The organism is Diaphorobacter sp. C33, assembly GCF_030503915.1.
Classification (GTDB): domain Bacteria; phylum Pseudomonadota; class Gammaproteobacteria; order Burkholderiales; family Burkholderiaceae_C; genus Diaphorobacter; species Diaphorobacter nitroreducens.
Genome location: NZ_CP129980.1, coordinates 1,564,530 through 1,619,961, shown reverse-complemented (window position 1 = coordinate 1,619,961; position 55,432 = coordinate 1,564,530). Strand labels below are relative to the sequence as shown.

The following is a 55,432-nucleotide window of genomic DNA, read 5'->3' as shown; positions in this document are numbered from 1 at the left end:
AGCGCACGCGCCAGGCGGGCGGCCACCTGGGGGTTGAGACTGTCCAGCTCCAGCACGCGGTCGGCCCAGAAGACGTAGCCGGCGGCGTCGGTGCGGTGAAAGCCCCCGGGGTTGCCGTTGCAGTAACTGAAGATCACGCTGCGCGCGCGGTTGGGGTTCTTGATGTGGAAGTCCGGGTGCTTCATGAGCTGGCGCACGGCCGGCAGCACCTGGCCGCCGCGGTCGGGCGCGCCCGCCTGCAGCGCGAACCACTTGTCCAGCACCAAGGCGTCGTCCTTGAACAGCGCATGAAAGCGCGCCAGCGCGGGCGCTGCCAACTCGTGGCCGCTGCCGACCAGCGCCGCCAGCGCGTTGAAGCGGTCGGTCATATTGCCCGCGTCCTTGAAGCGCTGGTAGGTCTTGCCGGGCCACACGATGTCGCCGCTGGAACGTGCGGCCAGGCACAGCATGCCCAGGGCTAGGCCGGCCAGGGCGCGGCGGCCCGCCGACACGGCATCCGGGCGGTAGCCGCCCGTGGCGTGGTGCTCCTCCCAGGCCCAGACCCAGTCGTCACGCAGCGCCAGGGCCAGCTGCTCGCGCAGCGCCTCGCGCACGGCATGCACGCGCTGCGGGTCCACCGTGTCCAGCTGCTCGGCGATGTAGCCCTCGGACGGCAGGGTCAGCACCAGTTCCTTGAAGGCCGCGTCCAGCGTGGGGTGGCGCAGTACGTCGCGCATGGCCTGCACCAGCGGCTGGGGCAGGAGGTTCTGGCCGATCTGGCCGTTTACGCCCGCCAGTAAAGCGCCATCAGCTATCGCATTGATAGCGATGCGCAGCATCAGGCGCTGGCCGGCTTCCCAGCGGTTGAAGGCATCGCTGTCGTGCGCCAGCAGGGTGAGCAGCTCGGCGTCGCTGTATTCGCAGTCCAGGACCACCGGTGCGCTGAAGGAGCGCAGCAGCGAGGGCACGGGCGGCACGTCCACCCCTGTGAAGGTGAGCGTCATCTCGCCCTCGGTCAGCACCACGGTGCGCTCCGGAGCGCCCGCCGCGGCTTCGCCGTCCAGCTGCAGTGCCAGGGCGCGGCCGTCGGTGCCCACCAGGCCCAGCGTCACGGGGATCACAAAGGGCAGCTTGTCGGGCTGGCCCGGCGTGGCGGGGCAGCTTTGGGACAGCGTGAGCGTGTAGCGGCGTGCGTCGGCGTCGTACTGGCCAACGGCCTTCACGCGCGGCGTGCCTGCCTGGGAGTACCAGCGCTTGAATTGCTCCAGGTGCTGGGCCAGCGGGCTGCCGGGGTTGGCGTCGGCCATGGCCTGGGCGAAGTCGTCGCAGGTCACGGCCTGGCCGTCGTGGCGCTCGAAGTACAGCTTCAGCCCCTTGGCAAAACCGTCGCGCCCGACCAGGTTGTGCTGCATGCGCACGACCTCGGAGCCCTTCTCATAGATCGTGACGGTGTAGAAGTTGTTGATCTCGACATAGCTGTCGGGCCGCACGGGGTGGGCCATGGGGCCCGCATCCTCGGGGAACTGCACGGTGCGCAGCACGCGCACGTCCTCGATGCGCTTGACGGCGCGCGCGGACGGGCTGCCCGCCATGTCCATGCTGAATTCCTGGTCGCGAAAGACGGTGAGGCCTTCCTTGAGCGACAGCTGGAACCAGTCGCGGCAGGTGACGCGGTTGCCTGTCCAGTTGTGGAAGTACTCGTGGCCCACTACGGACTCGATGTTGGCGAAGTCCACGTCCGTCGCCGTGGCCTGGCTGGCCAGAACGTACTTCGTGTTGAAGATGTTCAGGCCCTTGTTTTCCATGGCGCCCATGTTGAAGTCGCTGGTGGCGACGATCATGAAGCGGTCCAGGTCCAGGCTCAGGCCGAAGCGCGCCTCGTCCCACGCGATGCTGGCCATGAGGGAGTTCATGGCGTGCTCGGTCTTCTCCAGGTCGCCCGGGCGCACGTACACCTGCAGCAGATGCTCGCGCCCCGCGCGGCTCTTGATCTTCTGCTCGCGCGCGACCAGCTTGCCGGCCACCAGGGCGAACAGGTAGCTGGGCTTCTTGTGCGGGTCCACCCACTTGGCGAAGTGGCGGCCGTCTTCCAGCTCGCCGCTGTCCACCAGGTTGCCGTTGGACAGCAGCACGGGGTAGTCGGCCTTGCTGGCGCGCAGCAGCACGCTGTAGCTGGCCATGACGTCGGGGCGGTCCAGGAAGTAGGTGATGCGCCGAAATCCCTCGGCCTCGCACTGCGTGAAGAAGGTGCCCTGGCTCACGTACAGGCCCGACAGCTGGGTGTTCTTGGCGGGCGCGCAGGTGGTGAAAATCTCCAGCTCGAAGGGCTCGGTGCCCTCCGGCAGGTTTTCCAGCACCAGCTGGCCGCCGTCCAGCTTGAACGAGGTGCCGGCGCCGTTGACCATCACGCGCGCCAGGTTCAGCTCGTCGCCATCCAGGCGCAACGGCTGCGCGGGTACGTCGGCATTGCGGCGCACGCGCAGGCGGCTCAGCACGCGGGTCTTGGCCGGGTCCAGGTCAAAGGTGAGATCCACCGTGTCGATCCAGTACGCGGGGGCCGCGTAGTCGGCACGGTGGATGGCGATGGGTTGTCCTTCTCTCATCATGGCGATGGGCTTTCCAATCTGTGCGGGCGCGTTTGCACGCCCTGTTTAGACACCCTGCTTGAGCGAGGCTTCGATGAACACGTCCAGGTCGCCGTCCAGCACCTTCTGCGTGGCGGAGACTTCGACGTTGGTGCGCAGGTCCTTGATGCGGCTGTTGTCCAGCACGTAGCTGCGGATCTGGTGGCCCCAGCCCACGTCGGTCTTGGTGTCTTCCAGCTTCTGCTGCTCTTCCATGCGCTTGCGCATTTCGAAGTCATACAGGCGCGAGCGCAGGCGCTGCCAGGCCACGTCGCGGTTGCTGTGCTGGCTGCGGCCATCCTGGCACTGCACCACGATCCCCGTGGGGATGTGTGTCAGACGGACGGCCGAATCGGTCTTGTTGATGTGCTGGCCGCCCGCGCCCGAGGCACGGTAGGTGTCGGTGCGCACGTCGGACGGGTTGATGTTGATCTCGATGGAGTCATCGATCTCGGGGTAGACGAACAGCGACGCGAACGATGTGTGGCGCCCGCCCGACGAGTCGAACGGTGACTTGCGCACCAGGCGGTGCACGCCGGTCTCGGTGCGCAGCAGGCCGTAGGCGTACTCGCCCTCGATCTTGATCGTGGCGCTCTTGATGCCGGCCACGTCGCCCGGTGTTTCTTCTTCCACCGTGGCCTTGAAGCCCTTGCGCTCGGCGTACTTCAGGTACTGGCGCAGCAGCATGCTGGCCCAGTCGCAGGCCTCGGTGCCGCCGGCGCCGGCCTGGATGTCCACGAAGCAGTTCAGCGGGTCGGCCTCATTGCTGAACATGCGGCGGAATTCCAGCTCCTCGATGAGCGGGCGCAGCTTCTCGGCCTCGGCTTCGATGGTCATCAGGCCCGCCTCGTCGCCTTCTTCCTTGCTCATTTCGTAGAGCTCGGCGTTGTCGGCCAGCTCGGTGGTGAGCTTTTGCAGCGTCAGCACCACGGCGTCGAGCGACTTCTTTTCCTTGCCGAGCTCCTGGGCCTTCTTGGGGTCGTTCCAGACAGCCGGGTCTTCTAGCGATGCGTTGACGGTGCGCAGGCGTTCGAACTTGGCATCGTAGTCAAAGATACCTCCGTAGCTCTTGGGTCCGCTCGGTCAGGTCTTCGAGGGTGGTGCCGATGAGGTTGATGCGTTCTGCTTCCATGGTGCGGGTGTCCTGGTGGTGTCTTGTGAATAACGCGCGATTTTCTCATGGCGGGCTGATGCCCCCGCTAACACACTCTGCAGCGCCGGGAACCGGCCGGGATTATATGCGGTTGCTATCTTTATGATAGCTATCTGCGCTTGATGGGTGGGCGCTATAGGCTGTTTTTGCCTGATGCCCGCGGGGCTTACAGGAACTGCTCGCGCAGTTCCGCCGCGCTCTTGGCCGACAGCAGGGCGGGCGCCACGTCCAGCACGGTCTTGCAACCGAACTGACCCGCCGCGTGCATGCGGTGCACCGCGCGTGCATAGGCCACCAGCACGCTGGCGGTGAACTCGGGGTTGCTGTCCAGCTGCAGTCGGTATTCGATGACCTGCTTGCTGGGCGCCGAGGTGTTGCCGCTGCGGATCACGAACCCGCCGTGCGGCATGGCGCCATGGTCGCGCGCCAGTTCCTCGGCGCTGATGAACTGCACCGTGGTGTCGTACTGGTCAAAGTAGTGCGGCATGCCGACGATGGCCCGGCGCACCGCGTCAGCGTCGGCACCGTCCTGCAGCACCACGAAGCACTCGCGCCGGTGCTTCTCGCGCGTGGACAGATCGGGACGCACGCCGCTGCGCACCTTGTCCACTGCCTCGGGCACGGGGATGGTGTACTGCACGCCACCCGCCACGCCGGGCACGCGGCGCACCGCGTCGGAGTGGCCCTGGCTCAGGCCCTTGCCCCAAAAAGTGTAGGTAGCCCCGTCGGGCAGCAGGGCCTCGCCCATCACGCGGTTGATGGAGAACAGGCCCGGATCCCAGCCGGCCGAGATCAGTGCGGTGGTCTGGCCGGCCTGGGCCGCGGCGTCCACGGCGGCGAAATGCCCGGGGATGCGCGCATGGGTGTCGAAGCTGTCCACCAGATTGAAATGCGCGGCCAGCTCGGGGCTTTGCCAGGGCAGGTCGTCCTTGGAACCACCGCACAGCGCCAGCACATCGATAGCGCCCTTGTGGCGCAACAGGCTGTCCATGCCGTGCACCGGAACGCTTGCGCCCAGCGGCTTGAGCTGCGCGGGGTCGCGGCGCGTGAAGATGCCGGCAATCGCCATGTCGGGGTTCTTGGCGATTGCGGCCTCAACGCCGCGCCCCAGATTGCCGTAGCCGACGATGCCGATGCGGGTGGCGGGAGGGTGGGCGTCGCGGTTCTGGTCCATGCGGTGGGGCTACCTTTCGTGGGTTGACAACAAAGCGGCAAAGCGCGGTTGCCCGATTGTCGGCCACGGGCGGCAGCGCTTGCCACGACACCGCGCTGCGCGGCGGGGATATCTGCGGTGGGGCCGCCCGTGAGCAGCGGCCGCGCCCGTTGCACGACGCACAGGCGAGCGTGGGCAGCGCGAGCGCCGCGTGCGCAAGGCGTCGACTCAGGCTGCGGGCGCCGGCCCGGCCACGAACGCCTCGATCAGCGCCGCCACGGCCTGCGGCTGGTCGTGGTGCAGCATGTGGCCTGCGTCCTCGACCACAGCGTGCCGCACGTCGCGCACCTGGGTCAGGCGCTGGTGGTATTCCTGCAGCGTGTAGCGGCCCTTCCACCACTGGCCCAGGCTGTCGTCGCTGGCATGCACCGAGAGCACCGGCGCGGTGATGGCCTGGTACAGCGCCAGCACCTCGTCCACCCGGTACAGCTGCGGGTTCACGATCTTGTGCGCCGCATCGCCCTGGATGTGCCAGCGGCCCTGGGCATCTTGCGCCGCCCAATGGCGGGCGAGCCATGCGGCCTTGTCCGAGGGCAGGCGCGGGTTGGTCTTCATCAGCCGCAGGGCCACGCCGTCGGCGCTGTCGTAGTGCTTCAGGGCCAGGTCGCCGCGCTCGAATTGGCGGATCTCGTCCATCCACTGCGCCAGCCGCTGGGGGGCCCGCGCCGGCTGGGTGGCGGGCAAGCCGAAGCCCTCCAGGTTCACCAGGCGGCGGATGCGCGACGGCCGCGCGCCGGCATACAGCATGGCCACGTTGCCGCCCATGCTGTGGCCCACCAGGTCCACGGGCTGCTCGCCGGCATAGTGGTCCAGTAGCTGGTCCAGGTCGGCCAGGTAGTCCACGAAGTGGTAGCTGTCGCTCGGTGCGGGCGTGCGCGTGTGGCCGAAGCCGCGCCAGTCCGGCGCGATGATCTGGCGGCCCGCGGCAAAGGCGGCGCTGAAGGCGTCCACCACGAACTGGTAGGACGCGCCCACGTCCATCCAGCCATGCAGCAGCACGAGGGGCGGCGCATCGGCGGGGCGCTCGCCCCAGACCCGCACGTGGTAGTGCAGCGTGCGAACGGGAACGGTCTCGGTGCGGCAAGGGCATTGGGCTTGGTACATGGGTGGATTATTTCGCGGTGAACCGTCCGCGGCGCGTCGTGGCGGCGACAACGCGGCGGAGTGGGTGCGGCCTGCGCGATGTGACGCGAATCCGTAAACTCGGGCGCAACTGTCTTTCGGAGCCTTCATGCATACCCTTCCCCTTGGCCACAGCGACCTGCACGTCACGCCGATCTGCCTGGGCACCATGACCTTTGGCGAACAAGTGGCGGAGCCGGCGGCGCACGCCATCCTCGACCGCGCGCTGGAGCGCGGCGTGAACTTCATCGACACGGCCGAGATGTATGCCGTGCCCGCGCGCGAGGCCACCTGTGGCGCCACCGAATCCATCATCGGCCGCTGGTTCGCCAGCCGCCCGGGCATGCGCGGCAAGGTGGTGCTGGCCACCAAGGTGGCGGGCCCGTCGCGCGGCATGCCGTGGATCCGCAAGGGCCAGGGCATGACGGCGGCGGACATCGTCGCCTCGTGTGAGGGCAGCCTGCGCCGGCTGCAGACCGACGTGATCGACCTGTACCAGATCCACTGGCCCGAGCGGCACGTGCCCGCGTTCGGCACGCTGTACTACGACCCGTCCAAGGAAGTCAGCACCACGCCCATCCACGACCAGTTGGAAGCACTGGCCGGCCTGGTGCGTGCGGGCAAGGTGCGCTATGTCGGCCTGTCCAATGAGACGCCCTACGGCGTGCACGAGTTCGTGCGCCTGGCGGAGCAGCACGGGCTGCCGCGCGTGGCGTCGGTCCAGAACCCGTACTGCCTGCTCAACCGCAGCTGGGAAAACGCCATGGACGAGACGTGCCACCGCCTGGGCGTGTCGCTGCTTGCGTATTCGCCGCTGGCGTTCGGCCTGCTCACCGGCAAGTTCGACCAGTACGCGCCCGCCGACGCGGGTGCGCCGCAACAGGCGCGCATCGCGCGCTATGAGTCGGTGCGCAAGCAGCGCTGGGGCCGTCCCGAGGCGCTGGCTGCGGCGCGCCGCTACAACCAGCTCGCGCGTGACCACGGCCTGTCGCCCACGCAGATGGCGCTGGCCTTCTGCTACCACCAATGGCGCGTGAGCAGCACCATCATCGGCGTGACATCCCTTGCGCAACTGGACGAAGACCTGGATGCGTGGGACACGCGCCTGTCGCCCGAACTGCTGGCCGCCATCGATGCGGTGCGCTGGGAGATGCGCGATCCGGCGCAGTGAGTTTTGGATCGAATCGGCCTGTAACGCTTGATTGGTAAGCGCGGGCAGCTATTGTTTTTGAGTTTATGGCCAAGAAGGACAAGACCGCCCACGTGAGCGAAACCCCTGCCACGCAACTGCTGCGCGCGCACAAGGTCGCCTTCACGGAGCACCCGTACGACTACGTGGAGCATGGCGGCACCGAGGAGTCGGCACGCCAACTGGGATTGGACGAACACGTGGTGGTCAAGACGCTGGTGATGCAGGACCAGGACGCCAAGCCGTTGATCGTGCTCATGCACGGCGACTGCAAGGTGTCCACCAAGAACCTTGCGCGCCAGATCGGCGCCAAGAGCGTGGAGCCCTGCAAGCCCGAGGTGGCCAACCGCCACAGCGGCTACCTGGTGGGCGGCACTTCGCCGTTCGGCACGCGCAAGCAGATGCCGGTGTTCATCGAGGAGAGCATCCTGCAGCTGCCGCGCATCGCCATCAACGGCGGGCGCCGCGGCTTCCTGGTGCAGCTGGACCCGCAGGTCTGCGTGCAGCTGCTGGGTGCGCGGCCGGTGCAGTGCGCGCTGGCAGAATAGGGCGGTTTTGCTTTTGTCATTCACCTTCCCTGAGCGCCCCTTGTCGTGAGCACTGTCCTTCTGCCCCTTGCCGCTGCCGTGGCCGCCTACCTGCTGGGCTCCCTGTCGTTTGCCGTCATCGTCAGCCGCGTGATGGGGCTGTCCGACCCGCGCACCTACGGCAGCAAGAACCCCGGCGCCACCAACGTGCTGCGCTCGGGCTCCAAGGCGGCGGCTGCCGTCACGCTGCTGTTCGATGCGCTCAAGGGCTGGCTGCCCGTGGTGCTGGTGCGCTGGTTCGGCGCGCCCTACGGTCTGGAGGAGGGCACCATGGCGCTGGTCGGCCTGGCGGCGTTCCTCGGCCACCTGTGGCCGGTGTTCTTCCGTTTTGAAGGCGGCAAAGGCGTGGCCACGGCGCTGGGAGTGCTCATGGGCATCAGCGGCTGGCTGGGCCTGGCCACGCTGCTCACCTGGGTGATCATTGCGTTCTTCTTCCGCTACTCGTCGCTGGCCTCGTTGGTGGCCGCGGTGTTCGCGCCGTTCTTCTACGTGCTGGGCGGTGGCGTAGCCTGGTACACCGATGCGCGCGTGGGCATGGCCATCGCCGTGATGTCGGGCCTGCTGGCCTGGCGCCACAAGGAAAACATCCAGCGCCTGCTACAGGGCAAGGAATCGCGCCTAGGCTCCAAGAAGAAAGCCTAAAAGCCGGACACGCGCCTGTCCGCACCCGGCAGGCGGCACGCAGTGCCGTGTGTTTCCTGATGCGGCAGGCCCGGCTTTTCAGCGGGACAGGGTCTGTGTGCGCTGGGCCGCATAAAGCCCCAGGCGCACCATGGTGCGGTTGTGCAGTTCCACCGTCACCGCCGACCGCGCCAGCGCCGACTGGATGCGCGGCTGTCCGCGCACCGTGTGGTAGAGCGCGGGCGAGGCCAGCGGCTCGCCCTTGGCATCCAGCACGCTGGCCACCAGCGGGAAGTTCGCCCGCTCGCTGCGGCGCAGCACGACGGCCGTCTCGCCATTGTCCAGGCGCACGAACGTGCCCGGCGGGCACAGGCCCACGGTGCGCACCAGCATGAGGCTGGCTTCGTCGCGCGCGTCGCTGTCCTGGCCCACGATGGCGCGCACCGAATCGGTGGCGCTGCGGCCGGCGCGGGACTTGCGCGGGCTGATCAGGGCCGCGTAGCGGTCGATGGTGCTCAGGATGCGCGTGAGCCGCTCCCGTACGGGCAGGCTCGCCAGGGGGACGGCCGCGTCGGACGAGGGCGCATGGTGCGTCGCCACGATCTCCAGCCACAGGTCGTTGGTGACCTGCAGATCTTCCAGCATGTCCAGTCCAAGCCGAGGGTGGCTGGCCACGACCTGCTGCTGCTCGGCCGAGAGCGGCTCGCGCTGCACGGCCAGCGCATCCTGCAGCGCCGTCATGCCGATGTTCATGGTGAACGCCGCGCGCACCAGGCTGTCGCGCTCCTGCGGCGGCAAATGCAACTCCTGCGCCAGGATGTGGCACAGCGTGCCGCACACCAGGGCATGCGATGCGCTGTAGCCCACGGTGGAGGTGGCGGCGAGCTGGAACATGAGGTACAGCGCGGCGTCGATGTCGTGCGCCACCAGGTCCTGAAGCCAGCGGTCGCACTGGCGCACCTTGGCCACGAAGTCGCGCGCCTGCCGTGGCCGCGCGAGCAGCGCCGACAGGGCGGACTCCAGGTCGGACCACTGGCCCAGCAGGTCTTCGTAGTCGCTGCCCGACGGATCGGTGCCACTGGGTTGGGGCTGTGCGGACATGGGGGCCTGAGGGCGACGCGCGTCAGCGGCGGCGTTGCAGCACCATCTCGTCGCCGCTGCGGTTCATGTGGAATTCGCGCAGGAAGCTGTTGCCCAGCAGCACATAGGGCATGGCCTCCGCGGTGACGATGGCGTCCACGCTGCGCAGTTCCACATCGCCCACCCGCACGGACTCCAGCCGCATGCGCCAGCCCTGCGCCGTGCCGTTGGCGGTGTTCATCATCACGGGCTGGCCCTGTTCGAACTTCAGGCCCATGCGCTGCGCGTCGGGCCGGCCGATGGCCACGGTGGTGGCGCCTGTGTCCACCATGTACTGCATCACGCGACCGTTGATGAAGCCGCTGTTGATGAAATGCCCGCGCGCGTCGGCCTTGAGCACGATACGCTGGCCGGCCGCGCTGCCGCCAATGCTCACGGGCGACTCGCCCAGCTGAATCGCGCGCTGCGCGCCTGCGACCTCCAGCACCACGCCGTCGCGGCCCACCGAGACCACGCGCACGCCCATGTGGGAGCCGCCCGGTGCCACGCTGCGCGGCGCGCTGCCGTCCACCACCAGCAGGGCCTTGCCGCCCAGGATGCCGGCCAGCGCCACGCTTTGCGCGTAGGCGGCGGGCAGGCCGGTGACCGCCAGCAGGGCGACGGCCAGGCGCAGGGTCAGGCGGTGCATGGGCGGCGGGCGGTCATCAGTCGCGGAAGTTGTCGAACGTCAGCGGCAGGTCGGCGATGTCCTTGCGGATCAGCGCCATGGCGGCCTGCAGGTCGTCGCGCTTGGCGCCGGTGACGCGCACCTTGTCTTCCTGGATGGCCGCCTGCAGCTTGAGCTTGCTGTCCTTGATCAGACGCTGGATCTTCTTGGCCTGCTCGCTGTCAATGCCGTTCTTGACCTTCACCACCTGCTTGAGCTTGTCGCCGCCGATCTTCTGGGGCTTTTGCACGTCCAGGAAGCGCACGTCCACGTTGCGCTTGGTGAGCTTGTTGCGCAGGATGTCCTCGACTTGCTGCAGCTGGAAGTCGGCGTCGCCGAACAGCGTGATTTCCTTGTCTTTCAGCTCGACGGCGGCAGAGGTGCCCTTGAAGTCGAAGCGCGTGCCGATCTCCTTGGCGGTGTTCTCCACGGCGTTTTTCACTTCGACGAAGTTGGCTTCACAGACGGTATCAAAAGAAGGCATGGCATCACTCGCGGCTAACTCGGTACAAACCCGCGCCCGCCTGGGGGCGGGTGCGACAATCCGGTCGATGTTAGTCGAGAAAAATGTTCCCCTGCAGACTTACAACACCTTCGGCATCGCCGCGCGTGCGCACACCCTGGTGCGCGTGCGCTCGGCCAAGGACGTGCACGACCTGCTGGGCGACCACCGCTTGGAGCGCCAGCCGGTGTTCGTGCTGGGGGGCGGCAGCAACATCGTGCTGACCGGCGACGTCAAGCCCCTCGTGCTGAAGATGGAGATCAAGGGCCTGCGCCTGCTGGAAGAGACCGACAAGGCCTGGATCGTGGAGGCCGGCGCGGGCGAGGTCTGGCACGAGGCCGTGGCCTGGACGCTGGCCCAGGGCTACCCCGGCCTGGAGAACCTGGCGCTGATTCCCGGCACCGTGGGCGCAGCGCCCGTGCAGAACATCGGCGCCTACGGCGTGGAACTGCAGGACCGCTTTCATTCCCTGGTGGCCATCGACCTGGCCACGGGCCGCCCCTTCACGCTGGACGCAGCCCAGTGCGCCTTCGGCTACCGCGACTCGGTGTTCAAGCATGCCGCGCCCCAGGCGCCCCACGAGGGCGGGGGGCTGCACCGTGGCATGGGGCTGGCCGGGCGCGCGGTCATCACGCATGTGCGCTTTCTGCTGCGCAAGGACTGGGCGCCTGAGCTGGGCTACCTGGACCTGGAGCGCAAGCGCCAGGAGGCGGGCGTGGAGCGGCCCACGGCGCAGCAGATCTTTGACTGGGTGTGCGAGATCCGCCGTGCCAAGCTGCCCGACCCGGCCGTGATCGGCAACGCCGGCAGCTTCTTCAAGAACCCCACGGTCACGCCCGAGCAGTGCCAGGACATCATCGCGCGCGACCCGAAGATCGTGCACTACCCCATGCCCGACGGCACCATCAAGCTGGCGGCGGGCTGGCTCATCGACGCCTGCGGTTGGAAGGGCAAGACGGTGGGCAAGGCCGGCGTGTACGACAAGCAGGCGCTGGTGCTGGTCAACCGCGGCACGCCCGACGACAGCGTGACCGGCGGCGAGGTGATGACGCTGGCGCGCGCCATCCAGACCAGCGTGTACGAGCGCTTCGGCATCCGGCTGGAGCCGGAGCCGGTGGTGGTCTAGCAGCCGGTAGCTGCTAACCTTTTGATAGCTGCTACCGCTTATCAGTAAAGGGCTACAGGCCAAAAATGCCTGGATTCGCATGGCCCACCGACCGGCGAAGGGGCCTCAGTGCGCCGGCAGGGTCATGTAGCCCATCCAGGGCCAGTAGGTCAGCGCAAACACCACCAGCAGCGCGATGGCCACGGCGGTGAGCACCAGGCCCGTGCGCACATAGTCCTTGATGTCGAAGGTGTCGGTGCCGTAGGCCAGCATGCCCTGGGGCGAGTTCACCGGCAGGATGAAGCCGATGCTGACCACGAACTGCAGCAGCATGGTCATGCCGATGGGGTTGATGCCCGGCGTCTGCACCGCCTGCATCACGCTGATGATGATCGGAATCATGGTCGAGGCCAGGCCCGTGGCGCTGGCAAAGCCCAGGTGGATCACGATCAGGAACAGCGCCAGCAGCATGAAGATGGCGAATGCCGTGGCGTTGGCCAGGCCGAGGCTGTCCACGATCAGGCGTGCCAGCCAGGGCGCGGCCTCGGTCTTGAGCAGGGCTGCACCCATGGCGATGCCCACGGCGAACAGCAGCACCGTACCCCAGGGGAAGCCCCTTTGCGACTCCTTCCAGCCCATCACGCCCAGGCGCGGCAGCAGCATCAGTGCGATGGCCACGATGGTGGAGGTGGTGGTGTCCACGTCGTGCAGCACACCCTCGGTCGCCCAGAAGCCCAGCAGCACCAGCGTGATGCCCAGCAGCTTCCACTGGTTGGCGGTCATGGGGCCCAGCTCGGCCAGTTGGCGATGGATGGCCTCGCGCCCGCCGGCGATGTGGTCCATCTCGGGCCTGAGCATGCGCGTCATGACGAAGTACAGCGCGATGGTCAGCACGACGGAGTACGGCGCCCCGGCCACGAACCACTGGCCCCAGGTGATGGTCTGGCCGAACTGCTTCTCGATGAAGCCGATGGCCACCATGTTCTGCGCGGCGGCGGTCTTGATGCCGATGTTCCACACGCTGGCGGTCTGCGCGGCGGTGATCACCACCAGCGCCGCGAACTTGCTGCGCCGCTCCGCCCCGAAGGCCGACAGGAAGCCCAGCATGATCGGCATCAGGCAGGCCACGCGCGCCGTGGCGCTGGGAACGATGAACGACAGCAGAAAGCCCACCAGGATCGCGCCCATCGCCACGTGGTTGGCGCGCGCGGGCACGTACGAGAGCACCTGCAGCGCGATGCGCTTGTCCAACTGCGTGGCCGTCATGGCCGCGGCGATGAAGCACGCCGCCGCCACCAGCACCGCGGCGCTGTTGCTGAAGCCCCCCAGGGCATAGGGCAGCGCGGCGCGCGTGCCCATCATGGCGCCTGCCGCCTCCTTGCCTGGCACGGGGCTGATGGCCAGCAGGACGATCATCAGCGCGCCGATGACGACGGCGCTCACCGCATAGTCCAGCGCCTCGGTCATCCACAGGATCACCGCGAACGCGAGGACGGCCAGCATCATCTGCCCGGCCTGCGGCAGGCCCGGCAGCGCGGGCATGAAGGCGATGAGCAGCAGCACGGCGATGGCCACCCACAGGCCGGCACGTTGGGTGAGTGTGGAGCCGCCCGCGGGTGCGGGCGACGAGGGCAGCGCGGAGGCCGGGGATGACGTCATGGCAGCTTCCTTTCCTTGCAGTGCCCCAGCCTGGCCAGGGCTTGCGGTCATTGTGCGCCGCCGCCGCCATGCCTGGCGGGCAGGGCGGCCGCCTCCGTCGCGCGTGCATGACCTGGGTCAAGGTTGCCGTCTGCGGCGCCAGTTCACGCCGGCGTGTAGCGCCCGGGCGGGGTGCGGAACGCTACATTGAGCCGGTTCCAGCCATTGATCGTGACGATGACCATCGACAGCTCCACGATCTCCGCTTCGCTGAACTGCGCGCGCACCTCGTCGTACACGGCGTCGGGCACCTGCGACTGCTCCAGGCGCGTGAGGGCCTCGGTCCAGGCCAGTGCGGCACATTCGCGCGCATCGAACACGCCGCTCTCGCGCCAGGCGCTGAGCAGGTGCAGCCGCCGGTCGCTTTCGCCATGCTCGCGCGCCTCGCGGGCGTGCATGTCGATGCAGAACGCGCAGCCATTGATTTGCGAGGCGCGCATCTTCACCAGCTCGTGCAACTGCACGGGTAGTTGCCCCGCATCGACGTGCTTTTGTAGGCCGTACATGGCGGCATAGCTTGCGGCGTGGCGAGGGAGGTTGATGCGGGGGGCTGAGGACATGGAAGGCTCCTTGCAGGGGGGTGAGAAAAAAGGGGTGAACGCGGCGCCGCCGCGCAGACGGTGCCGGGCGAAGCGCGCAGGCCTACAGGCCGCGCAGCTTGTCGGGGTTGAGGACGGAATACACCGCGTGGATGTGTACGCCGTCGGTCTCGAAGGCCATGACGGCGCGCACGCCGCCCGCGTCACGCAGCAGCAGCCCGGGGCCGCCGTTGACGTCCACCGCCTCCATGGTCTGGTGGCTCAGGTAGAGGCGCCACACCGACGCGGCCAGGCGTGCGATCGCACGCGGCCCGTGCAGCAGCTTGGCGGCGGCGCGCACCTTGCCGCCGCCGTCGGCGGTCCACTGCGCATCCTCGGCGAACAGCGCCAGCAGCGCCGCATGGTCCTGCGTGCGCATGGCCTGCACGAAGCGTTCCACCAGCGCACGCGACGCCTCGGGTGTGGCCGTGAAGCGCGCCCTGCGCTGGCGCACCTGGGCGCGCGCGCGGTGCACCAGCTGGCGGCAGGCGGCCTCGCTCTTGCCCAGCACGCTCGCCACCTCGGGGTAGTCGCTGTCGAACACGTCGTGCAGCAGGAAGGCGGCGCGCTCGTCGGGCGTGAGGCGCTCCAGCACCACGAGCAGCGCGACGGACAGGTCGCTGGCCAGTTCGGCGCGTGCATCGGCGGCCGGGGCGCTGTCGCCGGCGATCCACGGTTCCGGCAGCCAGGGGCCGTCATAGGCTGTGCGTTCGATGCGCGCGGCGCGCAGCCGGTCCACGCACAGCCGGGTGACGGTGGTGATCAGCCAGGCCTCGGCCGTCTGCACGCGCTCCAGGGCCGTCGCCTGCCAACGCAGCCAGGCGTCCTGCAGCACGTCCTCGGCATCGGTGCGGCTGCCCAGCATGCGATAGGCCACGCCCGCCAGGCGTGGGCGGTGCTGCTGAAAGGCGGCGAGGTGCTGGTCCATGGCGAGTGAGGTTGTCGCGTTCATGCCCCTAAGACGTGCGGCGCATGCATTGTGTGACGGGGTGCCTTGAAAAAAATACGCGGCGCAACCCTGTGCGCGGGTGGGATGCGCAAATGTGCCTACAATCGCGCCCCGGCTCTGTTGCCACCATGGGTTCCCTCGCCCCCATCCAGGAACCTCCGCAACACTTGTAGTGCCGCACGCCTCTGTAGGCTCGGTGGCCTGCGTCGATGCAAATCCTCGGGGTGGCCCTGCCACCGCTGTGGTTTGCGCTTCGCGTCCCATACCGATTCGCAGCGTGCTGATCCCTACAGGTATTGCAGAGGTCCCATCCAAAAAGGACTGCCATGACCTCGCTGAAGGCACCATCGCGCGTGCCGTTGTACCTCTCCCTCCTGGTGGCGTTCCATATCGCCATCGTCATCGCCAGCAACTACCTGGTGCAACTGCCCATCAATTTGCTGGGCTTTCACAGCACCTGGGGGGCGTTCAGCTTCCCGTTCATCTTTCTGGCCACCGACCTGACGGTGCGGCTCATCGGCAAGGCCGAGGCGCGCCGCGTCATCACCCGCGCCATGCTGCCGGCGCTGGTGGCGTCGTATGTGGTGGGTGTGCTGTTCCACGAAGGCCGCTTCAATGGCTGGGCGGCGCTGGGTGACTTCAACACCTTCGTGTTCCGCATCGCCTTTGCCAGCTTTGCCGCCTACGTGCTGGGGCAACTGCTGGACATCCAGGTGTTCGACCGTATCCGCCAGAGCAGCCGCTCGTGGTGGCTGGCGCCTGCAGCGGCGTCGGTGTTCGGCCAGGCGCTGGATACGGCGGCGTTCTTCTCCATCGCCTTCTGGCGCAGCCCCGACGCGTTCATGGCCGCCCACTGGGGCGAAATCGCCGTGGTGGACTATGTCATCAAGCTGGCCGTGAGCCTGCTGTTCTTCGTGCCGGCCTACGGCGTGGCGCTGGCCGCCATCGTGCGCAGCATGCGCGAGGGCGCGGCCCCGCTCGCGACCGCGCCATGAGCCGCCTGCCGCAGCGGCGCGCGCTGGTGCTGCTGTCGGGCGGGCAGGACTCCGCGACCTGCCTGGCCTGGGCGCTGGCGCGCTATGGGCATGTGGAAACCCTGGGCTTTGACTACGGGCAGCGCCACCGCGTCGAGCTGGACTGCCGGCAGCGGCTGATCGACGGGGTGCGCGCCCTGCCGTGGCCGGGACAGTTGGGGCCGGACCACATGCTGACGGTGGACGTGCTCGCGCAGCTGGGCGGCAGCGCCATGACCGAAGACGTGGCCATCGCCATGCAGGCGGACGGTTTGCCCAACACCTTCGTGCCCGGGCGCAACCTGCTGTTCTTCACCCTGGCGGCGGCGCTGGCCTATCGGCGCGGGCTGGATGTGCTGGTGGGCGGCATGTCCGAGACCGACTATTCCGGCTACCCCGACTGCCGCGACAGCACGCTGAAGGCGCTGCAGGTGGCGCTGAGTCTGGGCGTGGACCGCCCGCTGACGCTGGAAACTCCGCTGATGTGGCGCAGCAAGGCCGACACCTGGGCCCTGGCGCAGCGGCTGGGCGGCGACGCCCTGGTCGAACTGATCCGGTGCGAGTCACACACCTGCTACCTGGGCCAGCGCGGCGACCTGCACGCCTGGGGCCACGGCTGCGGCGGCTGCCCCGCCTGCGAACTGCGCGCACAGGGGTGGGAGCAGTGGACCGCGCAGCGCTCTTTGAACGGCGCATAAAAAAACCACCCGGCAGGCCTGCCGGGTGGTTGCTTCTGTTTTTATAGCTGCTAGCGCACGTCCATCAAGCGCTAGAGGCCTGTTTGATGCTTATTTTTTCTTCGCGCCGCCGTCTTCCAGCTGCGCCAGCGCGGCATTGCCGCCCAGCGACAGCAGGCCGGCGCGTGCATACACGCCCAGCTTGCCGCGCGTGTCGGAGATGTCCAGGTTGCGCATGGTCAACTGGCCGATGCGGTCCAGTGGGCTGAACGGCGCGTCTTCCACCTTTTCCATCGACAGGCGCTCGGGCGCGTAGGTCAGGTTGGGCGACTCGGTGTTCAGGATGGAGTAGTCGTTGCCGCGGCGCAGCTCGAGCGTCACGGTGCCGGTCACGGCGCGCGCCACCCAGCGCTGGGCGGTCTCGCGCAGCATGATGGCCTGCGGGTCGAACCAGCGGCCCTGGTACAGCAGGCGTCCGAGCTTCAGGCCGTTCAGGCGGTACTGCTCGATGGTGTCTTCGTTGTGGATGCCGGTGACCAGGCGCTCGTAGGCGATGTGCAGCAGCGCCATGCCGGGGGCTTCGTAGATGCCGCGGCTCTTGGCTTCGATGATGCGGTTCTCGATCTGGTCGCTCATCCCTAAGCCGTGGCGGCCGCCGATGCGGTTCAATTCCAGGAACAGCTCCACAGGGTCGGCGATCTCCTTGCCGTTCACGGCCACGGGTTGCCCCTCGTCGAAGGTGACCGACACTTCTTCGGCCGGCACGTCGACTTCGGGCTTCCAGAACGCCACGCCCATGATGGGGTTGACGATGCGGATGCCGCTGCTGAGGAACTCCAGGTCCTTCGCCTCGTGCGTGGCGCCCAGCATGTTGCTGTCGGTGCTGTACGCCTTTTCGGCGCTCATCTTGTAGCCGAAGCCTTCCTTGGTCATGAAGGCCGACATCTCGGCGCGCCCGCCCAGCTCGTCGATGAACTTCTGGTCCAGCCAGGGCTTGTAGATCTTCAGCGCGGGGTTGGTGAGCAGGCCGTAGCGGTAGAAGCGCTCGATGTCGTTGCCCTTGAAGGTGGAGCCGTCGCCCCAGATGTGGACGTCGTCCTCCTTCATCGCGGCCACCAGCATGGTGCCGGTCACGGCGCGGCCCAGCGGCGTGGTGTTGAAATAGGTGATGCCACCGGTGCTGATGTGGAACGCTCCGGCCTGGATGGCGGCAATGCCCTCGTGCGCCAGCTGTGTGCGGCAGTCGATCAGGCGGGCCTTCTCGGCGCCGTATTCCATGGCCTTGCGGGGAATCTCGTCGTAGTCGGCTTCGTCAGGCTGGCCCAGGTTGGCGGTGTAGGCGTAGGGCAGGGCGCCCTTGTTCTTCATCCAGCGCAGCGCGGCGCTGGTGTCGAGGCCGCCCGAGAAGGCGATGCCGACCTTCTGGCCGACGGGGAGGTGTTGCAGGATGGTTGCCATGGGATTCTCTTGAAAATTGATAGCTGCCCGCGCTTGCCTAGTAAGCGCTAGAGGCCTAAAACATGCTCAGCCGTAGTGGCAGATGTAGTGGAAGGCCTCGGTCACTCGGATGTTGAATTTGGAATTGCCCGGCACGCTGAACTTCTCGCCCGCGCCCACCTTGACCCAGGCGTCGGTGCCGTCCAGCTGGTATTCGCAGGATCCGCCCACGCATTCCATGATCTCGGGTGCGCCCGTGCCGAAGGTCAACGTGGCCGGCAGCACCACACCCACCGACTTCTTCGTGCCATCGGGGTACGTGAGGTTGTGGCTCACGCACTTGCCGTCAAAGTACACATTGGCCTGGGTGGTGACGGAAACACCGTCGATTTTTTCGGTGGTCATGGATGGGGACGCAGAGGATGGGACAAACCATCAATTCTAGAGCCTGCGCGTGCCGGCGCGCCCCGTGCGGGCGCGGGGCGGCGTTTGCCCCGCAGCAACGAAAAAGGGCTCCGAAGAGCCCTTTGGCATGTGCCGTCTGCGTGCTGGCCGCCAGGCCGAGGCGCTCTGCTCAGCGCCAGTAACGGTCGTGGTAGCGGGGCGCGCGGTAGGGATGGCCATAGTTGTCGCGGTATTCGATCACGGTGACGGGCGGCTCCACGATGTAGGCCGGCGGGCCCGGCTGGGTGGACACCACCACGCCCGGCTGCGCATAGCCGCCGGAATAGGTAGGAGAGTAGGTGGGGGCGTAGGTGGGCGGGTATGTGGCGGGAGCGCGCGACACTCCCGGCACCGCCGGCTGCACGGTGAGTGGAATCCACGCGCCTGGGTCGGTCTGTGTGCGCGTGTTGTAGTGCCGGCCGGCGTATTCGTAGACCACGTCGTAGCCGACAATCTGGTTGTCGTAGTAGGTTTCGGTCGTGCAGCGCTGCACGTTCTGGTAGCCGGGGCGGCCGCCCTCGATCTGGTTGCCCAGCACCGCGCCCCCAATCACCCCCAGGGCCGTGGCCGCGGCGCGGCCGCTGCCGCCGCCGATGGCGTTGCCCGCGGCGCCGCCGGCAATCGCGCCCAGCACCGCGCCCGCGCCGGAGGTGGGGCGGGCGCCGCTGTAGATGGTCTCGTTGCCGCAGACCTGCTGCGGAATCGCGATCTGCTCGGTGATGGGCGTGGCCGACAGCACGCGGCCCTGTTCCTGCGCCTGGGCGGCCAGCGCGGCCGTGGCGAGGGCCGCGAGGACAAAAATCTTGTTCATGGGCAAAAAGCTCCTTTCGGTCGGCCTACAACGCGCCGAACCTGCGGGAAGTTTCAGCCCGGCGCGTCAACACACCCGCGCCGACCCGTAAATCTGCGTAAAGATGTGTTGCCTCATGCCTTGGAGTGGCCGGCCGCGCGTGCGTTCCATGCCTCGGGGCTGAAGCCCACCGTCACGTCACCCGCGGGGCCGCCCTGCCACTCGACCACGGGCCGCTTGATGACCGAGGGCTGCTCGCACATCAGCGCGGCCGCGCTGCGGGCGTCCGTCACGCCGGCCTGCACGGCCGTGTCCAGCTTGCGCCAGGTCGTGCCCTGGCGGTTGAGCAGCTTCTCCCAGCCCACGGCGGCCATCCACGCGGGCAGGCGCTCGGCGGGCACGCCTTGCTTCTTGAAGTCGTGGAACTCATAGGCCAAGCCTCGCTCCTGCAGCCAGGCGCGGGCCTTCTTGACGGTGTCGCAGTTGGGAATGCCGTAGACGATGATCGTGGGGGTACTCATGGCCCGGGATCATCGCGCAAGCCCGGCTCGGCGACAATTCGTGGGCTATGCACATTCCTCCGCAGACACTGGAAGGCTGGCTTCGCCACTGCGAGCAGCTGCACCCCAAGAACATCGACATGGGCCTGGAGCGCGTGGGCGAGGTGGCGCGCCGCCTGGGGCTGCGCTTCAACTGCCCCGTGATCACCGTGGCGGGCACCAACGGCAAGGGCTCGACCTGCGCCATGCTGGAGGCCGTGGCCCTGCAGGCCGGCTACCGTACGGGGGTCTATACATCGCCCCATCTGGTGCATTTTGAGGAGCGTTGCCGCATCCATGGCGAGATCGTCGATGCCGCGTCATTGGTGGCCAGCTTCGAGGCGGTGGAGCGGGCGCGCACGCAGAACGGCAACGAGGTCACGCTGACCTACTTCGAATTCACCACGCTCGCCGTCCTGCGGCACATGAGCCTGTCGCTGCTGGACGTGGCCATCCTGGAGGTGGGGCTGGGCGGGCGGCTGGATGCCACCAACATCATCGACGCCGACTGCGCGGTGATCACCAGCGTGGACATCGACCATGTGGAGTTCCTCGGGCCTGACCGCGAAACCATCGGCCGCGAGAAGGCCGGCATCATGCGCACCGGCCGCCCCGTGGTGGTGAGCGACCCCATGCCGCCGCAGAGCGTGATCGACCATGCGCGCGAGATCGGCGCCGACCTGTGGCGCTTCGGGCAGGACTTCAACTTCTCGGGCGACAAGCAGCAGTGGGCGTGGGCCGGGCGCGGGCGCCGCTATGCGGGCCTGGCGTATCCGGCGCTGCGGGGCGCCAACCAACTGGTCAATGCCTCGGGCGCACTCGCTGCGCTGGAGGCAGTGCGCGAACGCCTGCCCATCACCGCGCAGGCGGTGCGCGCCGGTCTGGCGCTGGTGGAACTGCCCGGGCGCTTCCAGATCGTGCCGGGCCAGCCCACGCTGGTGCTGGACGTGGCACACAACCCGCACTCGGTGGCGGCGCTCACGGCCAATCTGGACGCCATGGGCTACTTCCCGACCACGCACGCGGTGTTTGGCGCCATGGCCGACAAGGATCTGGCGCCCATGCTGGCCAAGGTGGGGCCGGTGATCGACCGCTGGTATTTCACCGACCTGCCCACGCCGCGCGCCGAGACGGCCGCCAGCCTGCAGCAGAAATGGAATGCGCTGCAGATGGTGGCCGGAGGGCGCCGTGAGGTCGCCACCAGCCTGCACGCCAACCCCGAGGAGGCGCTGCGCGCGGCCGTGGAGGCCGCGGACCCCGCTGATAGAATTGTGGTCTTTGGCTCGTTCTACACGGTGGGTGGCGTGCTCCAGCATGGGGTGCCGCGCCTGCAGGCCAAGCATCTGGGCGCATAACGAGTCCGCACTCCATGGCATTTTTCAAGTTTCGTTGGCCTGGCCGGCAGGAGCCGTCGGGCGACACCAACAAACCCGCCAAGCGCTCACGCACTCCGCAGGCCGAGAGCATCGAGGAAATGCGCCGACGCGCGCGCCACCGCCTGCTGGGCGCGGCAGTGCTGGTGCTGGTGGGCGTGGTGGGCTTCCCCCTGCTGTTCGACACCCAGCCGCGGCCGGTCCCGGTGAATGTGGCGATGGACATTCCCGATCGCCACAAGGTGGCTCCGCTGGTGGTGCCGCAGCAAGAGGCCAACACACCCCGCGCCGCGGAGCCGGCGACTTCCGGCCTGGATGCGGGCGAGGAAGTGGTGGCGTCCCGCCCACGCAGTGCGCCAGCGGCCTCGCAGCCCGCTGCGCGCGTGGAACCCAAAGTGCCGGCTAAGGCGGAAACCCCGGCGGAATCCAAGCCCGAGCCCAAACCGGAGCCCAAGCCCGCGCCCAAGGCAGAGGCCAAACCGGAATCCAAACCAGAACCCCGGCCCGATCCCAAGCCTGCGCGCCAGGACGATGCTGCGCGCGCCCGCGCACTGCTCGAAGGCCGCAACCCGCAACCCAGCGCCGCGCCCGCCGCTGCGCGCGAGGAGCAGGGCCGCTTCATCGTGCAGGTAGGCGCCTTCGCGGACGCCGACAAGGCGCGCGAGGTGCGCGATCGGTTGGAGCGCTCCGGCCTCAAGACCTATACCCAGGTGGTGGACACCAAGGATGGCAAGCGCACTCGCGTGCGAGTGGGTCCGTTCACCAGCCGGGCAGAGGCCGACAAGGCGGCCGGCCGCGTCAAGGGCGCGGGGCTGTCCGCGTCGGTGTTGGCGTTGTAGGCCGGCTGGCGGCCCGGGACGGCGTTTCAAAGGTTGCGCATGGCGGCGCTGGACTGGATCTTCCTGGTGGTGCTGTGCGCGTCGCTGCTGATCGGTGCATGGCGCGGGCTGGTGTTCGAGTTGCTGTCGCTGGCCGGCTGGGTGGTGGCGTTCTTTGTCGCGCAATGGTTTGCGGACGATATGGGCGCGCTGCTGCCCATGGGACAGGCGGATGCCACCTGGCGCCATGTGGCGGGCTTCGCGGTGGTGTTCGTCGGTGCGGTGTTTGCGTGTGGGCTGGTGGCGTGGCTGCTCAAGAAACTGGTCGAGGCGGTGGGCCTGCGGCCCGCGGACAGGGCGCTAGGGGCACTGTTTGGCGTGCTGCGCGGCCTGGTGCTGCTGCTGGCCGTGGTGCTGGTGGCCGGCTGGACGCCGATGCAGGATGCGCCGTGGTGGAAGGAATCGCAGGCCGCCCCCCTGTTGCAAGGGGCGCTCAAGGGGTTGAGGCCCGCGCTGCCGGATGAACTGGGCCGCCATCTGCCTTCCTAGCGGGCCTGGCGGCTCGGCCGCGGTGAGTGATGTGTGTGATCGGCGGGAAACCCCGCCGCCAAAACTGGAACGAAACTATGTGTGGAATTGTCGGCGTGGTCAGCACGGCCCCCGTGAATCAGCTGATCTATGACGCCTTGCTGCTGCTGCAGCACCGGGGACAGGACGCCGCGGGCATCGTCACGCAGCAAGGGCGCAAGTTCTTCATGCACAAGGCCAAGGGCATGGTGCGCGACGTGTTTCGCACGCGCAACATGCGCGCACTGCCCGGCACCATCGGCCTGGGGCAGGTGCGCTATCCCACCGCGGGCAATGCCTCCAGCGAGGAGGAGGCCCAGCCGTTCTACGTGAACGCGCCGTTCGGCATCGTGATGGTGCACAACGGCAACCTCACCAACGCCAAGCAGCTGCGCGGCGAACTGGCCGACACCGACCACCGCCACACCAACACCGAGAGCGACTCCGAAGTGCTGCTCAACGTGCTGGCGCATGAGTTGGCGCGCGCCACCAGCGGCGCGCCGCTGCAGTCCGAGGACGTGTTCAAGGCCGTGCGCGCGGTGCACAAGCGCGTCAAGGGCTCCTACGCCGTGATCGCGCTGATCGCCGGCTACGGCCTGCTGGCGTTCCGCGACCCGTTTGGCATCCGCCCGCTGTGCATGGGCCGCGGCGCGGACGGCACCGTGATGCTGGCGAGCGAATCCGTGGCGCTGGAGGGCACGACCCAGGTGCTGGACCGTGACGTCGCGCCCGGCGAGGCCGTGTTCGTGCACGCCGACGGCCGCGTGGAAACCCAGCAGTGCGCCGAGAACCCGCACCTCAACCCCTGCGTGTTCGAGTACGTGTATTTGGCGCGTCCCGACTCGGTGATGGACGGCATCTCGGTCTACCAGGCGCGACTGAACATGGGCGAGACGCTGGCCAAGCGCGTGATCTCCACCGTGCCTCCCAGCGAGATCGACGCCATCATCCCCATCCCCGAATCCAGCCGCCCCAGCGCCATGCAGCTCGCGCAGCTGCTGGGCATTCCGTACCGCGAGGGCTTCGTCAAGAACCGCTACGTGGGCCGCACCTTCATCATGCCGGGGCAGGGCGTGCGCAAGAAGTCGGTGCGCCAGAAGCTCAACGCTATCGGCAGCGAGTTCAAGGGCCGCAAGGTGCTGCTGGTAGACGACTCCATCGTGCGTGGCACCACCTCGAAGGAGATCGTGCAGATGGCGCGCGACGCCGGCGCGGTGAAGGTCTACCTGGCTTCTGCCGCGCCGCCGGTGCGCCACCCCAATGTCTATGGCATCGACATGCCCACGCGCTCCGAGCTGGTCGCGCACGGCCGCACGGTGGAGGAGATCCGCCAGCTGATCGGCGCCGACGCACTGATTTACCAAGACGTCGAGGCCATGAAGCAGGCCGTGGGCAAGATCAACCGCAAGGTGGAGGGGTTCGAGGCCTCGTGCTTCGACGGCGTGTACATCACCGGCGACATCTCCGACGAGGAAGTGACGGCGCTCAACGAGGGCCGCAACCGGGGTGGTGAAGAGGAGCAGGAAGACACCTCCCGGCTGTCCCTGCCCAACGCCCAGGAGGCGTGAGTACACTCGCGCTCATCAAAAAGATGAGCGCCTTGCGCTTGTTTGTACTGGGTTTCAGTGTAAAAAATGGCTGAAGTCCAGGTACAGCAAGCGCTATCAGCTCCTATTTTTTAGAACAAGGACCGCCACCGTGACCGATCAACCCCTGCCCGAGGGGCTGCGCCCTGAGACCCTCGCCGTTCGCGAGGCCGTCGCGCGCAGCCAGTGGGGCGAGCACAGCGAGGCGCTGTACATGACCAGCAGCTTCGTGCAGAGCGACTGCGAAAGCGCCGCACGCCGCTTCGCCAACGAAGAGCCGGGCTACACCTACACCCGCACCGCCAACCCCACGGTCAGCAGTTTCGAGCGCCGCCTGGCGGCCATGGAGGGCACGGAATGCGCGGTGGCCACCAGCACCGGCATGTCGGCCATCCTGCTGATGGCGCTCACCGTGCTCAAGAGCGGCGACCACGTGGTGGCCTCGCAGTCCATGTTCGGCTCCACGCTCAAGCTGCTCGGGTCGGAGATGGCGCGCTTCGGCGTAGAGACGACCTTTGTCTCGCAGACCGACCTGCAGTCGTGGGAGACGGCCATCCGCCCGAACACCCGCTTGCTGTTTGCCGAGACACCGACCAACCCGCTGGGCGACCTGTGTGACATCGCCGCACTGGCGCAGATCGCGCATGCGCGCGGCCTGCTGTTGGCGGTGGACAACAGCTTCTGCTCGCCCGCGCTGCAGCGCCCGGCGCAATTGGGCGCTGACCTGGTGGTCTACTCGGGCACCAAACTGCTGGACGGCCAGGGCCGCGTGATGGCGGGCGCCGTGTGCGGCACCACTGCGCTGGTGGACAAGGTCATGGGCACTTTCATGCGCAGCGCCGGGCTGAACCTGTCGCCGTTCAACGCATGGGTCGTGCTCAAGGGGCTGGAGACGCTGTCGCTGCGCGTGCGCGCGCAAAGCGCTGCGGCTTTGGAACTGGCGACCTGGCTGGCCACACATCCCAAGGTGGCGCGCGTGCACTATTCGGGCCTGGCTAGTCATCCGCAGCATGCATTGGCCATGCGCCAGCAGGGCGGCATGGGCGGCCCGGTGCTAGCGTTCGACGTGGTGGGGCAAGGCGCGGCGCAGCTGCGCGCGAATGCCTTCCACGTCATCGACAGCACGCGCGTGTGCTCCATCACCGCCAACTTGGGCGACGTGAAGACCACCATCACCCATCCGGCCAGCACCTCGCACGGGCGCCTCACGGAAGAGCAACGCCAGGCGGCCGGCATCGGCCAGGGGCTGATCCGCGTCTCCGTAGGCCTGGAACATATCGACGATCTGAAGACAGACCTTTGCCGAGGCCTGGACACCCTGCCATGACACAACAACAAGTACGCACCCGTTTCGCCCCGTCGCCCACGGGCTTCATCCACCTGGGCAACATCCGCTCCGCGCTCTATCCCTGGGCCTTCGCGCGTGCCAACGACGGTGTGTTCATCCTGCGCATTGAGGACACTGATCTGGAGCGTTCCACTCAGGCCTCGGTCGACGTCATCCTGGAGGGCATGTCCTGGCTGCAGCTCGACCATGACGAGGGCCCGTACTACCAGATGCAGCGCATGGAGCGCTACAAGGAAGTCCTGGCCCAACTGCAGGCTGCGGGCCATGTCTATCCTTGCTACATGAGCGTGGAAGAGCTCGACGCCTTGCGTGAGCGCCAGATGGCCGCGAAGGAAAAGCCCCGCTATGACGGCACTTGGCGCCCCGAGCCCGGCAAGGTGCTGCCGCCCGTGCCGGAAGGCGTGAAGCCTGTGCTGCGCTTCAAGACGCCCCAGGACGGCGTGGTCGGCTGGGACGACAAGTGCAAGGGGCGCATCGAGTTCCAGAACAGCGAGCTGGACGACCTGGTCATCGCGCGCCCGGACGGCACGCCCACCTACAACTTCTGCGTTTGCGTGGACGACATGGACATGCGCATCACCCACGTGATTCGCGGCGACGACCATGTGAACAACACACCGCGCCAGATCCACATCTTCGAGGCCCTGGGCGCCACTGTGCCCGTGTTTGCCCACCTGCCCACCGTGCTCAACGAGCAGGGTGAGAAGATGAGCAAGCGCAACGGTGCCAAGGCCGTGACGCAGTACCGCGACGAGGGCTATCTGCCCGACGCCATGGTCAACTACCTGGCCCGATTGGGCTGGAGCCATGGCGATGACGAGATCTTCAGCCGCGCGCAATTCCTGGAGTGGTTCAACCTGGATCACCTGGGCCGCAGCGCCGGCCAGTTCGACGAGGCCAAGCTGCGCTGGGTGAACGCACAGCATCTCAAGGCCATGGAAGATGCGCAGTTGGCAGCACTCGTCCGGCCCTTCGTCGTGCAGGCGGGTGTTCCAGAGGCGCAGTTGGATGCTGATGACCGCTTGCCGCGCATCTGCGCGCTGTTCAAAGACCGCTGCGAAACGCTGGTGGACCTGGCACGCTGGGCGCGCGTGTTCTATGTGGACGCCATCGAGCCCGATGCAGACGACTTCGCGAAGCACGTGACTGAGACCGCCGCACCGGCGCTCGACGCCTTTGCCGCCGCCATGGAAACCGTGGCGTGGAACAAGGATGCGATCAACGCTGCGATCAAGGATGTCCTCAAGCAGCTGGGTTTGAAGATGCCGCAACTCGCTATGCCCGTGCGGGTGCTGACCATGGGTACCGCGCATACGCCGTCGGTGGATGCCGTGCTCGAACTGCTGGGTCGCGAAAAAATCCTCGCGCGATTGAAAAGTCGCTAAAAACCTGTCTATAATTCAAGGCTCAGGTGATGACGACAGTTAAGAAATTAAATGTCGAAGTCAAAGGGGGTATAGCTCAGCTGGGAGAGCGCTTGCATGGCATGCAAGAGGTCAGCGGTTCGATCCCGCTTACCTCCACCACCTGATGATTTGAACGGAAGTTCTTAGGTTTTGACCCTATCGTCTAGAGGCCTAGGACATCACCCTTTCACGGTGAGTACCGGGGTTCGAATCCCCGTAGGGTCGCCAAGTTTGGCTGCACTTGATTCGCAAGAATGCAAGCAGCTACCGACGCGGAGTGGTAGTTCAGTCGGTTAGAATACCGGCCTGTCACGCCGGGGGTCGCGGGTTCGAGTCCCGTCCACTCCGCCATCTTGGGGGTATAGCTCAGCTGGGAGAGCGCTTGCATGGCATGCAAGAGGTCAGCGGTTCGATCCCGCTTACCTCCACCAAGATTTGTTGGTTTGCAAGTTTCTAGGTTTTGACCCTATCGTCTAGAGGCCTAGGACATCACCCTTTCACGGTGAGTACCGGGGTTCGAATCCCCGTAGGGTCGCCAAGTTTTGTGGCACTTGGCTCGGTTGCATTAGCAACAGGGCAAAAGTCACACCGACGCGGAGTGGTAGTTCAGTCGGTTAGAATACCGGCCTGTCACGCCGGGGGTCGCGGGTTCGAGTCCCGTCCACTCCGCCAATATCAAAAAAGCCGCTGCAAAATTATTTGCAGCGGCTTTTTTTCTGTGTTTTCAGAATTTATTGCGACAGCCAAGCAGCTATGCGGACATAGGGCGTCGCTCCGCTACGTGGCTGAATGTCCATGGTTCCACTCCCGGCATGTCCAATCAGGCTACTGAGAATCTGTCCATTCGCATCAATAAATGCGCTAAACCCTACGTTGTTTGCACGTACTAGCGGTTTTTGTGCTTCGGCCGCGCGCACGCGCGCAATTGTCAGCGCTTGCGCCACGTAAAAACTGGACGCAATCCACGAATCACTCGACACGTTGACCAGAAGACTCGCATCTATCGCTTGACGGGCGGCTTTGCCAGGGTAGGCGAGTTCGCTGCAAATCGTCGGTCCAAGTGGCACGCCCGCAGCGATCAACGGGGGTTGTACCGATGCTCCAGGTAGAAAATCGGCTAGAGGATATCGATACAGATATGGATAAGCCCAACTCAGGGCTGGTGTGTCGGGCAAGTATTCGGTGAATGGCAGAAGTAACTCCTTGACATAGGTCTCGGCGGTTCCTGCACCGTCGATGTGAATCAAAGTGTTCTGCTGTGCACCTCCCTCTGTACCGGGCATAACGGTTTGAAACGCAAACCCCGGCATCCCAAACAGGAGCGATACACGCGAAATGCGTGCGGCTTCTACTACGGCGCGGCGGTAGTTTGCCGGCAGCACTCCTGGCCGCTGTACCAAAAATAACTCTGGAAATACGACGATATTGGCCTCTGGATTCTGTGCCGCGGCATACAGCGCGGCCATTGCTTCCAATTGTTCTGTTGGGTTGTATTTTGTGTCTTCTGACCAGTGGGTATGCACGAGCCTGACAGCGATAGGGTGCTCCATGGCGCGAGTCCAAGCCACATGCTGCAATGACCAGCCGGCTATGCAGGCCAGAACCCATGCGGTGGTGAGTTTGAAGAGACGGCCGCTCTGGCGAAAGCGCTGAATAGATTGGAGGCAAGCAGCTGCAATCGCCCATATGGCAAGCGCGACGCCAGTGCTACCCGCTATGGGATACAGGCCGCGCAATATGGCGTTGTCCACCTGGCTGTAACCCAGTAGTCCCCAGGGTAGCGCCCAGAACCCCATGGTGCGTATCACTTCGGCAGAGGTCCAGCCTAAGCCCGTGCACGCTGCCAGTGCCAACATACCCCGCTTTTGCAGAGCACGGCAGCCTGCGCGCAGAGTTGCAAAGCAAACGCAATAGAGAGCGGTGTGAAAAGCCACCAGCACGCCGCACACCAGCAGTGTGTCGCCGAGATCGTTAGCGGGTGGTCGATAAATCCCAAGCCCCACCCAAAACAATGCTCCGATCAGAAAGGAGCAGGCAAACACAGAAAAAGCGCGCAACTCATGCAGGAAAGAAATTTGCTGCCTGAGCACCGTCAAGAGAACGACGGCGGCGGCGATAGCGATAGGCGCCGCAGCCCGGGGCTCGGACAAGGCCAATCCGGCGCATAACCCCGCCCCACAGGATAGTGCGACGCTAAGAGTGGTGGTCGGACGATGCCCCACTGCAGATTTATGTAGCGTGTGGTGAAAAATGGCTTTCTTTCTAAGAAAACGCTTGGGATGAAACAACGGTGAACCACAAGCGACCCCAAGAGGGGAAGGATCTACTCTCGCTATGGAAGTTTGAGAATCATTAATTTACATATAAGTTAAATAGAAACTCTTTGAAAACTATTGCTCTACTTGTACGCAAAAAATTACATTTGTCCAATGTGGGTTTGAAACATAATGTAATCAAAGTAAGCGTGCTAGTTTTGTCACATTCATCAGGGGTAGGAGTCCATAAGATGCGCTTCGCACGCGGGGTTCAGCCCAGCATGTGGTTTTATTTTTACTTCTGAGGAGGGATATATGCTTTTTTCTACGAACCAGTCGCTTCGCAAAGTACGTGGTCAGGGAATGACTGAATACATCATCATCGTGGCGCTAATCGCCATTGCTGCTATCGGTGTTTATAGCGCTTTTGGTAATGTGGTAAAGGGGCAGACGGGTGCCATGGCCGCTGAGCTGGGCGGTAAGGATGGTTCAAGTGCTGCCAATCTGGCGAAGACGCAGGCAGAGGGTGCTGGTTCGCGTGGTTCTTCCAAGCACACTCTGGAGAATTTCCAAGATTCTGCAGCCAAGGGTCGCTGATATCGGTGATCTGCTTGGTAGCCCAGTGGCTACCGAGCAGGGTCCCGTTTTAATGGTGATGATGATTTTGGGTGTGTGAAAGGTTTTGAAGTGCGGGTAATTGGTGGAATAACAAAAAGTATTTGTTGCGCGAAGTGGTTGGCGTCTGTTTTGCTTTTTGTTGGATTGACACCCGCGTGGGCGCAAACCCATTCACTCCTTTCCGGTATGCCTGGATACAAGGCACAGCCCCCCAAAGTGGTTGAATTTGGTAGTTACACGGAAGGCGACCTTTTCTATTGCCAGCCTGGTAAGCGGTGCACCAGTGGCGACCCTGGGTTTAACGACGAAGGAAAGCTTGTTGCCGAGGGTAAAGTCACGGTGCAGCGCTATTCGACGGAAAAGCCGGCAGGGACACTTGCCGTGTTTCGGAACTATGAAAATGCCATCCGTGAAATGGGCGGCAGGCGCCTGACCTATACATCAACGCATGACACGACCAATGTCTTTCTGATCGATCGACAAGGTGCAAAGGTATGGATCGTGCTGTCCAACGCATACGACAGTGGCTACCAACTGACCTATATCGAGGCCAAGCCTCTGCAGCAGGTGGTGAAAGCAGGGCAATTGGCAGATGCCATCCACAAGCAGGGCTTTGCGACTCTCTACATCAACTTTGATAACAACAAATCGGACGTAAAGCCTGAGGCCAAGCCTGCCATGGAAGAAGTGGTGGCCTTGCTCAAGGCTGATAGCGTGCTGCGGCTGTCGATTGAGGGGCATACCGACAACGTGGGGAACGCGGTGACAAATAAAACGCTTTCGCAGGCTAGGGCTCAGAGCGTAGTGAAGGCACTGGTGGCGAGCGGCATTGATGCCAAGCGCCTGCAGGCAAAGGGCTTTGGCAGCGAAGTGCCGGTTGCCGATAACCGGTCGGAAGAAGGCCGCGCCAAGAACCGGCGGGTGGAACTGGTCAAACTGAAATAACAGCGTAGGGATTGCACCCTGCGCACTGTGGCCCTCAGGGCTGTGTGCAATGTTGCGAGGGAGGGCGGATATGCCGAATATCGGTACGCTGCGGTCAATTCCGCCGCGCGTGGCATGTGCTGGGCAGCGAGGGCAGGTGCTGGTCTGGTTTTTGGCCTTCGCTGCCACATTGGCGGTGGTGTTTGCGGGCGTGTATAGCGTTGGCCAAGCTACTAGCGAAAAGCAAAAAGTAGTGAATGCAGCGGATGCTGCGGCCTATTCGGGCGCGCTGGTTGAGGCGCGGGCCTTGAACCTTATTGCCTATACCAATCGGTCGGTGGTGGCCAACGAGGTGCTGATCGCGCAGATGGTCAGCCTTCAGTCCTGGACAGACTATTTTGAGCGCGCCACGTCCAACTACCAGACTATTTTCAATGCATTGAGTGGCATTCCTTATGTTGGTGCAGCGTTCAAAGCGTTGGCGGTCACGATGCAGGCGCTCAACAAAATAGTCGTCGTGCAGCAGAAAGTTCTCAATGGGGTGGTGCCTTCAGTGATTCGCTCCTGGGAAGGGCTCTTTGCGGTCTGGTACACAGGCGTTATTCGCCCTGCATTCATGCCGCCGGTAATGGCGCAGGCGGCGCGTTCTGCGTCAGCAGCTGTGTTGCAGGCGAATGTTGCGACCCAAGGAGGGCGTAGGGATACCGCCGCGCATCTCATCCAAACCACTACTTTGATGGCTCGTAATGAGTTTGAGTGGCAGCGCGCCACTCGTTATTACACGGGAAATGACCGCAAGTATGCGCGAGACTTGATTCTGGCTTCCAGGGACGAATTTTCGACCAACCGACCGGGCAGTGAAATATTTTTTCTGAATGTATTGTTCGGTAATAGCTCTATGTGTGTGCCGTTTACATTCAAGATTGGCTCTGAGAAGCAGGGACCCACCCGTCTGGTGAATTTTGATCGTTGGGAAGCGCAGGACACTCTCGAGTTCAAACAGAAGATTGGTCCCCGGGGGTGTAGCTGGGGTAAAGGCACCATGGCGGAGCCGATCGGGTGGGGGCGTTCGGTGGCCGATCAGCGCGGCCAGACTAATGGTACCCGTATCAACACGGATGGCGGAGCAGGAGCGCTCGCCTGGAAGGCGACCAACAAAAATAGCGGATGGACGGGTATCAAATCGCTCTACGACGTGGAACGTGACAACAAGGGCAAGCCGCGTAGCGAAGACTTTACCTATGCTATTGCCGCGGCCAAGTACAAGGGGGACATCCGTACCAACGAGAGCCTGGGGTTTGAATCCCGTGCCATGGCGGGGCCGCTGGGCTCGCCCGACCTGAAAGCGGGATTCGCCAAGGATCAGATGATTTCGCTGGCGGAGGCGCGCATTTTCTTCGCTCGGCCTGTACGCAACAACCTGGATATTACGGGCAGCGGACTATTTCGTGCGGATAGTTTTCAGGAGTACGCCAGTCTCTACAACCCTTATTGGCAGGTCCGTTTGTCGGCTCCTTCTCAGGCCACGCGCTTGCTGGTGTACGGCGCTGCCGGGCTCAATCCGGCGCTTGAGGTGTTTGCCCAATGATGACGAGTTTTTCTGGGCACCGCCTGTGCGCGATTGGTGGCACGGTCTTGGCGGCCTTGTTGGTTCTGCCGGCGTGTTCGCCAAATGATTCGGCAGCCCAAACGGCTGGTGGTGGCATCAAATCTCAAACCATCACCATCGTGCGAGAGCGCCGGCCTGAGGACCCTGCCGCCTATCTGAAGATGATGCGCAACACCTTGGCGCGCTGCCAGGAGACCAAGGCAGAGCTGGCGCGGGTATTAGGCAAGCCGTACGACCCGCAGGCGGAGGCCCTGTCGGACGATGAGTTGATGAAGCTCGAAACGGAAGTGATCGAGGAGTACTTTGACGGCGATCGCTATGCAAAGGTTGTGAACAGCAGTTTGCTGAAAACCGAAGTATGGGGTCCGAACGAAGGCGAGAGTTGCAGGCCTGTCGCCAAGCGAATTCGCAACATTCGGCTGCAGCCAACCCGTTGCAAGCAGATCGATGTGGCGTATGACCTGGATGAGGGCACCGGTATCCGCGAACAGGCGGAAGACATCTGCGCGCCACGCAGCCGTGGATCTGCAGAGCCTATGGGTGAATTGGTGGATATACCTGGAACCGGCCACCGGTGCCGCTGGAATGTGGCGGAAGGCGGGGCGCCCGCGCGGGCCTGCCTGCTGGATCCACTGCATTTTTACCCATCCACCGGCGCTGATCTGGTGGTCATGAGTACCTCCGCGCGACAAGCGCTTCCCGCGCAATTCCCGATAGACGACATGGCCATGATCGCCAACGGGGTGGCGACGGTGGAGCGCCCGCTGCGCGTAGAGATCGGCAAGCCCATCGCACCAGGGGTGTTCGAGGTTCCGGCGGATGCCAAGGCGTTTCCCCTCAGCGATGGCAGGGGCTGACGCGGCATGTCTTTACCCGTGATGCGACAAGCACTCTCATGATCGTCAACGCTCCACCCCGACAGCGCGGTCAGGCGACGACCGAGTTCATCGTCAGCCTGTTCGTGCTCATTCCTCTGTTCTTTGGTGTGTTCTATTTTGCGCGGTATGCGGATGTGAAGCACTCTGCCATTCAGGCCAGCCGCTATGTGGCTTTCGAGCGCAGTTGGGATCCCTACAGCCGCGCCAAGACCGCGGGTCAACTGGCAGAGGAGACGCGCGCGCGGTTCTTCATGTCCGTGGAGCGCAATGGCGGGCAGATCAAATACCGCGATAGCACGATGGGGCAGGACGCCTCGGCGAAGGGCAACCGTGTGCCCTTGTGGAGCGACGCCGCATACCAGCCGCTGCTGCAAAGCTATGCGGATGTGAGCATCCGCGAGGTCGATACGGGCCCGCTGGCCACGGGGCTGGTCGGTAAGTTGCAGCAAACCATGGCGACGCCCGTGTTCAAGCTGCCGACCAGCGGCATCGTCAAGGCCGAAGTGACGGTGCCTCTCAGCAATATTGCGCATTACGACGCGCTGCGCGATGTCAATGTGGGAATGCCGGGTGCGACGGCGCTGGGCGCTGGGGTCTGGAACGCTAGCGGTGCGAACAACGGCAGCGAAAGCGTTTGCGCTCGGGTAAAGCCGACCGTGTTGGGTTCTTATATCAAGCCGGTGGCGGATGTGTTGGGAATGCTCATGTCCCCGTCCTTCGAAAAGAAGGCGCCCGACGTGGGGCTCATCCTGCCTGAGTACGACATCCCGGGCAGTGTGCGCGACAAGGCGGACAACGCCGTACCTTACAGCCGCCAGGCGCGCACGCGCTGCTGAGTCCCGTCATGTTCGTCCGACTGATTGCCCTGCTGCTGACCATGACCTGTGCGACCGTATTGGCGCAGGAGTCGTTCACGCGCACCGCCACGCCTTGGCCCGATGTGCCGCCGCCGCCGAGGGCTCAGGTGCAGTGGGTGTCGGACGACATGCGCGTCAACGGCGTGCCTATGAAGGTGCAGGCGTTCCAGAGCCGAGCTTCCAAGGACGAGGTGGTGGCGTTCTACATGGCGCATTGGCGCATTGCGGTCAATGCGGTGCCGGATCCGGCCAAACCCCCCGCATCCGTCACTGCCCACGGACCGGACACCCTGGTGGCGCGTGCGCATGGGCCGTATTACAGCCTGGTGAAGGTGCGTAGTGCCTCCGATGGAGGCTCCGAAGGCACGATTTCTACCTCGCTGCTGCTGGGCGTGGAGCCGCGTATCGATGCCAGCGGCATTCCGGCGCCACGCAGCGCCACGCCTGTCAATGTGGTCGAGTCGATCGATAACGGCAAGCGCAACAAGCAGGTGATGTTGGTGAGCCGCGAGGCGCTGGACAGCATTGCCAGCTACTACCAGACGCAGCTGGCGGCCAGCGGCTGGTCGTTGCTGCAGGAGCAGAACGCCAGCGCGAAGGGGAGCCAGGGGCCCGCCATCGTACGGATGTACGGACGTGACAAGCAGCAACTCGATGTGGCAATGGGGGTGGACGCAGAGCGGCGCCTCACCATCGTCACGGTCAATCTGGTGCAGTTCTGACTGCAAGGCGCACAGACATGCAACGCTCCGCACGCATCGTTTTTTCAGTTTCCCGTGGCTTTGCAACGGTGGAGTACTGCATCGTCTGCGCGCTGGTGGTGATGGTGCTCTTCGCGGCACCGAATACGCCCCAGATGCTGGTGGATGCCGTCAAAGCCTTCTATCGCACGCTCACTTTCTTCGTTTCACTTCCTTGAGGCTTTTTCCGTGGCTGTATCACTCAACAAAAATTGGCTGCTGCTCGCAGGCGCCATTGCATTGGGGGGACTGGCGTTCTTTCTAAGTAACAAGGCTATCAACTCCCGGATCACGGAGCTGGAGGAAGAAGCCAACCGCGGCAAGACCTTGGTGCCGGTGGTGGTGGCCAGCCGGCCCCTGCAGGCCGGCGATGTGCTGGATGCGAGTGTGGTGGCCGTACGTAAGATTCCGTCTGAGTTCGTCAACCGGAACACGGTGGTTCCAGACACATACGATGCAGTGGACGGGCAGCCTCTCACTGTGGAAGTGCAGCGCGGCGAGCCTTTGATGACTACCTACACCGCCAGTCGGGGCGGAGAGATCTTTGCGGCCACACTCAAGGACGGGCGGCGTGCGCTGACCATCGAGGTAGACGAAATCAGCTCCATGTCGGGCATGCTGCGCCCAGGCGATCGCATCGACCTGATGCTGACGGCCAAGCCGCCAGGCGGCGACGGCAACGCCAAGGAGTTCACCTTCCCCATGCTGTCCAATGTGGAGGTGCTTGCGACCGGCCAGGCCCAGAAGGGCACGGCCAGCGCAGGTGAAGCTGCAGCGCGCGCGTACTCGCATGTCACCCTCAATGTCACGCCGCAGGATGCCACCCGCGTGATCGCCGCCAAGGCGGGGGGCAAGCTCACGGCCGTGCTGCGCGCGCCCACCGATCAGGTGGCCAACCCGAGCCCTGCATTGACCATTGACGATGTGGTGGCCTCCATTGCGCCGCGCGATGCAGATGGCAACAGCCAGCGGCTGGTGGAGTTCATCATCGGTGGCTCCGGCAGCGGGGGCAAGGTGAGCCGCACGCCCATGCTGGATGCAGCCCTGCAAGATCCGAACAACCGCGCCATCGCGGAGCGCGTAGCGCAGGCCATGGCGCAGGGGGACATGCCAGCGGCAGCGCCTACTGCAATGCCCACCCAGCCGCCAGTTTTGCGTGACACGCCGCCCCCGACACAGGTGCCTGCGGGTTCGCGTATGCCGGTGTCTTCATCGGCAGCCAGCCGCGGAGTGCCGGGTCTGGCGCATTGATCCCCGAGATTTAAAGAACGCCTCCGTTGTTTCCAATGAACACTTCTTTGCCTTTTCGTGCGCCCGCTGTGTGCGTCGTTTTCGTCTTCTTCACAGGTATCTTGGCTGTGCCCATGGCAGGCGCCGGGCCGGCGAGCGTGTCCGCGCAGCGCCCCCTCGCCGTGGTCAATGCAAGCCCCATCGCACTGTCGCTTTATGCGGGACAGGTGCGTGTGTTGCCGCAGGCGGGCGTGGAGCGCGTTGCCATTGGCAATGGGGCGCTGCTGACAGCATCCGTGGTGGCCGATAAGCAAATCGTTTTGCTGGGTGAGAGTGCGGGGGTCACGTCGCTGTATGTCTGGCTGCGCAATGGCACGCAGATCAACTACGAAGTGACGGTGAGCGCGGATCACTATGCCAAGACGGCCATGGAACTGCGCCAACTGCTGAGTCATGACAAGGGCATCAACGTTAGTGCCGTTGGCGACAAGGTCGTGCTGGACGGCATGTATGCGAACCAAGACTCGGCCGCCAAGATCCAGAAGATCGTCAAGGCTTATCCGCAGGTGCTCAATCTGGTGCGCGAGCGGCCCGAGGATCAGTTGGTGGTGCCCGAGCAGATGGTGCAGTTGGACGTGAAGGTGGTCGAGGTGCGCAAGCAGGCGCTCGACAACATCGGCGTGAAGTGGAGCAACCTGGGCGTGGCTGGCCCGACGTTTGCCACGTCGGGATACTTCTATGCCAACTCGGCCAGCTTCCGGGGACTGAACCAGGAGGGATACCCCATCACTACGCCGGCGCGACCCTTTATCTCCTATCTGGGGCTGGCCACGCAGATCACTTCAGTACTGAACTTTCTGGAGTCTAACGGAGACAGTTGGACGTTGGCCGAGCCGCGCATCAGCAGTGTCAGCGGTGGATCGTCAAAGGTGCAGGTGGGTGGCGAGATACCCATCCCGGTAAGTTCCGGTTTCGGCCAACTGTCGGTGGTCTACAAACCGTATGGCGTGATTTTGGAGTTCAAGCCGGTGATCGACAAGGCGGGCAACGTGCGCTCGTCCATCGTGGCGGAGGTGAGCCAGCCGGATCGCAGCGCAGGGCAGGGGCAGTTCGTAGCGTTTACTACCAACCGCACTGAGACCGAAGTCAGTCTGAAGCAAAACGAAACGCTGGTGATTTCCGGCCTGCTCAAAAGCGTGGGAGCGCGTAACAAGGAAGGCATTCCCGTCATCGGGCGTGCGCCGGTGCTGGGCCGGCTGTTTTCCACGCAGGAGATGACCAACGAACAGACAGAGATGCTCGTGGTCGTGACGCCGCGCATCCATACGCCGGCGACAGACCGTGCCCAGGTGCTGGCAAGCGAGAACGCTTACCAGCGCCTGAATGAAGTCAAGGACATGATCGAAAGCAAGCTGGCACGCTGATCCCACGGAATAACCACGATGCTGCATCTGCAAGTCATGACCGCCGAAGGACCCGCCGATACCCGGGTCATCAATGCCACGCGCTGCATGGTCGGGCGCGGCGAGAGAGCCGATGTCACGCTTTCCGGCTGGAAGGTGCACAAGGAACACGCGGAGATTTTTGTCTCCAATGAACAGGTGTTCGTGCGCGACCTGGGTTCGATGTTTGGTACTTATGTGGACGACACCAAGGTGACCACCTTCGGGCCGCTCAAACCCACCGATGCCATCCGCATCGGCTCGCACCAGTTGCATGCGCGCTGGGCGCGCATGCGAGAAGGCGTAGGCGAAGAGCCTGCCGACCCGTCACGCGCGACCCAGGCGATGCCTGCTGCGCCCGCGTCGGCTGCCAGTGCGCACACGGCGACTCGCATGCCTGCACCGGTAACCCAGCGCATGGCACCAACGCCCGAGCGGACCAGGGAAGAGCCGGTGCACAGCGGGGCACCCATTGCTCCCCCGGAGGTGCGGACCGCCAGTGTGCAGATCGACCAGGACTGGCTGGGCTACCGCCGACTGATCCAGGAAAAATTGATCGAATCCTTCGACATGCGCCGCACCGACGTGCACCGCATGGGCGACAAGGAGTTGCGCGAGCATACCGAGCAGGCCATCCGCGAGATTTTCCTCCACATGCCGGCGGGCATCCCCGCCGACGTGGACAAGCAGCGTCTGCTGGAGGAAGTGCGTGATGAGGCCATTGGGCTGGGCCTGCTAGAGCCGCTGCTGGCAGACCCTACGACCACTGAAATCATGGTCAATCGGGTGGACGAAATTTTCGTCGAGCGCGCCGGCCGACTGGTGCGAGTGCCGCTAGCGTTCTCCAGTGAGAAGGCCATGATGGGAGTGATCGAGCGCATTGTGGCCCCGGTGGGCCGGCGCATCGACGAAAGCTCTCCGCTGGTGGATGCGCGGCTGAAGGACGGGTCGCGTTTCAACGCCATCATTCCGCCGCTGGCCCTGAAAGGGCCGTCGATGACCATCCGCAAGTTCTCCAAGCGCAAGCTGGGCGCCGAGGATTTGATCAAGTTCGGCTCTGCCAACGCGCAGATGGTGGAGTTCCTGCAGATGGCCGTGAAGCAGCACAAGAACATCATCGTTTCGGGTGGCACCGGCTCCGGCAAGACGACGCTGCTCAATATCCTGAGCAACTTCATTCCCGAAGGCGAGCGTATCGTCACCATTGAGGATGCGGCCGAGCTGCAACTGCACCACGAGCATCTGGTGTCGCTTGAGTCGCGCCCGGCCAATGCCGAGGGCAAGGGGCAGATCGCCATCCGTGAACTGGTGAAGAACTCGCTGCGCATGCGGCCGGACCGTATCGTGGTGGGCGAATGCCGTGGCGGAGAGGCGCTGGACATGCTGCAGGCCATGAACACCGGCCATGATGGATCGCTGACTACCGCCCACGCCAACAGCCCGCGCGACATGCTGGCACGCCTGGAAGTGATGGTGCTGATGGCCGGTATGGATCTGCCCGTGACGGCTATCCGTGAGCAGGTGGCATCGGCCGTGGACATCATCGTGCAGCAAACGCGCTTTGCCTGCGGCAGCCGCAAGATCACTCGGATCACCGAGGTCACGGGGGTGGAGAGCGGCAAGATCCAGTTGCAGGATCTGTTCGAATTCGTCGAGACCGGTTTCACAGCGGAGCGCAAGACCGACGGCTACTTCACCGGCTGCGACGCCGTGCCCGAGTTCTACGAGAAGCTGCGCCAGATCGGAGTGGCGGTGGATCTCGAAATCTTCAAACGGGCGAAGTAAATGAACCCCTCCCTGCTTGTCTCCTTCGCGGTTGCGGTCAGCGTGGTGATGTTGGTGTTCTTCGTTGCACGCTCGTGGGGCCACTACCGCGCGCGCTTCACCTCGGACGCACGGGTATCGCTGGAGGATATGTTCCTGTTCATCGATCCGCAGCGCCTGTTCTTCATCAACGTGGGCGTGGTGCTGGTGCTGCCGGCGCTGGTGCTCCTGCTGACCGGAGCCGTGCCCCTGGCAGTATTGGCGGCGGTGGGCATCTTCGTGCTGCCACGCATGGCCTATGGCTATCTGAAGCGTCGGCGCGAAGCCAAGCTGATCGAGCAGATGCCTGATGCACTCAACATGCTGGCGGGGTCGCTGCGTTCGGGGGCCAGCCTGGCCATTGCGATGGATCTGGTCGCAACGGAGACGCCGCCGCCGTTCAGCCAGGAGCTGTCGCTGGTGCTGCGCGAGCAGAAGCTGGGCGTGTCGCTGGAAGACGCCTTCGAAAGCTTCGCCAAGCGGGTCAATCTGGAAGACGTGAACCTGCTGGTTTCCGCCATCACCATCTCCAAGGATGTGGGCGGCAACCTGTCCGAGGTGCTGGAGCGTCTGGCAAGCACGCTGCGCGCCAAGGCCGCCATGGAGGGCAAGATCCGGGCGCTGACATCGCAGGGCAAGCTGCAGGGCATCGTCGTCGGCCTGTTGCCGGTGTTCCTGGGGTTCGTATTGTTCCAGATGGAACCCGAGGCCATGGCGCCGCTGTTCAGCACGTATTACGGCTGGGCCGTCATGGCCGTGGTGGCTGTGCTGCTGATCATGGGGGGCGTCTTCATCAAGAAGATCGTGACCATCGATGTGTAACCCCCTGATCACGGAGCGGCCATGCTGGGCCTGATTTCTTCTCTGGTATTGGCGCTGGCCATTCTGGTCGGTCTGTGGTCGGTCTACAGCCTGTTTCGCCAGGCGCCTACCGAAGACCGTACCTACAAGGACAAGCCGCCGCTGCTGTTCCGGGTGCTGTGGCCGTTGATCAATCTGCTGGCCAACAGTCTGGGCTGGGCGCTATCGACCAAGGCCGAGGAGCGCTACACCACCGCACTGCGCCGTGCCGGTCAGGACTACGCCCTGACACCCCGACAGTTCTTTGCGGGCAAGGTGGTGTCGGCCGTGGCGGGCGCGCTGCTGGGGGTGATGCTGTCGGGCATGCTTGAGGGCGGTCTGTCCATCATCGTGGTGATTGCCATGCTGGCGTTCTTCTACCCGGATTTGTGGCTCAAGGAAACCACCAAGCAGCGCAATCTGGCCATCCTGAAGGCCCTGCCGTTCTTCATCGACCTGTTGACGCTGTCGATCGAGGCGGGCCTGAATCTGTCGGGCGCGATGCAACAGGCCGTGGCCAAGAGCGCCGGCGGGCCGCTGATGGTGGAGATCAACCGCGTACTGCGTGACGTGCGTGCCGGCAAGGCGCGCATCGATGCCTTGCGAGATTTTTCCGCACGCCTGGATTTCACGCCCATCACCAGCTTCGTGAGTGCGCTCGTGCAGGGCGAGAAAACCGGCTCCAGCCTGGGCCCCATCCTGCGTGCGCAGGCCGAGCAGCGCCGCACCGAGCGTTTCCTGCGTGCGGAGAAGCTGGCCATGGAGGCTCCCGTGAAGATGCTCGGTCCGCTGATTTTCTTCATCTTCCCTTGCACCTTCATCGTCATCGGCTTTCCGATCGCGATGAAATTCCTGGCGTCGGGCTTGTAAGGAGGGATGGTCGTGGGCAGTGCTTTCCATGCGGGTGCCTTGTATGCCGATGGCCGCGACATGGGTTGCGACGTGGCGGTGGCACGCAGCTTTCTGCAGCGCGCCTTGGGCTTACTGGCGCGCCCGCCGCTCACGCCGCGCCAGGCCTTGTGGATCACGCGTTGCAACAGCGTGCACACGGTAGGCATGCGCTACGCGATCGATGTGGTGTTCCTCAGCCGCAGCGGCCAGGTGCTGCGTGTGGTGCACGCGGTACCGCCGTTGCGGTTCCGGCTGTGCCGCGGAGCAGCTGCGGTCGTGGAACTGCGTGCGGGCGCGGCGCATGCGCTGGGCATTTTGGCCGGGCAGGTGCTGGCGGTCGTGCCACCAGACGGGGTGACGCGCACATCTGCCGCGTCCTCGCCGGGTGGTGGCGCCGCCAGCGCAGCCACCCGTTTCATTGTTTGATGGGTTGACTACACCATGTATCCATACCGCACGTTCCTCGCTCCGCTGGCCGCCGTGCTGGCGGCATCTGCTTTGGCGGGCTGTGCTGCGCCTGTCGCAGTCCCCACCGACCCGCTGAGCGGGATGCCCGGCGTGCTGGGCGCCCCTGCGCAGGCGCTGCCAGCGCCCCAACCCAGTGCCACGGCGGCGCCGGCACTTTCACAGGAAGCCGTGCAGCAGGCTGCTGCGGCCGCCAGGGCTTCGGCCGACGCGCAGGGGGCCTTGCGCTCGGCCGAGAACGCTTACGCCCGGGGCGACTGGGTGACGGCAGCGCGCGAGTTCAAGGCGCTCACCAACAGCTACCCGCGTAATAGCCAAGTGTGGTTTGGCTATGGCGCGGCGGCGGCCCTGTCGGGTAGCCTGGAGGATGCCGCGCAGGGCTTCGAGGCGGTGCTGCGCATCGATCCGCAGGATGCGCGTGCGGCATACAACCTTGGCCTGGTTCGCTTGTCACAGGCCGAGCTCGCCCTGAACGCGGCGCGCAGCCACAGCGCCGCGGCACCTGCGGATATTCAGCAGGAGATTGCCCGCCTGTCCCGCGACCTGGCGCCCGTGTTCAGCCGGCCCGCAGCATCGGCGCCACAGGCGCAACTGCCTGCGGTCCCTGCGGCGGTGCAGCAGGGCTTTCGCACCCAGGACCCAGCGCGTGCTGCGGCGGGCGGCGCGCGTTCAGGCGCCTTTCTGGGCATGCCACCGTCGGAAGCGCGCGTGCAACTGCCCACTGCTTCTGTGACCCCGCCGCAGCAATGACGGCCGCGCCGTGTGCTTCGCCAGTCCACAACCGCCTCGGAGAACCTAGCCATGGCTATCGCTGCACGCAATACCCGCCGGCCGCAACGCCAGCGGCAGCGCCAGAGGGGAGCGTCGCTGACGGAGTTCGTGATCGTCGGCCCGCTGGCGATCCTGATCACCTTCCTCATCATCCAGGCGGGCATGCTCTACATGGCCAAGCTCACCCTGAACAACGCAACGTTCATGGCGGCGCGCCACGGCTCCATGGCGAATGGCAATGCGCAGTCGATCCGGTTGTCGCTGATCAAGGGGCTGGTGCCGTTCTATCAGAACGCCTTCGACACGAACGATGTGAGCCGCCTCACGGCCGCGGCGGCCAAGGCTGCTGTGGACACCTCGCTGGGGAATCTGAAGTTAGAGGTGCTCAGCCCGTCCGAGGAGGCCTTCCGGGTGTATGGCATCCGCAAGGGGGGAACGACCTACATCCCGAATGACAACTTGGAGTTCCGCACCTCAACGCCGATGGGGGGCGCCAGCATCTCGATCCGCGACGCCAACATCCTGCGCATCAAGGTCACCTATGCGTACGAGCTCAAGGTGCCGTTGATGCAGGCCATCGTGAAGCGCGTGATGTGTCCCGGCGTGGCGGACTCCGACGTGCGTGCCTGGAGCCGCCCCAGCCTGCTGCCGCTGGGCAATGTGTCGGACTGCATCTACTACCTGCGGGGGCGCGTGCCCATCGTGTCATTCGCTACGGTCCAGATGCAATCGCGGGCCGAGCGCAGCTAGCCGCGATATGCCTTCTTTACTTACTCCTTTGATATTGCCCATGGAACGCTTTCTGCTCCTACCTCTGGTTCTGTCATGTGCCGCCGTCTTTACCCTGTCGGGCTGTGGAGGGGGCGGCTCCATGGATGATGGCCAGACCCCGCTGTCGGTTTCTCCCGAGACTGTCACGCTGACCAGCTCCACCGATGTGTGTTTGCCAGCGGCGGGGCCTACGGTGTTTGCGCTGGGCGGAACGGCCCCTTACAGCCTGCGCAATCCGCTGCCGGATGCCATCGGCCTGAGCAGCGACACGATTGCCCGCTCGGGCGAAGGGGTAACGATCACGTTCAAGGGCGGGTGCATGCAGGCCATCCCCATTGTCATCATTGACAGTATCGGGAACACAGCCACCTTCAAGGTGGATTACGTCGCTGGCCGGTGATGATCGTGAAGGGCTCCGTGCTGCTAGCGCTGGCAGGGGGTGTGCTGGCCGCCTTGCAGCCCAGTGCTGCCGGTGCACAGCTTCGCTGTACTGAGCAGCGGGTGGAATACCTGGTGGGGGGTACGGGGGCTGCGGGTGCGCGCAGCCGGATATGCGCGCATGCCTCGGCAGCAGGCGGTGGTGGACTGCGCAAGGGAAGCGCCGTGGAACAGGTAGGCAATGCCGCTTCGCCAGGGCACACGCCCGTGATCGTGCAGCCCGATGATGATGGGCGCCGCGCGATCCTGAACCATGAACTGGACAAGGAGCGCGACGCCTTGCGGCGCCTGCAGACGCAGGAGGGGGCGGGCGGTGCGGATGCGCAGCTGGCGGTGAACCGCCACCAGAGCAACATCCGCGCCTTGGAGGCTGAACTGCAGCGCTTGCCTGCGTCCGTGCGCCGCCAGCCCTAACCGCAGTTACTCATCGACTGCGTCCGCGTTGGTTTCGTTAGGAAAATATACGAAATCGGGCTGGAACCCAATGCAGACAAGCGCAAGGTGCTATCAAAAAATCACTTCGGTGCAAGACGGATAGCGCCATCCAGACGAATCACTTCGCCATTGAGCATGTCGTTCTCGAAGATGTGGCGCACCAGCTTGGCGTAATCCTGCGGGGTGCCGAGGCGGCTGGGGAAGGGTACGCCGGCGGCCAGCGCGTCCTGTACCTCCTGGGGCATGCCGAACAGCATGGGGGTGCCGAAGATGCCGGGGGCAATGGTCATATTGCGGATGCCGTTGCGTGCCAGGTCGCGGGCGATGGGCAGTGTCATGCCCACAATTCCGCCCTTGGAAGCAGAGTACGCCGCCTGCCCGATCTGGCCGTCATAGGCCGCCACGCTGGCGGTGGAGATCATCACCCCGCGCTCGCCGGTGGCTTCGGGTTCGTTCTTGCACATGGCCTCTGCGGCCAGGCGGATCATGTTGAAGCTGCCGATCAGGTTCACCGTGATGGTCTTGCTGAACGAAGCCAGCGCGTGCGCGCCGTTCTTGCCAACGGTCTTTTCCGCAGGGGCGATGCCGGCGCAGTTCACCAGGCCCATGAGCTTGCCCATCGATACCGCTGCGGCCACCACGGCTTGGCCATCGGCCTCGCTGCTCACGTCGCAGCGCACGAAGCGCCCGCCGATCTCGCGCGCGACGGCTTCACCCTTGTCGGCCTGCATGTCGGCAATCACCACCAAGCCGCCCGCTGAAGCCAGCATGCGTGCCGTGCCTTCACCCAGGCCTGACGCGCCGCCGGTGACGATGAACACCTTGCCCTTGATTTCCATGGTCTGTCTCCAAAGTTACGTTAACGTAAACGTTAATTATCACCGAGCGGTCCGGCACTCCCTAGAAAAGCAACAGCCCGGCAGGGCCGGGCTGTGCGCAAGGGGCAGAGGGCTTACCGGAAACCGACGCGGTCCAGCATCTGCTGCACCTTGACGGTGTTGGCGCCGACCGCGCCAATGGGGATGGTTTCACTCTTGAACGGTTGGCCGCCCGTCATGGCCTTGAGGGCCGGGTTGCCCGGATCCACGCCTTTGGCGGCGGGCCATTCGTTGTTGCCGTTGGCAAAGTAGTTCTGAGCCTCAGGGCTGGCCAGGTATTCCAGGAACTTGATGGCGTTGACCTGGTTCTTGGTGTGGCGGGCCACTGCGCCGCCTGCGATGTTCATGTGCGTGCCCCACGATTGCTGGTTGGGGAACACCACCGCCACCTTGTCCACCACGGCCTTGTCTTCGGGCTTGTCCGAGCGCATCAGGCGGGCGAGGTAATAGCTGTTGGTCACGGCGATATCGCATTCGCCGGCTGCGACGGCCTTGATTTGATCGGTGTCGCCCCCCTTGGGCGCGCGGGCGAGGTTGTTCACGACGCCCTTGAGCCATGCTTCGGCTTTCTGTTCGCCCACGTGTTCCATCACGGCGCCGAACAGGCTCAGGTTGTAGGGGTGCGAGCCGGAACGGATGCAGACCTTGCCTTTGTTTTTGGGGTCACCCAACTCTTCGTAGGTGTCCACATCGTCCTTGTTGACCTTGGTCTTGTTGTAGACAACCACACGCGCCCGCGTGGACAGGCCAAACCAGGGAATGCCACCGTCGGCGACCGGTGTTGCGCGCAGGTTCGCGGGAATGGCATCCTCCAGCACCTTCGAGCGCACGGGCAGGAACAGGCCGTCGGCCTCGCCACGGTAGAGGCGGGCGGCGTCCACCAGCAGGATCACGTCGGCAGGGGACGCGGCTCCTTCTGCCTTGAGACGGGCCATGATCCCGGCATCATCAGAATCCACGCGATTGATCTTGATGCCCGTGGCCTTGGTAAAGCCGCTGTACAGCGCTTCATCGGTGGCGTAGTGGCGGGCGGAATACAGGTTGACCACCTGGTCCTGCGCACTTGCAGCGCCTGCAGCGGCCAGAACACATGCAACAACCAAGGATTTCATAGGCATGGACATGAGGCTCAAGTCTTTCTCGGCAATAAGGTGGTGGGATGATAAAGCAAACGAGAATCGTTATTAAGAATCCATCTTCGCGCCGGGAGAATTTCCGTCGTGCAGCCTCGGCAATGCGCAGGCGTTCGGTTTGAAACGAAAAAAATGCCCGCGGACGCGGGCATTTGCTTGTCGAGCAGCGGCTGGCTATTTCGCCCAACTGTCCTTCAGTCCGGTGATCTTGTTGAACACCGGGCGGCTAGTGCTGTGGTCCACCCGGTCGGCCACGAAGTAACCGAAGCGCTCGAACTGGAACTTATCGTCGGGCTGGGCGACAGCCAGTGATGGCTCCACATAGGCAGTCACCACCTTCAGGCTGTCGGGATTGAGCAGGGCCAGAAAGTCTTTGCCACCCGCGTCGGGTTGGGCGTCGGTGAACAGGCGGTCGTAGAGGCGCACCTCGGCCTGCACGCCGTCCTGCACCCCCACCCAGGTGATGGCGGCTTTTACCTTCACGCTATCGGCGCCGGGCGTGCCGCTCTTGGTGTCGGGCACCACGGTGGCGAGCACGCGGGTGACGTGGCCGCCCGCATCTTTCTCGCAGCCGGTGCATTCGATGACGTAGCCGCCCTTGAGGCGCACGGTGTTGCCCGGGAGCATTTGCCCGTCCGCCCCGAGCCGGGGAGGATAAAGACGCTTGTAGCCCTTGGGTGGCACTTCGGCGAAGTCTTCGCGCTCGATCCAGACCTCGCGGCCCAGGGTGAAGTGGCGCTCGGGAACAGCCTGGCCTTCGTGCGCGTGGGGCAGGGCGGGTAGGCTGCAGGCCTCGACGTGGCCGTCGCTGCCGAAGACTTCGGCCCAGTTGGTCAGCGTGAGCGGGAGCGGGTCGAGCACGGCCATGGCGCGGTGGGCCTTGGATTCCAGGTCCTCCCGCAGGCAGCCCTCCAGCGTGCCGTAGTCGATCCAGCTGTAGTCCTTGGTCACGCCAATGCGCTCGCAGAACATCTGGATGGAGGCCGGCGTATAGCCGCGCCGGCGCAGGCCCACGATGGTGGGCATGCGCGGATCGTCCCAGCCGCTCACGATGCCGCTGTCCACCAGGTGCTTGAGCTTGCGCTTGCTGGTGATGACGTAGGTGAGGTTCAGGCGCGCGAACTCATACTGGCGCGGCTGGGGGCGGGCGATCAGGCCGCCTTCCCCCAGGCGGTCCAACAGCCAGTCGTAGAAGGGGCGCTGGTCTTCGAACTCCAGCGTACAGATGCTGTGGGTGATGCACTCCAGCGCATCCTCGATCGGGTGCGCGAAGGTGTACATGGGGTAGATGCACCACTGGTTGCCGGTGTTGTGGTGCTCGGCGTGCTTGATGCGGTAGATGGCCGGGTCGCGCAGGTTGATGTTGGGGTGCCCCATGTCGATCCTGGCGCGCAGTACGGCGGCGCCGTCGGGGAGCTTGCCGTCACGCATCTCGCGAAAGCGCGCCAGGTTCTCCGCAGGGGTGCAGTTGCGATAGGGGCTGTCCACCCCGGGCTTGCCGAAGTCGCCGCGGTTGGCGCGCATCTCTTCGGGCGTTTGCTCGTCCACGTAGGCGTTGCCGGTCTCGATCAGGTACTCGGCCGCGCGGTACATGAAGCCAAAGTAATTGCTGGCGTAGTACAGGTTCTCGTGGCCGTCGGGGTCTTTCCAGTCGAAGCCCAGCCAGCGCACGGCATCGATGATGCTGTCGACGTACTCCTGATCTTCCTTCTCGGGGTTGGTGTCGTCAAAGCGCAGGTGGCAGACGCCGCCGTAGTCGCGCGCCAGGCCGAAATTCAGGCAGATGCTCTTGGCATGGCCCACGTGCAGGTAGCCGTTGGGTTCGGGCGGAAAGCGCGTGCGGATCTTGGCAGGGTCAACCGCTGCGGCGGCGTGGTGGGCTGCGTCGCCTGGGCTGCCCGCCCAGTGTTTTTGGGCATGCACACCGTGCGACAGGTCGGATTCGATGATCTGGCGCAGGAAGTTGCTGGGTTTTGCGGCTTCCGCAGAAGTGTCGTGATGGACGGGGGTGCTCATGCGGGGGATTTTAGGCGGCATAGATGCGTACTACCGGCGCGAGCGCTTGTTGAGCGGCCGCTGCGGTTACGCATGGAAACGGCGCGGGGTACGTTCGGAAACAACCTGAACATCTGTTCATGCCATCCTTTCACGGTGCTGGCGCGTTAGACGTCCAAACGCCTTGTGTTCAGGCGCCCGGGTGCCGCGGCACCCCTATATAGGAGATTTTCATGATCCAACATCGCTCTTGGTTTGCCGCCGCCGCCTCGGCCGGTGTGGCGCTGGCCCTGTTGGTGGGCACAGGCACCGCCCAGGCACGCAGCGACGTGTACTGGTCTGTCGGCGTGGGCGTGCCCGGCGCCGTCGTGGGGGTGGGCAACGCCGCTCCTGTGTATTACTCGCCTCCACCCGTGTATTACGCCCCGCCGCCCGTGGTGTACGCACCGCCCGTATACCGGGCTCCGCGCCCGGTCTATTACGCGCCACCCGTGGTCGTGGCACCGCCCGTGGGGTACTACCGCGGATACGGGCACGGGTACCGCCACGGCCATGGGCACCATCGCGGCCATCGCGATTGGCGCTGACACGGGCACGCCAGCCGGAGTGCTGGCCGCGATAATGCGCATTCGCGGGTCCGTTGCGGCGGGTAGAACCGCGCTAGCACTCCATGACGAAAACCGTTTACGTTCTCAACGGCCCCAATCTCAACCTGCTGGGCACGCGCGAGCCGCAGGTGTATGGCTCCCAGACTCTGGCGGATGTCGAGCAGCTCTGCACGGCCGCATGTGCACGCCACGGGTTGGCGCTGGTATTTCGCCAGAGCAACCATGAAGGCGCTCTGGTGGACTGGATCCACGAGGCCGGCCGGCTGCATGCGGCGGGCCAACTGGCCGGCGTCGTCCTCAATGCTGCCGCCTACACCCATACCAGCGTGGCACTCCTGGATGCCGTGAAGGGCACGGGAGTGCCCGTGGTAGAGCTGCACATCAGCAACGTGCATGCGCGCGAGAGCTTTCGCCACCACTCCTATCTGGCCGGCGCGGCCCGCGCGGTGATGTGCGGGTTTGGGGTGCAGGGCTACGCCCTTGCCATTGATGGGCTGGCCCAATGGTGAGGGAGCCATCGCTCGCCACGCTGCCCCTGCCTCCTGAAGTCACTGCGTTGCAGCAACGCGCACGGCGCGAGTCCACCCCCTGCGGTACCGGCGACATCGTCTGGCATGTCTGGGGGACATCCCAGGATGGTGCGCTGCCTCTGGTACTGCTGCATGGCGGCAGCGGCAGCTGGACGCATTGGGTGCGCAACATCCACGATCTGGAGGACAGTGGTCGCGAGGTCTGGGTCCCCGATCTGCCAGGATTCGGAGATTCGGCCGCACCACCCGTGGGGGGCGATGCGGACGCGCTGGTGGAGCCGCTGGCCGAAGGCCTGCGTACGCTGTTCGGGCCACGGCCGTGTGACCTGGTGGGATTTTCCTTTGGTGGATTGACGGCGGGCCTGCTGCTCGCAGCCCACCCCGAACTGGCCCGCCAGCTCGTATTGGTAGGAGCCCCGGCGATGGGGGTGGTGCCCCAACGGCAATTCGAGCTCAAGGCCTGGCGCCACCTGCCGCAGGAGGGGCAGATTGCGGCGCACCGCTACAACCTGGCGGCGCTGATGTTCCAGGACACTTCGCTCATCGACGGTTTGGGCGGCCTGGCGTTGAAAACGCACGTGGCCAATGTAGTGCGCGACCGCATGCCCCGCCGCCGCCTGGCGCACACCGATGCTCTGGCGCGCGCCCTGCCGCTGGTGCCTTGCCCCGTGCATGCGATCTATGGCCGCAGCGACGCTCTGTACAAAGAGTGGATTGGTGCATTGGAGGGCGCTTACGCGGCGGCGGCTCCGGACTTTCGCGGCATGGCGCTGATCGAGGAAGCCGGCCACTGGGTGCAGTTTGAGCGCCCGCAGCGCTTCCTGCAGGCGCTGGACGACGCCCTGCGCGCCGGGGCCGCCTGACGGACGGGCATGGCCTCCGGCAATCCTTCTTCCGGCGTGCGCGTGGACCCGGCCGAGGTTGAACTTACCGCCATGCGCGCCCAGGGGGCGGGCGGGCAGAACGTGAACAAGGTGTCCAGCGCCGTGCACCTGCGCTTCGACATCGCGGCCTCTTCATTGCCTGAAGATGTGAAACAGCGCCTGCTGGCCCTGCGCGACAGCCGCATCACCCAGCAGGGGGTATTGGTCATCAAGGCCCAGCAATACCGCACCCAGGAGGCCAACCGCCTGGATGCGTTGGCGCGCCTGCAGTCGCTGGTGGACAGCGTGGCGCGGCCGCCGCGCGTGCGACGTGCCACGCGGCCCACGCTGGGATCGCAGCAGCGGCGGCTGGAGTCCAAAAGCCGGCGCGGAGGTGTCAAGGTATTGCGCGGGCGGCCCCAGCTGGGGGAGTGACGCTGCTTTCACATCGCATTGGTGCGATGGATGGGACGCTGTGATGGAATCTATAGCACTTGGCATCAAGCATGTCGCTCCCACATGATTGCAACCTGGACTGAGGTTTTGCCATGAACACCCCCCATACCCCTTCTGTCACCTCTTCGACGACCGCTGCCGCGCTGCCCGTGCTGTTCGTCTCGCACGGCGCGCCGCTGTTTGCGCTGGAGCCCGGCAGTACCGGCCCGGCGCTCACCCGCTGGGGCGCTGAACTGAAGGCGCAGTACCCCCGCTTGCGCGGCGTGGTCATCATGTCGCCGCACTGGGTGGCGCGCGGCGCCACCGTCATGACCGGGGCGCAGCCCGAGACCTGGCACGACTTCGGCGGTTTTCCTCGTCCGCTCTATGCGCTCCAGTACCCGGCTGCCGGAGCATCCGCCCTGGCACAGGAGGTGTTGGCCCTGCTGGAGCAGGCTGGCATCGACGCGCGAGGCGACGCGGCGCGCCCCTTCGACCATGGCGCCTGGGTGCCGCTGATGCATCTGTTCCCGCAGGCCGACGTGCCCGTGGTGCAGGTCGCGCTGCCCGTGGGTGCCGGTCCGGCAGAGGTGTATACGATGGGTGCGGCGCTGCGCGGTCTGCGCGAGCAGGGCGTGCTGGTCGTGGGCTCCGGCAGCATGACGCACAACCTGACCGAGTTCTTTGGCGGCGCCGACCAGCCCGCGCCCTATGTGGTGGAATTCAGCCGCTGGATCGAGGCGCAGCTGGAGCAGGGCGACACCGCGGCCCTGCTGGACTACCGCACCCGTGCGCCGCATGCCCGACGTGCGCATCCCACGGAAGACCACTTCCTGCCCATCTTCTTTGCGCTGGGCGCTGCCGGCGAAGGCGCCGAGGCGCACTATCTGAGCCGCGAAGTCATGCATGGCATGCTGGCCATGGACGCCTTCGCGCTGCAGGCTGCCTGACACTTCCTCCATCACGACGTTGCCCATGCTCGACCTACCCCTTTCCTTCCTTCACCGCCCCGCGACGCCCGGCTCCGAGCCGTGGCTGCTGGTGCTCATGCACGGCGTGGGCAGCAACGAACAGGACCTGTTCGGCCTGGCCCCGTATGTACCCTCGCAATACCACGTACTGAGCCTGCGTGCACCGTACCGCATGGGGCCGACGGCCAATGCCTGGTTCGAATTCACCGTGGCAGCAGATGGCGCGCGCAGCATCAACGAGCCGCAGGAGGCCGCCAGCCGCGCGCTGGTGGCGCAGACCGTGGACGCCGCGGCGCGCCAGTTGGGCATTCCCGCCGCGCGCGTGGTGGCGGGCGGCTTCAGCCAGGGCGGCATCATGGCGCTGACCCTGCTGCTCACGCGGCCTGAACTGCTGCACGGCGCGATGGTCTGGCACAGCCGGCTGCTGCCGCAGGCGCTGCCCCATGCGGCGCAGCCGGCCGCGCTGGCGGGGCGCCAGCTCTGGGTGAGCCATGGCGTGCAGGACAACGTCATTCCGCTGGCCAGTGCCCAGGCCATACGCGACCATGTCCGGACGCTGCCGCTGGCGCTGAGCTACCGCGAGTACCCGGGCATGCACGAAATCCGCCCGGATGAACTGCGCGATTCCATGGCCTGGCTGCACGGCCTGGCCGCAGGCGCCGCCGGTTGACCCCGGTGGTAAGCCTCGTAACCTCTGGTGGTTTAACGTGGTTTTATATGAAACAGGGCTGTAGCATAGGCGGGTCAAGCGCTAATAGCTATCAATATTGAAGCGAAGGTGCCCCTTGCACGGTGCGAGGGGGCCTCGTGGAGAAAGGACCGCCATGCCTGTACGAGACCCCGCCGAATTCCATCCCCGGCAGGAGTCCTCGGTCTCTGTCTGGACCGTCATTGCCCTGGTGGCGATCGCCGCCGCGGGCGCCGCCTGGTGGTTCGGGTGGCGCCACACCCAGGCCCCCGAACCCGCGCCTGCGGCCCCCGCCGTCGAGGCCGCACCACCCGCCGCCGCGCCGCAGGTACCCGCGTCGGGCCCGCAGAACCCGGTGGAAGTGCTGGAACCCCCGGCCGACGCGCTGCCCGCGCTGGCCGATTCCGACGCCTACGTGGCCCGCGCGCTGGCGGAACTGCTGGGGCCGCAGTCGGCGGCGCTGCTGCAGCCCGAGGGGCTGGTGCGCCGCATGGTGGCGACCATCGACAACCTGGCACGCGCCCAGGCACCCTCGCGCATGTGGCCCGTGCAGCCCACGCCCGGCCGTTTCACGGTGGAAGGGGCGCAGGATGCGCCTGCGCAGGCCATCGCACCGGCCAACGCGGCGCGTTACCAAGCCTTCGTCACGCTGGCCGAAGCCGTGCCCGTGGACGCCGCGGTGAAGCTCTATGCCCGCATGTATCCGCTGTTCCAGGCGGCCTATGAAGAACTGGGCTTTCCCGGGCGCTACTTCAACGACCGCCTGGTGGCGGTACTCGACCACCTGCGCGCCGCGCCCGAGCCGGCGGGGCCCTTGCAGGTGCGGCTGGTGCCCGTGGTGGGCGAGGTGCCCTCCACCCGGCCCTGGGTGCGCTACGAATTCGTGGACCCCCAACTGCAGGCACTCTCCAGCGGTCAGAAGATGCTGGTGCGCATGGGCCCTGAGAATGCGCGCCGCCTGAAGGCCGTGCTGGCCGAGCTGCGCCGCCGCGTGGCCACTGGAGACATGGCGGCGGGCAACGTCGCGCGCATACCGGCGCAGGCGACGCCGCCTGCCAGCCGCTGACCACTACGGCGTGGGCAGAGGCAACGCCGTCTTGTAGCGCACCTGCTTGAGCGTGAAGCTGGTGCGGATCTTCTCGATGCCTGGGATGGGCGTGAGCTGCTCGAGAATGAAACGTTCCAGCGCCGCAATGTCGGGCAACGCCACGCGGATCAGGTAGTCGCTGTCGCCCGTCATCAGGTAGCACTCCATCACCTGATCATGCTCGGCGATGCGCTGTTCGAAGGCCGAGAGCGCCTCCTTGCTCTGGCTTTTCAGGCTGATGTTGATGAACACATTGAGCCCCAGCCCCAGCGCCGTGGCGTTGGCCAGCGCCACGTAACGGCTGATGACGCCAGCGGCCTCCAGTGCCTTGACCCGGGCCAGGCAGGGTGAGGGCGACAGGTGCACGCGCCGCGCCAGCTCCACATTGGACAGCGCGCCATCGGCCTGCAATTCGGCCAGGATGCGCAAATCGGTAGCGTCAAGCTTCATATGCTGAAAATCATTCCATGAGCGGCATATTGTGCCGATGAAGGGTGAAACATCGTGTGAATCGGCATCCTATTTCGGTATGCGGGGCCTACAGTGGCGCGATGAACGCCCCCACGCCCCTCGCAACACTGGCTACCCTCGCTGCCGCGGCCAGCCCCGATACCGACCCCCAGGAAACCGCCGAATGGCGCGACGCCCTGCAGGCCCTGGTGGCCACGGCAGGGCCTGAGCGCGCGCGCTTTCTGCTGGACGAGTTGAACCGGCTGGCCGGCCAACTGCGCGTGGACTGGCGCCCCGGCCTGAACACGCCCTACGTGAACACCGTGTCCGTGCAGGAGCAGGGGGTGTTCCCCGGCGACCTGGCGATCGAGGAGCGTCTGGCGTCCATCATGCGCTGGAACGCGCTGGCCATGGTGGTGCGCGCCAACCAGGCCTATGGTGAACTTGGCGGCCACATTGCCAGCTACGCCAGTGCGGCCGACCTGTTCGAGAGCGGCTTCAACCACTTCTTCCGCGCCCGCGAGGGTCTGGGCGAAGGCCAGCACCGGGGCGACCTGGTGTTCTTCCAGCCGCACAGCGCGCCCGGCGTGTACGCGCGCGCCTTCCTCGAAGGGCTTTTGAGCGAGCAGGACCTCATGCACTACCGCCAGGAGATCACCGCCCCGGCGCAGGGCGCGCGCGGCCTCAGCAGCTACCCGCACCCCTGGCTCATGCCCGATTTCTGGCAGTTCCCCACCGGCTCCATGGGCATCGGCCCCATCAGCAGCATCTACCACGCGCGCTTCATGCGCTACCTCACGCACCGCAACCTGCTGGATTGCTCCGCACGCAAGGTGTGGGGCGTGTTCGGCGACGGCGAGATGGACGAGCCCGAATCCATGAGCGCACTCACGCTCGCCGCGCGCGAGGGGCTTGACAACCTCGTCTGGGTCGTCAACTGCAACCTGCAGCGCCTGGACGGCCCAGTGCGCGGCAACGGCCGCATCATCGACGAGCTGGAGCGCCTGTTTGCCGGCGCGGGCTGGAACGTGGTCAAGCTCGTCTGGGGCAGCGACTGGGATGGCCTGTTCGCGCGCGACCTGACGGGCGCGCTGGTGCGCACGCTCGAAGGCACGGTGGACGGGCAGATGCAGACCTTCGCCGCCAAGGACGGGCGCTACAACCGCGACCACTTCTTTGGCCAGACCCCCGAACTGGCCGCGCTGGCGCAAGGCATGACCGACGAGCAGATCGACCGCTTGAAGCGCGGCGGGCATGACCTGGTGAAGATCCACGCGGCCTATGCTGCCGCCGCGCGCCACCGCGGCCAACCCACGGTGATCCTCGCGCACACCAAGAAGGGCTACGGCATGGGCCAGGCCGGCCAGGGCAAGATGACCACGCACAGCCAGAAGAAGCTCGACGACGCCGACCTCATCGAATTCCGCAACCGCTTCAACCTGCCTTTGAGCGACGCGCAGGCCACCGGACTGGCGTTCTACAAGCCGGGGGACGACAGCCCCGAGATGCAGTACCTGCGCCGCCAACGCCAGGCCCTGGGCGGCTACCTGCCCCGGCGCGAAACGGTGTGCGACGTGCTGCCCGTGCCGCCCCTCGCCAGCTATGCGCAGTTCGCGCTGGCGGCCGATGGCAAGGAGATGAGCACCACCATGGCCTTCGTGCGCATGCTCGGCACGCTGCTCAAGGACGCCACCTTGGGCCCGCGCATCGTCCCCATCGTGGC

The 55,432-nt window shown here is 65.3% G+C and carries 56 protein-coding genes and 6 tRNA genes (2 of these 62 only partly in view); 43 read left to right on the top strand and 19 right to left on the bottom strand.

The window, feature by feature from the left end; all coding sequences use genetic code 11:
- The 4 genes from pepN to QY917_RS07680 form a co-directional block, all read right to left on the bottom strand.
- Window positions 1-2,582, bottom strand: partial view of an aminopeptidase N gene (gene pepN, locus QY917_RS07695; protein WP_123675827.1) — the 5' portion only. 127 nt of this gene lie to the left of the window's left edge; the window shows 2,582 of its 2,709 coding nt (coding positions 1-2,582); its start codon is at window positions 2,580-2,582; the stop codon falls past the left edge of the window.
- Between the two features lie 48 nt (window positions 2,583-2,630).
- Window positions 2,631-3,735 (bottom strand): peptide chain release factor 2 gene (gene prfB / locus QY917_RS07690; RefSeq protein ID WP_123675606.1). Its coding sequence is split into 2 segments (ribosomal slippage): window positions 2,631-3,653 and window positions 3,655-3,735, totalling 1,104 coding nucleotides; the frame shifts between segments, so codons are not numbered across the junction.
- Window positions 3,736-3,922: 187 nt separating this feature from the next.
- Window positions 3,923-4,930 (bottom strand): diaminopimelate dehydrogenase, encoded by a 1,008-nt coding sequence (locus QY917_RS07685; RefSeq protein WP_123675607.1) that lies wholly within the window; start codon window positions 4,928-4,930, stop codon window positions 3,923-3,925.
- Between the two features lie 207 nt (window positions 4,931-5,137).
- Window positions 5,138-6,073, bottom strand: coding sequence for an alpha/beta fold hydrolase (locus tag QY917_RS07680; RefSeq protein WP_123675608.1), 936 nt, complete (start codon window positions 6,071-6,073; stop codon window positions 5,138-5,140).
- A 127-nt stretch (window positions 6,074-6,200) separates the two neighbouring features.
- On the opposite strand from QY917_RS07680, the gene QY917_RS07675 reads away from it, so the two are divergent.
- From QY917_RS07675 to plsY, 3 genes are all read left to right on the top strand, one after another.
- On the top strand, window positions 6,201-7,262 hold the full coding sequence (locus QY917_RS07675; RefSeq protein ID WP_123675609.1) for an aldo/keto reductase: 1,062 nt from the start codon (window positions 6,201-6,203) through the stop codon (window positions 7,260-7,262).
- A 65-nt stretch (window positions 7,263-7,327) separates the two neighbouring features.
- Entirely contained in the window at window positions 7,328-7,828 is a 501-nt protein-coding gene (ybaK, locus tag QY917_RS07670; protein ID WP_047350456.1) for a Cys-tRNA(Pro) deacylase, read from the top strand.
- A 45-nt stretch (window positions 7,829-7,873) separates the two neighbouring features.
- Window positions 7,874-8,509 (top strand): glycerol-3-phosphate 1-O-acyltransferase PlsY, encoded by a 636-nt coding sequence (gene plsY, locus QY917_RS07665; protein ID WP_103738426.1) that lies wholly within the window; start codon window positions 7,874-7,876, stop codon window positions 8,507-8,509.
- 78 nt (window positions 8,510-8,587) lie between these two features.
- On the opposite strand, the gene QY917_RS07660 is transcribed toward plsY, so the two are convergent.
- From QY917_RS07660 to QY917_RS07650, 3 genes are read right to left on the bottom strand one after another with little or no spacing between them, the layout of a single operon-like run.
- On the bottom strand, window positions 8,588-9,589 hold the full coding sequence (locus tag QY917_RS07660) for an HD-GYP domain-containing protein (RefSeq protein ID WP_123675610.1): 1,002 nt from the start codon (window positions 9,587-9,589) through the stop codon (window positions 8,588-8,590).
- A 22-nt stretch (window positions 9,590-9,611) separates the two neighbouring features.
- Complete coding sequence (locus QY917_RS07655) at window positions 9,612-10,256, bottom strand: TIGR02281 family clan AA aspartic protease (RefSeq protein ID WP_123675611.1); 645 nt, start codon at window positions 10,254-10,256, stop codon at window positions 9,612-9,614.
- A gap of 16 nt (window positions 10,257-10,272) precedes the next feature.
- Complete coding sequence (locus QY917_RS07650; RefSeq protein ID WP_015913669.1) at window positions 10,273-10,758, bottom strand: YajQ family cyclic di-GMP-binding protein; 486 nt, start codon at window positions 10,756-10,758, stop codon at window positions 10,273-10,275.
- A 67-nt stretch (window positions 10,759-10,825) separates the two neighbouring features.
- Between QY917_RS07650 and murB the strand changes: the two genes are divergently transcribed.
- Window positions 10,826-11,902: a UDP-N-acetylmuramate dehydrogenase gene (murB, locus tag QY917_RS07645; protein WP_015913668.1), complete on the top strand. Its 1,077-nt coding sequence runs from the start codon at window positions 10,826-10,828 to the stop codon at window positions 11,900-11,902.
- A gap of 105 nt (window positions 11,903-12,007) precedes the next feature.
- On the opposite strand, the gene QY917_RS07640 is transcribed toward murB, so the two are convergent.
- From QY917_RS07640 to QY917_RS07630, 3 genes are all read right to left on the bottom strand, one after another.
- Window positions 12,008-13,540, bottom strand: a complete 1,533-nt coding sequence (locus tag QY917_RS07640; RefSeq protein WP_123675612.1) for a DASS family sodium-coupled anion symporter — start codon at window positions 13,538-13,540, stop codon at window positions 12,008-12,010.
- Between the two features lie 143 nt (window positions 13,541-13,683).
- Entirely contained in the window at window positions 13,684-14,139 is a 456-nt protein-coding gene (locus QY917_RS07635) for a carboxymuconolactone decarboxylase family protein (protein WP_123675613.1), read from the bottom strand.
- An 82-nt stretch (window positions 14,140-14,221) separates the two neighbouring features.
- Window positions 14,222-15,085 carry an RNA polymerase sigma-70 factor gene (locus QY917_RS07630; RefSeq protein WP_302079216.1) on the bottom strand — a complete coding sequence of 288 codons (864 nt, stop codon included), beginning with the start codon at window positions 15,083-15,085 and terminating at the stop codon, window positions 14,222-14,224.
- Between the two features lie 347 nt (window positions 15,086-15,432).
- Between QY917_RS07630 and QY917_RS07625 the strand changes: the two genes are divergently transcribed.
- Together QY917_RS07625 and queC are read left to right on the top strand one after the other, a co-directional pair.
- Window positions 15,433-16,101 (top strand): 7-cyano-7-deazaguanine/7-aminomethyl-7-deazaguanine transporter, encoded by a 669-nt coding sequence (locus QY917_RS07625; protein ID WP_015913664.1) that lies wholly within the window; start codon window positions 15,433-15,435, stop codon window positions 16,099-16,101.
- Entirely contained in the window at window positions 16,098-16,817 is a 720-nt protein-coding gene (queC, locus tag QY917_RS07620) for a 7-cyano-7-deazaguanine synthase QueC (protein ID WP_088886460.1), read from the top strand. The genes QY917_RS07625 and queC overlap by 4 nt, the downstream gene beginning before the upstream one ends.
- A gap of 90 nt (window positions 16,818-16,907) precedes the next feature.
- On the opposite strand, the gene argG is transcribed toward queC, so the two are convergent.
- The 4 genes from argG to QY917_RS07600 form a co-directional block, all read right to left on the bottom strand.
- Complete coding sequence (gene argG, locus QY917_RS07615; RefSeq protein WP_011805899.1) at window positions 16,908-18,254, bottom strand: argininosuccinate synthase; 1,347 nt, start codon at window positions 18,252-18,254, stop codon at window positions 16,908-16,910.
- A 66-nt stretch (window positions 18,255-18,320) separates the two neighbouring features.
- Window positions 18,321-18,638 (bottom strand): pyrimidine/purine nucleoside phosphorylase, encoded by a 318-nt coding sequence (locus QY917_RS07610; protein ID WP_011805898.1) that lies wholly within the window; start codon window positions 18,636-18,638, stop codon window positions 18,321-18,323.
- 169 nt (window positions 18,639-18,807) lie between these two features.
- The gene (locus QY917_RS07605; protein ID WP_123675615.1) at window positions 18,808-19,488 is read right to left on the bottom strand and encodes a glycine zipper 2TM domain-containing protein; all 681 of its coding nucleotides are present in this window, start codon (window positions 19,486-19,488) and stop codon (window positions 18,808-18,810) included.
- 113 nt (window positions 19,489-19,601) lie between these two features.
- Window positions 19,602-19,988 carry an ArsC family reductase gene (locus tag QY917_RS07600; protein WP_123675616.1) on the bottom strand — a complete coding sequence of 129 codons (387 nt, stop codon included), beginning with the start codon at window positions 19,986-19,988 and terminating at the stop codon, window positions 19,602-19,604.
- Window positions 19,989-20,035: 47 nt separating this feature from the next.
- Between QY917_RS07600 and folC the strand changes: the two genes are divergently transcribed.
- From folC to QY917_RS07540, 12 genes are all read left to right on the top strand, one after another.
- Window positions 20,036-21,361: a bifunctional tetrahydrofolate synthase/dihydrofolate synthase gene (folC, locus tag QY917_RS07595; protein ID WP_123675617.1), complete on the top strand. Its 1,326-nt coding sequence runs from the start codon at window positions 20,036-20,038 to the stop codon at window positions 21,359-21,361.
- Between the two features lie 14 nt (window positions 21,362-21,375).
- Window positions 21,376-22,218: an SPOR domain-containing protein gene (locus QY917_RS07590; protein ID WP_015913661.1), complete on the top strand. Its 843-nt coding sequence runs from the start codon at window positions 21,376-21,378 to the stop codon at window positions 22,216-22,218.
- 39 nt (window positions 22,219-22,257) lie between these two features.
- Complete coding sequence (locus QY917_RS07585) at window positions 22,258-22,746, top strand: CvpA family protein (RefSeq protein WP_123675618.1); 489 nt, start codon at window positions 22,258-22,260, stop codon at window positions 22,744-22,746.
- A gap of 77 nt (window positions 22,747-22,823) precedes the next feature.
- Complete coding sequence (purF, locus tag QY917_RS07580; protein ID WP_123675619.1) at window positions 22,824-24,332, top strand: amidophosphoribosyltransferase; 1,509 nt, start codon at window positions 22,824-22,826, stop codon at window positions 24,330-24,332.
- 130 nt (window positions 24,333-24,462) lie between these two features.
- Complete coding sequence (locus QY917_RS07575; RefSeq protein WP_123675620.1) at window positions 24,463-25,677, top strand: O-succinylhomoserine sulfhydrylase; 1,215 nt, start codon at window positions 24,463-24,465, stop codon at window positions 25,675-25,677.
- A complete protein-coding gene (gene gltX, locus QY917_RS07570; RefSeq protein ID WP_088886466.1) occupies window positions 25,674-27,083 on the top strand; it encodes a glutamate--tRNA ligase in 1,410 nt (469 codons plus the stop codon). Before QY917_RS07575 ends, gltX begins: the two co-directional genes overlap by 4 nt.
- Window positions 27,084-27,148: 65 nt before the next feature.
- Window positions 27,149-27,224, top strand: a tRNA-Ala gene (locus QY917_RS07565).
- 32 nt (window positions 27,225-27,256) lie between these two features.
- A tRNA-Glu gene (locus QY917_RS07560) sits at window positions 27,257-27,332 on the top strand.
- A 46-nt stretch (window positions 27,333-27,378) separates the two neighbouring features.
- Window positions 27,379-27,455, top strand: a tRNA-Asp gene (locus QY917_RS07555).
- A 4-nt stretch (window positions 27,456-27,459) separates the two neighbouring features.
- Window positions 27,460-27,535 (top strand) — tRNA-Ala (locus tag QY917_RS07550).
- Window positions 27,536-27,566: 31 nt separating this feature from the next.
- Window positions 27,567-27,642, top strand: a tRNA-Glu gene (locus tag QY917_RS07545).
- Between the two features lie 57 nt (window positions 27,643-27,699).
- Window positions 27,700-27,776, top strand: a tRNA-Asp gene (locus QY917_RS07540).
- A gap of 59 nt (window positions 27,777-27,835) precedes the next feature.
- Here the strand turns inward: QY917_RS07540 and lnt are convergent.
- Window positions 27,836-29,254: an apolipoprotein N-acyltransferase gene (gene lnt, locus QY917_RS07535; protein ID WP_162844536.1), complete on the bottom strand. Its 1,419-nt coding sequence runs from the start codon at window positions 29,252-29,254 to the stop codon at window positions 27,836-27,838.
- Between the two features lie 420 nt (window positions 29,255-29,674).
- On the opposite strand from lnt, the gene QY917_RS07530 reads away from it, so the two are divergent.
- The 17 genes from QY917_RS07530 (at window position 29,675) to QY917_RS07450 (ending at window position 44,050) form a co-directional block, all read left to right on the top strand.
- Window positions 29,675-29,956 carry a hypothetical protein gene (locus tag QY917_RS07530; protein ID WP_088886468.1) on the top strand — a complete coding sequence of 94 codons (282 nt, stop codon included), beginning with the start codon at window positions 29,675-29,677 and terminating at the stop codon, window positions 29,954-29,956.
- Window positions 29,957-30,031: 75 nt separating this feature from the next.
- Window positions 30,032-30,922: an OmpA family protein gene (locus QY917_RS07525; RefSeq protein WP_148060999.1), complete on the top strand. Its 891-nt coding sequence runs from the start codon at window positions 30,032-30,034 to the stop codon at window positions 30,920-30,922.
- Between the two features lie 70 nt (window positions 30,923-30,992).
- A complete protein-coding gene (locus QY917_RS07520; protein WP_162844537.1) occupies window positions 30,993-32,489 on the top strand; it encodes a pilus assembly protein TadG-related protein in 1,497 nt (498 codons plus the stop codon).
- The gene (locus tag QY917_RS07515; RefSeq protein ID WP_123675622.1) at window positions 32,486-33,367 is read left to right on the top strand and encodes a hypothetical protein; all 882 of its coding nucleotides are present in this window, start codon (window positions 32,486-32,488) and stop codon (window positions 33,365-33,367) included. Before QY917_RS07520 ends, QY917_RS07515 begins: the two co-directional genes overlap by 4 nt.
- Before the next feature lie 38 nt (window positions 33,368-33,405).
- The gene (locus QY917_RS07510; RefSeq protein ID WP_088886472.1) at window positions 33,406-34,224 is read left to right on the top strand and encodes a TadE family protein; all 819 of its coding nucleotides are present in this window, start codon (window positions 33,406-33,408) and stop codon (window positions 34,222-34,224) included.
- An 8-nt stretch (window positions 34,225-34,232) separates the two neighbouring features.
- Entirely contained in the window at window positions 34,233-34,967 is a 735-nt protein-coding gene (locus QY917_RS07505) for a hypothetical protein (protein WP_123675623.1), read from the top strand.
- A gap of 17 nt (window positions 34,968-34,984) precedes the next feature.
- Window positions 34,985-35,164: a hypothetical protein gene (locus tag QY917_RS07500; RefSeq protein ID WP_148061001.1), complete on the top strand. Its 180-nt coding sequence runs from the start codon at window positions 34,985-34,987 to the stop codon at window positions 35,162-35,164.
- 10 nt (window positions 35,165-35,174) lie between these two features.
- Entirely contained in the window at window positions 35,175-36,236 is a 1,062-nt protein-coding gene (cpaB, locus tag QY917_RS07495; RefSeq protein WP_162844538.1) for a Flp pilus assembly protein CpaB, read from the top strand.
- A gap of 35 nt (window positions 36,237-36,271) precedes the next feature.
- Window positions 36,272-37,639, top strand: a complete 1,368-nt coding sequence (locus tag QY917_RS07490; RefSeq protein ID WP_123675625.1) for a type II and III secretion system protein family protein — start codon at window positions 36,272-36,274, stop codon at window positions 37,637-37,639.
- Between the two features lie 18 nt (window positions 37,640-37,657).
- Window positions 37,658-39,442 (top strand): ATPase, T2SS/T4P/T4SS family, encoded by a 1,785-nt coding sequence (locus tag QY917_RS07485; protein ID WP_123675626.1) that lies wholly within the window; start codon window positions 37,658-37,660, stop codon window positions 39,440-39,442.
- Window positions 39,443-40,282, top strand: coding sequence for a type II secretion system F family protein (locus tag QY917_RS07480; protein WP_015913592.1), 840 nt, complete (start codon window positions 39,443-39,445; stop codon window positions 40,280-40,282).
- A gap of 21 nt (window positions 40,283-40,303) precedes the next feature.
- Entirely contained in the window at window positions 40,304-41,170 is an 867-nt protein-coding gene (locus QY917_RS07475; protein ID WP_015913591.1) for a type II secretion system F family protein, read from the top strand.
- A gap of 12 nt (window positions 41,171-41,182) precedes the next feature.
- On the top strand, window positions 41,183-41,617 hold the full coding sequence (locus QY917_RS07470) for a DUF192 domain-containing protein (RefSeq protein WP_015913590.1): 435 nt from the start codon (window positions 41,183-41,185) through the stop codon (window positions 41,615-41,617).
- 15 nt (window positions 41,618-41,632) lie between these two features.
- On the top strand, window positions 41,633-42,406 hold the full coding sequence (locus QY917_RS07465; RefSeq protein ID WP_123675627.1) for a tetratricopeptide repeat protein: 774 nt from the start codon (window positions 41,633-41,635) through the stop codon (window positions 42,404-42,406).
- Between the two features lie 51 nt (window positions 42,407-42,457).
- The gene (locus QY917_RS07460; protein ID WP_123675628.1) at window positions 42,458-43,177 is read left to right on the top strand and encodes a TadE family protein; all 720 of its coding nucleotides are present in this window, start codon (window positions 42,458-42,460) and stop codon (window positions 43,175-43,177) included.
- A gap of 40 nt (window positions 43,178-43,217) precedes the next feature.
- Window positions 43,218-43,598 carry a hypothetical protein gene (locus QY917_RS07455; protein WP_148061002.1) on the top strand — a complete coding sequence of 127 codons (381 nt, stop codon included), beginning with the start codon at window positions 43,218-43,220 and terminating at the stop codon, window positions 43,596-43,598.
- A gap of 203 nt (window positions 43,599-43,801) precedes the next feature.
- Window positions 43,802-44,050 carry a hypothetical protein gene (locus QY917_RS07450; protein WP_302079193.1) on the top strand — a complete coding sequence of 83 codons (249 nt, stop codon included), beginning with the start codon at window positions 43,802-43,804 and terminating at the stop codon, window positions 44,048-44,050.
- A 101-nt stretch (window positions 44,051-44,151) separates the two neighbouring features.
- Here QY917_RS07450 and QY917_RS07445 read toward each other — a convergent pair whose 3' ends face one another.
- The 3 genes from QY917_RS07445 to QY917_RS07435 form a co-directional block, all read right to left on the bottom strand.
- Window positions 44,152-44,910, bottom strand: coding sequence for a 3-hydroxyacyl-CoA dehydrogenase (locus QY917_RS07445; RefSeq protein ID WP_088886481.1), 759 nt, complete (start codon window positions 44,908-44,910; stop codon window positions 44,152-44,154).
- Between the two features lie 113 nt (window positions 44,911-45,023).
- Entirely contained in the window at window positions 45,024-46,073 is a 1,050-nt protein-coding gene (locus QY917_RS07440; protein ID WP_123675631.1) for an extracellular solute-binding protein, read from the bottom strand.
- 183 nt (window positions 46,074-46,256) lie between these two features.
- Window positions 46,257-48,098 carry a glutamine--tRNA ligase/YqeY domain fusion protein gene (locus tag QY917_RS07435; protein WP_123675632.1) on the bottom strand — a complete coding sequence of 614 codons (1,842 nt, stop codon included), beginning with the start codon at window positions 48,096-48,098 and terminating at the stop codon, window positions 46,257-46,259.
- 212 nt (window positions 48,099-48,310) lie between these two features.
- On the opposite strand from QY917_RS07435, the gene QY917_RS07430 reads away from it, so the two are divergent.
- The 7 genes from QY917_RS07430 to QY917_RS07400 all read left to right on the top strand — a co-directional run bounded on the left by QY917_RS07430 (window position 48,311) and on the right by QY917_RS07400 (window position 53,238).
- On the top strand, window positions 48,311-48,664 hold the full coding sequence (locus QY917_RS07430) for a hypothetical protein (protein WP_123675633.1): 354 nt from the start codon (window positions 48,311-48,313) through the stop codon (window positions 48,662-48,664).
- A gap of 83 nt (window positions 48,665-48,747) precedes the next feature.
- Window positions 48,748-49,194: a type II 3-dehydroquinate dehydratase gene (gene aroQ, locus QY917_RS07425; RefSeq protein ID WP_011804883.1), complete on the top strand. Its 447-nt coding sequence runs from the start codon at window positions 48,748-48,750 to the stop codon at window positions 49,192-49,194.
- Complete coding sequence (locus QY917_RS07420; protein WP_123675634.1) at window positions 49,188-50,078, top strand: alpha/beta fold hydrolase; 891 nt, start codon at window positions 49,188-49,190, stop codon at window positions 50,076-50,078. Before aroQ ends, QY917_RS07420 begins: the two co-directional genes overlap by 7 nt.
- A 9-nt stretch (window positions 50,079-50,087) precedes the next feature.
- Entirely contained in the window at window positions 50,088-50,513 is a 426-nt protein-coding gene (arfB, locus tag QY917_RS07415; RefSeq protein WP_123675635.1) for an alternative ribosome rescue aminoacyl-tRNA hydrolase ArfB, read from the top strand.
- A 113-nt stretch (window positions 50,514-50,626) separates the two neighbouring features.
- A complete protein-coding gene (locus QY917_RS07410) occupies window positions 50,627-51,463 on the top strand; it encodes a class III extradiol ring-cleavage dioxygenase (protein ID WP_123675636.1) in 837 nt (278 codons plus the stop codon).
- A gap of 25 nt (window positions 51,464-51,488) precedes the next feature.
- Window positions 51,489-52,154 carry an alpha/beta hydrolase gene (locus tag QY917_RS07405; protein WP_123675637.1) on the top strand — a complete coding sequence of 222 codons (666 nt, stop codon included), beginning with the start codon at window positions 51,489-51,491 and terminating at the stop codon, window positions 52,152-52,154.
- 154 nt (window positions 52,155-52,308) lie between these two features.
- The gene (locus QY917_RS07400) at window positions 52,309-53,238 is read left to right on the top strand and encodes a DUF3014 domain-containing protein (protein ID WP_123675638.1); all 930 of its coding nucleotides are present in this window, start codon (window positions 52,309-52,311) and stop codon (window positions 53,236-53,238) included.
- A 3-nt stretch (window positions 53,239-53,241) separates the two neighbouring features.
- Here the strand turns inward: QY917_RS07400 and QY917_RS07395 are convergent, their stop codons facing one another.
- Window positions 53,242-53,709: an Lrp/AsnC family transcriptional regulator gene (locus QY917_RS07395; RefSeq protein ID WP_011804889.1), complete on the bottom strand. Its 468-nt coding sequence runs from the start codon at window positions 53,707-53,709 to the stop codon at window positions 53,242-53,244.
- 101 nt (window positions 53,710-53,810) lie between these two features.
- Here QY917_RS07395 and mdeB point away from each other — a divergent pair, with 101 nt between their 5' ends.
- Window positions 53,811-55,432 carry the 5' portion of an alpha-ketoglutarate dehydrogenase gene (mdeB, locus tag QY917_RS07390; protein ID WP_123675639.1) on the top strand. The gene runs 1,051 nt beyond the window's last position, so the window shows 1,622 of its 2,673 coding nt (coding positions 1-1,622); it begins with the start codon at window positions 53,811-53,813; its stop codon lies beyond the right edge, outside the window.

Bases quoted from the DNA above. Each gene is read 5' to 3' on its own strand.
- QY917_RS07685 (WP_123675607.1), bottom strand. From the start codon at position 4,930: ATGGACCAGAACCGCGACGCCCACCCTCCCGCCACCCGCATCGGCATC.
- QY917_RS07680 (WP_123675608.1), bottom strand. From the start codon at position 6,073: ATGTACCAAGCCCAATGCCCTTGCCGCACCGAGACCGTTCCCGTTCGC.
- QY917_RS07675 (WP_123675609.1), top strand. From the start codon at position 6,201: ATGCATACCCTTCCCCTTGGCCACAGCGACCTGCACGTCACGCCGATC.
- ybaK (WP_047350456.1), top strand. From the start codon at position 7,328: ATGGCCAAGAAGGACAAGACCGCCCACGTGAGCGAAACCCCTGCCACG.
- QY917_RS07660 (WP_123675610.1), bottom strand. From the start codon at position 9,589: ATGTCCGCACAGCCCCAACCCAGTGGCACCGATCCGTCGGGCAGCGAC.
- QY917_RS07655 (WP_123675611.1), bottom strand. From the start codon at position 10,256: ATGCACCGCCTGACCCTGCGCCTGGCCGTCGCCCTGCTGGCGGTCACC.
- QY917_RS07650 (WP_015913669.1), bottom strand. From the start codon at position 10,758: ATGCCTTCTTTTGATACCGTCTGTGAAGCCAACTTCGTCGAAGTGAAA.
- murB (WP_015913668.1), top strand. From the start codon at position 10,826: ATGTTAGTCGAGAAAAATGTTCCCCTGCAGACTTACAACACCTTCGGC.
- QY917_RS07640 (WP_123675612.1), bottom strand. From the start codon at position 13,540: ATGACGTCATCCCCGGCCTCCGCGCTGCCCTCGTCGCCCGCACCCGCG.
- QY917_RS07635 (WP_123675613.1), bottom strand. From the start codon at position 14,139: ATGTCCTCAGCCCCCCGCATCAACCTCCCTCGCCACGCCGCAAGCTAT.
- QY917_RS07630 (WP_302079216.1), bottom strand. From the start codon at position 15,085: ATGGACCAGCACCTCGCCGCCTTTCAGCAGCACCGCCCACGCCTGGCG.
- QY917_RS07625 (WP_015913664.1), top strand. From the start codon at position 15,433: ATGACCTCGCTGAAGGCACCATCGCGCGTGCCGTTGTACCTCTCCCTC.
- queC (WP_088886460.1), top strand. From the start codon at position 16,098: ATGAGCCGCCTGCCGCAGCGGCGCGCGCTGGTGCTGCTGTCGGGCGGG.
- argG (WP_011805899.1), bottom strand. From the start codon at position 18,254: ATGGCAACCATCCTGCAACACCTCCCCGTCGGCCAGAAGGTCGGCATC.
- QY917_RS07610 (WP_011805898.1), bottom strand. From the start codon at position 18,638: ATGACCACCGAAAAAATCGACGGTGTTTCCGTCACCACCCAGGCCAAT.
- QY917_RS07605 (WP_123675615.1), bottom strand. From the start codon at position 19,488: ATGAACAAGATTTTTGTCCTCGCGGCCCTCGCCACGGCCGCGCTGGCC.
- QY917_RS07600 (WP_123675616.1), bottom strand. From the start codon at position 19,988: ATGAGTACCCCCACGATCATCGTCTACGGCATTCCCAACTGCGACACC.
- folC (WP_123675617.1), top strand. From the start codon at position 20,036: ATGCACATTCCTCCGCAGACACTGGAAGGCTGGCTTCGCCACTGCGAG.
- QY917_RS07590 (WP_015913661.1), top strand. From the start codon at position 21,376: ATGGCATTTTTCAAGTTTCGTTGGCCTGGCCGGCAGGAGCCGTCGGGC.
- QY917_RS07585 (WP_123675618.1), top strand. From the start codon at position 22,258: ATGGCGGCGCTGGACTGGATCTTCCTGGTGGTGCTGTGCGCGTCGCTG.
- purF (WP_123675619.1), top strand. From the start codon at position 22,824: ATGTGTGGAATTGTCGGCGTGGTCAGCACGGCCCCCGTGAATCAGCTG.
- gltX (WP_088886466.1), top strand. From the start codon at position 25,674: ATGACACAACAACAAGTACGCACCCGTTTCGCCCCGTCGCCCACGGGC.
- QY917_RS07530 (WP_088886468.1), top strand. From the start codon at position 29,675: ATGCTTTTTTCTACGAACCAGTCGCTTCGCAAAGTACGTGGTCAGGGA.
- QY917_RS07520 (WP_162844537.1), top strand. From the start codon at position 30,993: ATGCCGAATATCGGTACGCTGCGGTCAATTCCGCCGCGCGTGGCATGT.
- QY917_RS07515 (WP_123675622.1), top strand. From the start codon at position 32,486: ATGATGACGAGTTTTTCTGGGCACCGCCTGTGCGCGATTGGTGGCACG.
- QY917_RS07510 (WP_088886472.1), top strand. From the start codon at position 33,406: ATGATCGTCAACGCTCCACCCCGACAGCGCGGTCAGGCGACGACCGAG.
- QY917_RS07505 (WP_123675623.1), top strand. From the start codon at position 34,233: ATGTTCGTCCGACTGATTGCCCTGCTGCTGACCATGACCTGTGCGACC.
- QY917_RS07500 (WP_148061001.1), top strand. From the start codon at position 34,985: ATGCAACGCTCCGCACGCATCGTTTTTTCAGTTTCCCGTGGCTTTGCA.
- QY917_RS07490 (WP_123675625.1), top strand. From the start codon at position 36,272: ATGAACACTTCTTTGCCTTTTCGTGCGCCCGCTGTGTGCGTCGTTTTC.
- QY917_RS07485 (WP_123675626.1), top strand. From the start codon at position 37,658: ATGCTGCATCTGCAAGTCATGACCGCCGAAGGACCCGCCGATACCCGG.
- QY917_RS07480 (WP_015913592.1), top strand. From the start codon at position 39,443: ATGAACCCCTCCCTGCTTGTCTCCTTCGCGGTTGCGGTCAGCGTGGTG.
- QY917_RS07475 (WP_015913591.1), top strand. From the start codon at position 40,304: ATGCTGGGCCTGATTTCTTCTCTGGTATTGGCGCTGGCCATTCTGGTC.
- QY917_RS07465 (WP_123675627.1), top strand. From the start codon at position 41,633: ATGTATCCATACCGCACGTTCCTCGCTCCGCTGGCCGCCGTGCTGGCG.
- QY917_RS07460 (WP_123675628.1), top strand. From the start codon at position 42,458: ATGGCTATCGCTGCACGCAATACCCGCCGGCCGCAACGCCAGCGGCAG.
- QY917_RS07455 (WP_148061002.1), top strand. From the start codon at position 43,218: ATGGAACGCTTTCTGCTCCTACCTCTGGTTCTGTCATGTGCCGCCGTC.
- QY917_RS07445 (WP_088886481.1), bottom strand. From the start codon at position 44,910: ATGGAAATCAAGGGCAAGGTGTTCATCGTCACCGGCGGCGCGTCAGGC.
- QY917_RS07440 (WP_123675631.1), bottom strand. From the start codon at position 46,073: ATGTCCATGCCTATGAAATCCTTGGTTGTTGCATGTGTTCTGGCCGCT.
- QY917_RS07435 (WP_123675632.1), bottom strand. From the start codon at position 48,098: ATGAGCACCCCCGTCCATCACGACACTTCTGCGGAAGCCGCAAAACCC.
- QY917_RS07430 (WP_123675633.1), top strand. From the start codon at position 48,311: ATGATCCAACATCGCTCTTGGTTTGCCGCCGCCGCCTCGGCCGGTGTG.
- aroQ (WP_011804883.1), top strand. From the start codon at position 48,748: ATGACGAAAACCGTTTACGTTCTCAACGGCCCCAATCTCAACCTGCTG.
- QY917_RS07420 (WP_123675634.1), top strand. From the start codon at position 49,188: ATGGTGAGGGAGCCATCGCTCGCCACGCTGCCCCTGCCTCCTGAAGTC.
- arfB (WP_123675635.1), top strand. From the start codon at position 50,088: ATGGCCTCCGGCAATCCTTCTTCCGGCGTGCGCGTGGACCCGGCCGAG.
- QY917_RS07410 (WP_123675636.1), top strand. From the start codon at position 50,627: ATGAACACCCCCCATACCCCTTCTGTCACCTCTTCGACGACCGCTGCC.
- QY917_RS07405 (WP_123675637.1), top strand. From the start codon at position 51,489: ATGCTCGACCTACCCCTTTCCTTCCTTCACCGCCCCGCGACGCCCGGC.
- QY917_RS07400 (WP_123675638.1), top strand. From the start codon at position 52,309: ATGCCTGTACGAGACCCCGCCGAATTCCATCCCCGGCAGGAGTCCTCG.
- QY917_RS07395 (WP_011804889.1), bottom strand. From the start codon at position 53,709: ATGAAGCTTGACGCTACCGATTTGCGCATCCTGGCCGAATTGCAGGCC.